Source organism: Paenibacillus tritici, from assembly GCF_018207515.1.
Classification (GTDB): Bacteria; Bacillota; Bacilli; order Paenibacillales; family Paenibacillaceae; genus Paenibacillus_AQ; species Paenibacillus_AQ tritici.
The window spans coordinates 2,709,889-2,767,559 of the sequence record NZ_CP073365.1; the positions used below are offsets into that span (position 1 = coordinate 2,709,889).

General features: G+C 46.8%; 49 protein-coding genes and 1 pseudogene (2 of these 50 only partly in view). 33 read left to right on the forward strand and 17 right to left on the reverse strand.

Features of this window, described 5'->3' with window-relative positions:
- The 3 genes in view from KDC22_RS11375 to KDC22_RS11385 are tightly spaced (at most 49 nt apart) and all read left to right on the forward strand, a layout consistent with a single transcriptional unit that may run on beyond the window.
- Nucleotides 1-437: the final stretch of a hydantoinase/oxoprolinase family protein gene (locus KDC22_RS11375; protein WP_246553470.1), read on the forward strand. 1,678 nt of this gene lie to the left of the window's left edge; the window shows 437 of its 2,115 coding nt (coding positions 1,679-2,115); the start codon falls outside the window, past its left edge; its stop codon occupies nucleotides 435-437.
- A 49-nt stretch (nucleotides 438-486) separates the two neighbouring features.
- Complete coding sequence (locus tag KDC22_RS11380; protein ID WP_211723082.1) at nucleotides 487-1,164, forward strand: hypothetical protein; 678 nt, start codon at nucleotides 487-489, stop codon at nucleotides 1,162-1,164.
- Between the two features lie 8 nt (nucleotides 1,165-1,172).
- Nucleotides 1,173-1,841, forward strand: coding sequence for a GntR family transcriptional regulator (locus KDC22_RS11385; RefSeq protein WP_301953207.1), 669 nt, complete (start codon nucleotides 1,173-1,175; stop codon nucleotides 1,839-1,841).
- A gap of 117 nt (nucleotides 1,842-1,958) precedes the next feature.
- On the opposite strand, the gene KDC22_RS11390 is transcribed toward KDC22_RS11385, so the two are convergent.
- The 3 genes from KDC22_RS11390 to KDC22_RS11400 all read right to left on the reverse strand — a co-directional run bounded on the left by KDC22_RS11390 (nucleotide 1,959) and on the right by KDC22_RS11400 (nucleotide 4,264).
- Nucleotides 1,959-3,107 carry a DUF2812 domain-containing protein gene (locus KDC22_RS11390; RefSeq protein WP_211723083.1) on the reverse strand — a complete coding sequence of 383 codons (1,149 nt, stop codon included), beginning with the start codon at nucleotides 3,105-3,107 and terminating at the stop codon, nucleotides 1,959-1,961.
- On the reverse strand, nucleotides 3,104-3,475 hold the full coding sequence (locus KDC22_RS11395) for a PadR family transcriptional regulator (RefSeq protein ID WP_246553472.1): 372 nt from the start codon (nucleotides 3,473-3,475) through the stop codon (nucleotides 3,104-3,106). The genes KDC22_RS11390 and KDC22_RS11395 overlap by 4 nt, the downstream gene beginning before the upstream one ends.
- 75 nt (nucleotides 3,476-3,550) lie before the next feature.
- Nucleotides 3,551-4,264 carry a DUF7002 family protein gene (locus KDC22_RS11400; RefSeq protein WP_425517057.1) on the reverse strand — a complete coding sequence of 238 codons (714 nt, stop codon included), beginning with the start codon at nucleotides 4,262-4,264 and terminating at the stop codon, nucleotides 3,551-3,553.
- Between the two features lie 50 nt (nucleotides 4,265-4,314).
- On the opposite strand from KDC22_RS11400, the gene KDC22_RS11405 reads away from it, so the two are divergent.
- Nucleotides 4,315-5,220 carry a GNAT family N-acetyltransferase gene (locus KDC22_RS11405; RefSeq protein WP_211723085.1) on the forward strand — a complete coding sequence of 302 codons (906 nt, stop codon included), beginning with the start codon at nucleotides 4,315-4,317 and terminating at the stop codon, nucleotides 5,218-5,220.
- Nucleotides 5,221-5,464: 244 nt separating this feature from the next.
- Here KDC22_RS11405 and KDC22_RS11410 read toward each other — a convergent pair whose 3' ends face one another.
- From KDC22_RS11410 to KDC22_RS11420, 3 genes are all read right to left on the reverse strand, one after another.
- The gene (locus KDC22_RS11410) at nucleotides 5,465-6,310 is read right to left on the reverse strand and encodes a YihY/virulence factor BrkB family protein (protein ID WP_173137718.1); all 846 of its coding nucleotides are present in this window, start codon (nucleotides 6,308-6,310) and stop codon (nucleotides 5,465-5,467) included.
- A 63-nt stretch (nucleotides 6,311-6,373) separates the two neighbouring features.
- Entirely contained in the window at nucleotides 6,374-7,558 is a 1,185-nt protein-coding gene (locus KDC22_RS11415; RefSeq protein WP_246553474.1) for an anaerobic sulfatase maturase, read from the reverse strand.
- 24 nt (nucleotides 7,559-7,582) lie between these two features.
- A complete protein-coding gene (locus KDC22_RS11420) occupies nucleotides 7,583-8,773 on the reverse strand; it encodes an ROK family protein (protein ID WP_211724000.1) in 1,191 nt (396 codons plus the stop codon).
- Between the two features lie 243 nt (nucleotides 8,774-9,016).
- On the opposite strand from KDC22_RS11420, the gene KDC22_RS11425 reads away from it, so the two are divergent.
- Both KDC22_RS11425 and KDC22_RS11430 read left to right on the forward strand, forming a co-directional pair.
- Nucleotides 9,017-9,628: a chromate transporter gene (locus KDC22_RS11425; protein WP_343222038.1), complete on the forward strand. Its 612-nt coding sequence runs from the start codon at nucleotides 9,017-9,019 to the stop codon at nucleotides 9,626-9,628.
- A 13-nt stretch (nucleotides 9,629-9,641) separates the two neighbouring features.
- A complete protein-coding gene (locus KDC22_RS11430) occupies nucleotides 9,642-10,175 on the forward strand; it encodes a chromate transporter (RefSeq protein ID WP_211723087.1) in 534 nt (177 codons plus the stop codon).
- 86 nt (nucleotides 10,176-10,261) lie between these two features.
- On the opposite strand, the gene KDC22_RS11435 is transcribed toward KDC22_RS11430, so the two are convergent.
- Nucleotides 10,262-11,800 (reverse strand): sulfatase family protein, encoded by a 1,539-nt coding sequence (locus KDC22_RS11435; RefSeq protein ID WP_211723088.1) that lies wholly within the window; start codon nucleotides 11,798-11,800, stop codon nucleotides 10,262-10,264.
- Between the two features lie 103 nt (nucleotides 11,801-11,903).
- Here KDC22_RS11435 and KDC22_RS11440 point away from each other — a divergent pair, with 103 nt between their 5' ends.
- The 8 genes from KDC22_RS11440 to KDC22_RS11475 all read left to right on the forward strand — a co-directional run bounded on the left by KDC22_RS11440 (nucleotide 11,904) and on the right by KDC22_RS11475 (nucleotide 23,691).
- Nucleotides 11,904-12,782, forward strand: coding sequence for an AraC family transcriptional regulator (locus KDC22_RS11440; RefSeq protein ID WP_343221978.1), 879 nt, complete (start codon nucleotides 11,904-11,906; stop codon nucleotides 12,780-12,782).
- 75 nt (nucleotides 12,783-12,857) lie between these two features.
- Entirely contained in the window at nucleotides 12,858-14,660 is a 1,803-nt protein-coding gene (locus KDC22_RS11445; RefSeq protein ID WP_211723089.1) for a sensor histidine kinase, read from the forward strand.
- Nucleotides 14,661-16,256, forward strand: a complete 1,596-nt coding sequence (locus KDC22_RS11450) for a response regulator transcription factor (protein ID WP_246553478.1) — start codon at nucleotides 14,661-14,663, stop codon at nucleotides 16,254-16,256.
- Nucleotides 16,257-16,391: 135 nt separating this feature from the next.
- Complete coding sequence (locus KDC22_RS11455; RefSeq protein WP_211723090.1) at nucleotides 16,392-17,966, forward strand: extracellular solute-binding protein; 1,575 nt, start codon at nucleotides 16,392-16,394, stop codon at nucleotides 17,964-17,966.
- Between the two features lie 30 nt (nucleotides 17,967-17,996).
- Nucleotides 17,997-18,956, forward strand: a complete 960-nt coding sequence (locus KDC22_RS11460) for an ABC transporter permease (RefSeq protein WP_211723091.1) — start codon at nucleotides 17,997-17,999, stop codon at nucleotides 18,954-18,956.
- Between the two features lie 18 nt (nucleotides 18,957-18,974).
- Nucleotides 18,975-19,871 (forward strand): carbohydrate ABC transporter permease, encoded by an 897-nt coding sequence (locus KDC22_RS11465; protein WP_173137705.1) that lies wholly within the window; start codon nucleotides 18,975-18,977, stop codon nucleotides 19,869-19,871.
- Nucleotides 19,872-19,891: 20 nt separating this feature from the next.
- Entirely contained in the window at nucleotides 19,892-21,928 is a 2,037-nt protein-coding gene (locus KDC22_RS11470) for an alpha-L-arabinofuranosidase C-terminal domain-containing protein (protein WP_211723092.1), read from the forward strand.
- Nucleotides 21,925-23,691: a glycoside hydrolase family 2 protein gene (locus KDC22_RS11475; RefSeq protein WP_211723093.1), complete on the forward strand. Its 1,767-nt coding sequence runs from the start codon at nucleotides 21,925-21,927 to the stop codon at nucleotides 23,689-23,691. Before KDC22_RS11470 ends, KDC22_RS11475 begins: the two co-directional genes overlap by 4 nt.
- A 437-nt stretch (nucleotides 23,692-24,128) precedes the next feature.
- On the opposite strand, the gene KDC22_RS11480 is transcribed toward KDC22_RS11475, so the two are convergent.
- A complete protein-coding gene (locus KDC22_RS11480; protein WP_211723094.1) occupies nucleotides 24,129-24,989 on the reverse strand; it encodes an SDR family NAD(P)-dependent oxidoreductase in 861 nt (286 codons plus the stop codon).
- A 159-nt stretch (nucleotides 24,990-25,148) separates the two neighbouring features.
- Here KDC22_RS11480 and KDC22_RS11485 point away from each other — a divergent pair, with 159 nt between their 5' ends.
- Complete coding sequence (locus tag KDC22_RS11485; RefSeq protein ID WP_211723095.1) at nucleotides 25,149-25,592, forward strand: MerR family transcriptional regulator; 444 nt, start codon at nucleotides 25,149-25,151, stop codon at nucleotides 25,590-25,592.
- Between the two features lie 159 nt (nucleotides 25,593-25,751).
- Nucleotides 25,752-26,618: a divergent polysaccharide deacetylase family protein gene (locus KDC22_RS11490; protein ID WP_211723096.1), complete on the forward strand. Its 867-nt coding sequence runs from the start codon at nucleotides 25,752-25,754 to the stop codon at nucleotides 26,616-26,618.
- Here KDC22_RS11490 and KDC22_RS11495 read toward each other — a convergent pair.
- On the reverse strand, nucleotides 26,605-27,411 hold the full coding sequence (locus tag KDC22_RS11495) for an N-acetylmuramoyl-L-alanine amidase family protein (protein WP_246553480.1): 807 nt from the start codon (nucleotides 27,409-27,411) through the stop codon (nucleotides 26,605-26,607). The two genes, KDC22_RS11490 and KDC22_RS11495, sit on opposite strands and share 14 nt — an antisense overlap.
- A gap of 167 nt (nucleotides 27,412-27,578) precedes the next feature.
- Here KDC22_RS11495 and KDC22_RS11500 point away from each other — a divergent pair, with 167 nt between their 5' ends.
- Nucleotides 27,579-27,773 (forward strand): YqzE family protein, encoded by a 195-nt coding sequence (locus tag KDC22_RS11500; protein ID WP_173137691.1) that lies wholly within the window; start codon nucleotides 27,579-27,581, stop codon nucleotides 27,771-27,773.
- A 156-nt stretch (nucleotides 27,774-27,929) separates the two neighbouring features.
- Here the strand turns inward: KDC22_RS11500 and KDC22_RS11505 are convergent, their stop codons facing one another.
- The 3 genes from KDC22_RS11505 to KDC22_RS11515 all read right to left on the reverse strand — a co-directional run bounded on the left by KDC22_RS11505 (nucleotide 27,930) and on the right by KDC22_RS11515 (nucleotide 32,029).
- On the reverse strand, nucleotides 27,930-29,012 hold the full coding sequence (locus KDC22_RS11505) for a hypothetical protein (RefSeq protein ID WP_211723097.1): 1,083 nt from the start codon (nucleotides 29,010-29,012) through the stop codon (nucleotides 27,930-27,932).
- 195 nt (nucleotides 29,013-29,207) lie between these two features.
- Nucleotides 29,208-30,284 carry a YqhG family protein gene (locus KDC22_RS11510; RefSeq protein WP_425517026.1) on the reverse strand — a complete coding sequence of 359 codons (1,077 nt, stop codon included), beginning with the start codon at nucleotides 30,282-30,284 and terminating at the stop codon, nucleotides 29,208-29,210.
- Nucleotides 30,284-32,029 (reverse strand): DEAD/DEAH box helicase, encoded by a 1,746-nt coding sequence (locus tag KDC22_RS11515; protein WP_211723099.1) that lies wholly within the window; start codon nucleotides 32,027-32,029, stop codon nucleotides 30,284-30,286. The genes KDC22_RS11510 and KDC22_RS11515 overlap by 1 nt, the downstream gene beginning before the upstream one ends.
- A 421-nt stretch (nucleotides 32,030-32,450) precedes the next feature.
- On the opposite strand from KDC22_RS11515, the gene KDC22_RS11520 reads away from it, so the two are divergent.
- The gene (locus KDC22_RS11520; protein WP_211723100.1) at nucleotides 32,451-36,242 is read left to right on the forward strand and encodes an LAGLIDADG family homing endonuclease; all 3,792 of its coding nucleotides are present in this window, start codon (nucleotides 32,451-32,453) and stop codon (nucleotides 36,240-36,242) included.
- A 247-nt stretch (nucleotides 36,243-36,489) separates the two neighbouring features.
- Here KDC22_RS11520 and KDC22_RS11525 read toward each other — a convergent pair whose 3' ends face one another.
- Nucleotides 36,490-36,720, reverse strand: coding sequence for a hypothetical protein (locus KDC22_RS11525; protein ID WP_211723101.1), 231 nt, complete (start codon nucleotides 36,718-36,720; stop codon nucleotides 36,490-36,492).
- A gap of 26 nt (nucleotides 36,721-36,746) precedes the next feature.
- A complete protein-coding gene (locus KDC22_RS11530) occupies nucleotides 36,747-37,466 on the reverse strand; it encodes a hypothetical protein (protein ID WP_211723102.1) in 720 nt (239 codons plus the stop codon).
- A 143-nt stretch (nucleotides 37,467-37,609) separates the two neighbouring features.
- Here KDC22_RS11530 and KDC22_RS11535 point away from each other — a divergent pair, with 143 nt between their 5' ends.
- From KDC22_RS11535 to KDC22_RS11605, 15 genes and pseudogenes are all read left to right on the forward strand, one after another.
- Nucleotides 37,610-38,782 (forward strand): TniQ family protein, encoded by a 1,173-nt coding sequence (locus KDC22_RS11535; protein ID WP_211723103.1) that lies wholly within the window; start codon nucleotides 37,610-37,612, stop codon nucleotides 38,780-38,782.
- A gap of 43 nt (nucleotides 38,783-38,825) precedes the next feature.
- The gene (locus KDC22_RS11540) at nucleotides 38,826-39,362 is read left to right on the forward strand and encodes a hypothetical protein (RefSeq protein ID WP_211723104.1); all 537 of its coding nucleotides are present in this window, start codon (nucleotides 38,826-38,828) and stop codon (nucleotides 39,360-39,362) included.
- Nucleotides 39,363-39,409: 47 nt separating this feature from the next.
- Nucleotides 39,410-40,096 carry a TnsA endonuclease N-terminal domain-containing protein gene (locus tag KDC22_RS11545; RefSeq protein WP_211723105.1) on the forward strand — a complete coding sequence of 229 codons (687 nt, stop codon included), beginning with the start codon at nucleotides 39,410-39,412 and terminating at the stop codon, nucleotides 40,094-40,096.
- Nucleotides 40,080-40,784, forward strand: a complete 705-nt coding sequence (locus tag KDC22_RS11550) for a hypothetical protein (RefSeq protein ID WP_211723106.1) — start codon at nucleotides 40,080-40,082, stop codon at nucleotides 40,782-40,784. The genes KDC22_RS11545 and KDC22_RS11550 overlap by 17 nt, the downstream gene beginning before the upstream one ends.
- Nucleotides 40,785-40,841: 57 nt before the next feature.
- Nucleotides 40,842-42,935: a Mu transposase C-terminal domain-containing protein gene (locus KDC22_RS11555; RefSeq protein WP_211723107.1), complete on the forward strand. Its 2,094-nt coding sequence runs from the start codon at nucleotides 40,842-40,844 to the stop codon at nucleotides 42,933-42,935.
- A 29-nt stretch (nucleotides 42,936-42,964) separates the two neighbouring features.
- Nucleotides 42,965-43,966 carry a TniB family NTP-binding protein gene (locus tag KDC22_RS11560; RefSeq protein ID WP_211723108.1) on the forward strand — a complete coding sequence of 334 codons (1,002 nt, stop codon included), beginning with the start codon at nucleotides 42,965-42,967 and terminating at the stop codon, nucleotides 43,964-43,966.
- Between the two features lie 201 nt (nucleotides 43,967-44,167).
- A complete protein-coding gene (locus KDC22_RS11565; protein WP_211723109.1) occupies nucleotides 44,168-46,015 on the forward strand; it encodes a TniQ family protein in 1,848 nt (615 codons plus the stop codon).
- Between the two features lie 209 nt (nucleotides 46,016-46,224).
- A pseudogene (locus KDC22_RS34010) lies at nucleotides 46,225-46,404 on the forward strand (terminase gpP N-terminus-related DNA-binding protein); the annotation flags it as partial.
- A 289-nt stretch (nucleotides 46,405-46,693) separates the two neighbouring features.
- A complete protein-coding gene (locus KDC22_RS11575) occupies nucleotides 46,694-46,966 on the forward strand; it encodes a transposase (RefSeq protein WP_211723110.1) in 273 nt (90 codons plus the stop codon).
- Between the two features lie 482 nt (nucleotides 46,967-47,448).
- Nucleotides 47,449-48,585, forward strand: a complete 1,137-nt coding sequence (locus KDC22_RS11580) for a hypothetical protein (RefSeq protein WP_211723111.1) — start codon at nucleotides 47,449-47,451, stop codon at nucleotides 48,583-48,585.
- A complete protein-coding gene (locus tag KDC22_RS11585) occupies nucleotides 48,572-49,000 on the forward strand; it encodes a hypothetical protein (protein WP_211723112.1) in 429 nt (142 codons plus the stop codon). The genes KDC22_RS11580 and KDC22_RS11585 overlap by 14 nt, the downstream gene beginning before the upstream one ends.
- A complete protein-coding gene (locus KDC22_RS11590; RefSeq protein WP_211723113.1) occupies nucleotides 48,993-50,687 on the forward strand; it encodes an AAA family ATPase in 1,695 nt (564 codons plus the stop codon). The genes KDC22_RS11585 and KDC22_RS11590 overlap by 8 nt, the downstream gene beginning before the upstream one ends.
- Before the next feature lie 668 nt (nucleotides 50,688-51,355).
- Entirely contained in the window at nucleotides 51,356-52,633 is a 1,278-nt protein-coding gene (locus KDC22_RS11595; protein WP_211723114.1) for a hypothetical protein, read from the forward strand.
- A gap of 19 nt (nucleotides 52,634-52,652) precedes the next feature.
- Nucleotides 52,653-53,807 (forward strand): SIR2 family protein, encoded by a 1,155-nt coding sequence (locus KDC22_RS11600; protein WP_211723115.1) that lies wholly within the window; start codon nucleotides 52,653-52,655, stop codon nucleotides 53,805-53,807.
- A 339-nt stretch (nucleotides 53,808-54,146) separates the two neighbouring features.
- A complete protein-coding gene (locus KDC22_RS11605; RefSeq protein ID WP_211723116.1) occupies nucleotides 54,147-54,344 on the forward strand; it encodes a hypothetical protein in 198 nt (65 codons plus the stop codon).
- A 321-nt stretch (nucleotides 54,345-54,665) separates the two neighbouring features.
- Here KDC22_RS11605 and KDC22_RS11610 read toward each other — a convergent pair whose 3' ends face one another.
- The 3 genes from KDC22_RS11610 to KDC22_RS11615 form a co-directional block, all read right to left on the reverse strand.
- A complete protein-coding gene (locus KDC22_RS11610; protein ID WP_211723117.1) occupies nucleotides 54,666-55,643 on the reverse strand; it encodes a DUF4238 domain-containing protein in 978 nt (325 codons plus the stop codon).
- A 471-nt stretch (nucleotides 55,644-56,114) separates the two neighbouring features.
- Complete coding sequence (locus KDC22_RS34015) at nucleotides 56,115-56,381, reverse strand: IS3 family transposase (protein ID WP_425517058.1); 267 nt, start codon at nucleotides 56,379-56,381, stop codon at nucleotides 56,115-56,117.
- 152 nt (nucleotides 56,382-56,533) lie between these two features.
- Nucleotides 56,534-57,671, reverse strand: the 3' portion of a protein-coding gene (locus KDC22_RS11615) for an AlbA family DNA-binding domain-containing protein (RefSeq protein ID WP_211723118.1). 17 nt of this gene lie beyond the right edge of the window; 1,138 of the gene's 1,155 nt are visible here — the last part of the coding sequence; its start codon lies beyond the right edge, outside the window; it ends in the stop codon at nucleotides 56,534-56,536.

The following is a 57,671-nucleotide window of genomic DNA, read 5'->3' on the forward strand; positions in this document are numbered from 1 at the left end:
TGAAGGAATGTACGGAAGAGGAATTGCAGGAGCTGGCGGCACAGGATATGCGTATCCCTGTCCAGCGGACAGTGCTGCTAGAGAAGACCAGATATGTGCATATTTTTGGCGAAAAGATGGATAAGGCCGGTGAAGCCGGTGCGGTCCGCATCCTGGACACCAAAGGGTTCATCAAGGTGCAGAGAGGCCGGGCGATGGCGCTTAAAACCACGGCCGGAGAGTATCTGAATGCCGTCCGTAAGCTATGGGAGGCGATGGCCGTCTATCAGACGGAGCTGATCGCAAGGCCTGACTTTTACCTGTGCATCGGGGCCCGCGTCATGGACTTCACCGCTTCGGACTTTGAACAGCTGGAGCTGCTGATGGATATCGAAGTATCCACGTTCGAGCCGGACACCGAGATCATTGTCGTGGCAGCCAATATCAAGCAAAGCTAACGGCCGTAAAGAGTAAGACAGGGAAGAGGACACAGGGGGAGGTATGCAGGTGAAGAGGAAGCTGGGAGAGATGATGGATGATTTGCTGCGGGTTGACGATGAGGCTTGGGGGATGTACGCCTTCTCCAGAGATATTCTGAACCGGCGCATTCCGCCTGTGACCAAGATAGAGATGCTAGGGCGGGCCAGAGCCTGCGGGATTGAATACGCCCGGCGGATGATCCGTGACTATGGCACCAGCGATGTCCGGGAGATTGCCGGGAAGCTGAACCTGAAGCTGGAACTAAGGAGTGCAAGCATGACCGGCAAGCGGGTGCTGTTTGCCAGCTATACGCCTCCGGACAAGATTGAAATTATGGAAGAACCCGTGCTCAGGGCGGCGGAGCTGGTGCGGGCGGAACAGCCTGCTCTAGTTGAACTTTTTCAGCAAGCTGGTATAATGAATACTATCCTTGGCCACGAGATTTTTCATGGTGTAGAAGACCGGTATGCACAGGAAATATACACCCGGACCGAGCGGATTCTGCTATGGAAGCTGCTGGGCCTGAAGAATTATTCTACTATACGCACCTTAAGTGAAGTCGGAGCCATGGCCTTTACGCAGGAATTGAACAGACTAAGCTACTCGCCGTTTATTCTGGATATTCTGCTATATTACAGCTACGATTCAGCCAGTGCGGAGATCATATACCGTGATGTACTAGGAGTGAGTTCAGGGAAGGTGTAGGGAATCCGTTGAAGATTATTAATAACAGTAATTCACTAAATGATGTAACTTACAATAAAATAAAAGAAGACATCATGAATATGACGTTGGAGCCGGGAATGGATGTCAGTGTGCAGAAGCTGTCGGAACGTTATGGCGTCAGCCGGACACCGGTGCGTGAAGCTGTAGTCCGCCTTCAACAGTCGGGACTGGTGGAAATATATCCTCAGCGCAAAACCGTAGTCTCCAAGATTGATCTGCAAAGAGTGCGTGAGGAATGGTTCATCCGGACCTCGCTTGAATCCGCGGTGATTGATGAATTCATCCGCAAGTGCAGTGAACTGGTAGCAGATACGATGCAGGAACTGATTAATAAGCAGAAGAAATATATGGATAAGAAATATTTCAGAGAATTCTATTTCAAGGACAACCGCTTCCATCAGCTGATCTTTCAGACGGCGGGGGAGGAGTTATCCTGGTTTACCATTGAAGAAGTAGCCTCCCATTATAATCGCATCCGTCTGCTGTACGGCAAGATGGAGGGGGTGCAGCCCTCCGATATTGATAAGCATGTGAAGATGGTCGCGGCTACCCGTAAGCGGGATGTGGAAGGGATGCGCAAGGTTGTGATCGAGCATTCCAATACCCTTCTGGACCGGGTTCAGAGCATGTCCAAGTTATACCCGCAATTCTTCTGATCATAGACCGGCTGTCATGTTAAAGGCGTATACTGAAAGCTTTCTCCGTATGGAGGGGCTTCCGGTATACGCCTTTTGTCGCGAACTAACCAATCCGTCTCTACTTGTTCAGCCGTTCTATAGCTTCTTGAGCCGCCGGTAATACAGCCAGGTTCTGACCGTAAACGAGCCGAAGATAAGGATGCAGAGGAACATCAGTGATGTGTTCCATGCCCGGGAAGCGGTGATTCCGTCTTGCAGCATCCCGTCAATAAATGCCGTCACATTCAGGCTGTAGAGCAGAATCATGGGCAGGAACAGCAGGGTATAGCTGACGGCAATTTTGCGTGCGTGCTTCAGGCGGTGGTACGGATCACTGTAGATTTCCGGCTGCTGCGCATGATCCGTCTGCTCCCGGCTCCAGATGGTCCATTTCTGCAGGGAAAAAGGTGAGCTATAGACCTTATTCCAGCCTGCCTGGCGGTGCAGTTCGACATACTCCTCATCGCCAATGACCTGATAGTCGGCGTGATACTTCATTTGGCGCGGACTGCCTTGGCTGAAATGGAACAGGGTTCCTCCCAGGCCGACTTTGTACAGATTCCAGCCCAGCCGCTCCTTCTCCTCCAGCCATTCCTCCAGCCGGTCGGGAGCGTACATCCAGCCTAACTTCAGCCGTGTCATCGTAATGCCCGCTGGCTTCTGCTGTTCATGAGTCTTCTTGATATCCTCATGATTCAATTGGAACCCCTTGCTGGCCGCCCGGAGCTTAATAATCGAATAGATTGCAAGGATAAGCAGGATCACAGCCAAGGCTGCTGCGGCCCAGGTAACCGCCCACAACGGGCTTTTTTGCGTCTGCATAGGAGTATCCTGGGTCAAGGAGAAGCCTAGCGCAATCAGCGGGATCATCGCAATGAGTAATAAGTACACCAATATTCCCATGAAAATATAGGAGATCTTGTGGTTCCGCCTTAAGACCTCCTTGCGGGAAGGGTACGCCTTAATCTGTGACGGCTGCCGCTCATTCTCGTAGACGGTCCATTTGCCTTGCTGCAGGCGCTCGCTCCAGCCTTCAGCAGCCAGATAGGATGACATGGAAGGCTGGGAGGAGGGTCCATACCCGATCTGATAAGAACGCTGTACCGGTTGAGCTTGCCGGAAGGTGAACCGCCGGAGCAGCAGGCTGCACTCCGCCAGCACCCAGCCCTGACTTGCCATATCGGCCAGCCAGGCTTCTGACTTGGGCAGGTCATAACTCCAGAAGGGCCGAAATACCCTTTTCATACAAATTCCTCCTCACTGGTAATGGCATTGCGGTGAAGTTCCTTCAATCTGCTGATTTCTGCGCGCATTACTTCTTTCCCCAGGCTGGACACCTCGTACACCGTCTTTCTCTCTTCATCGGCGAATACAAAGATCAGTCCGTCCTTGTTCATCTTCGTCAAGGTTCCGTATACCGTACCGGAGCCCAGTCTAAGCCGCCCTGCAGACAGCTCCTCCACATGCTTGATGATTCCGTAGCCGTGGCGGGGTTTGGTCAGGGACAACAGAATATAGAACGCCGTCTCTGTCATCGGCACATACTTTTTCAGCACTTTATCCGTTGCGGACACCACGATCACCTGCTTCGCCAGTTCATTGTGCATACTCATGGCATATGTCTTGCCGTGACTATGTCATAACGTGACTATATCACGGTGTGACATAAAGTTCAAGGCTGAGGGCAATTATAGCGCCGCCAGCTCGAGCGGCTGGCAGACAGGCTGCCAGATCTCGGGCACATGCTGGATCTCCGAACAGTAGACCGCCTGTAAATATCGGCTGAGCGGGGAGAGTTGGCCTTCGACCAGGACTTCCTTGATCTCCGAAGGTTTGGTAGGGATATCCCTCCTGGATATGGACATGAACTCTGCAAGGGGCAGCAGCATCCCGCAGCTTTTGTGGTAGGACATCCGGTGCGGGAATCTGGGCGAGCTGCCGGAATCATATTTGGACAGCCTGATCCGGTCAAACTGACCGGTGAGCAGCTCGAGAGCGGAGAATTGGAGAATAGCAAACGTTTCGTCCGGTTCCCGGCGGGAGTACATGGCCGCCATTGCGAGGCAATCCCGCCAGGTCGGCCAGAGGAATACATGGCGGTCAAGGCAGCGGCGGAATTCTTCAGGCGTAGTGTACGGGTCCATGGCTTCAGGCGTGATGCGCAGATGGGCGTTCAGCATGGCGGTTTGGCCGCCGTATTCTACCTGGAGGGTAGTTGTCCGGCGTAATCCGGCAGCATGTCCGGGACTTAATACGGCTGGAGCATATAAGGCGTCAAGCGCAGCCATGGCCGGCAAATTGCGGGCCCGGGTGAAGTGGTATAACGAGGTGCGGAGCGGACTTTTGGTTATTGCTGCAATCAGTGCTGGATTCGTGGGCGTATTTTTCCTTTGCGGGAGCAGAAGTTTTTGATATTTTTATAAGATACAATGGTACCGAAAGGATGAGACGGATGAAGGTTGAATTACTTAGTCAGAGCAGGGTGGAGGCATTTTTGAGCTTTTGCCGGAAGCACCGGGGGGAGCTGGATGATTCTTATCTGATTGATGAGGAGCTTGCCGGGTTCGAATGCTCCCCGGACAATCCTACGTATATTATGGCCGATTCTTCGGGGGGAATTACAGCGGCAGCTTCGCTCATGCTGAATGATTACGCCCGCAGGGGACGGAAGGCCAGATTCAGAATCCTGTATGCGGAGACTGGGGATGTGAATGTATACGAGTCCTTGCTGCGCGCAGTACTGCCTCATACGGCAGGAATGGATCAGTTGAATCTGTTCGTTCCGGTGGCAAATGCTGCGGCAATAGAGCTTCTGGCATCCGTCCGGTTCGCAGTGCAGCGTTACACGTATATCCTTGTGAGGGAGCAGGGGGAACCTCCTGCGCTGAGCTTGCCGCCGGGCTATGAGATTCTTCCCTTCCGCAGCGGGGCGGATGAAGTGGTCTGGTGTGAGGTGCGCAATGCAGGCTTCGCCAGACTGCAGGGCAACGAGACACCGGTCACGCCTGCTATGGTGCAGCAGATGATCTGCGGAGCAGACTATATCGAAGGCGGTCTACTAATCTTGTATCATAACGGAACAGCTGTGGGTATCGTACGCGGCTCCGCTGATGAATACGAAGAGGCTCCTGCCATGAGTATCGGCCCGCTGGCGGTATTACCGGAGTATCAGGGGAGAGGGCTGGGACGGATTCTGCTTCAGGCGGCGCTGCGGTTTGCGGCTGAGCAGACGTATTCCCGTGCCGTTCTGTGTGTGAACGCAGAGAATGAACGGGCGCAGGCTTTGTACACGGGAGAAGGCTTCAGGCAGGCGGAGGCTGTGGCGTGTCTGACTTATTCGGTGAGTGCAGAAGGATAGTAGGGGCTAAGTAAGAAGTACTAAAGAAAAAAACAAAAAGCAAAAGAAGCGGAGGGGAAATTTGGAACTGGAGGAGCGGTAGCGACCGCCTTTGTCACCGGATTTCCACCGCGAACAGCGGTATGAATCAAGAAATCTGGTGACAACAGCGGCTGGAAGTCCAAATTTCACCGTAGTGACGACGAAGCTTCAAGTTCACAACTTAAGTGCGGCTTATATAGATACTGCACTGTGATGAAGGCAACTATTTACCATCCGCCTTGCGTTTGAGCAGGACCGCATTAATCTCGCCTCCGGCAAGAATGATAAAGGAGCTGATATACAGCCAGATAAGCAGAACCGTTACGCCTCCGAGACTGCCGTAGGTTTTGGTGAAATCGCTGAATTGATTGACGTATACAGAGAAGAGGACTGAGGTTGTAATCCAGCCGATCGTTGAGAACAGCGCACCGGGCACGACTTCGCGCAGAGCCAGCCTCCGGCTGGGGGCGATCCAGTACAGCAGAGTGAAGACTATGAACATTACTAGCAGCGGAATAGCATATTGCAGCAGATCCCACAGCTTCTGGAATCCGTAGGGCAAGTCGATGAGCAGGAAGACCTGAGTTTTGAGCCAGGTACCAAGGACAAGCAGCAGAATACTGAGCAGAACGACGAGACCGATCGTCAAAGTAGCGAGCAGGGCGATGCCCCGTATTTTCCAGAAGGCTCTGCTCTCATCAATGTCGTAGGCACGGTTAAGCCCCTTGATGATGGCATTCACTCCTTTGGAGGCGGCCCAGAGCGTTGCCAGCATCCCGAAGGATAATAACGCCTGGCTGCGTCCGGCAGATACATCCTGCAGAATTTCTTCAATAATTGAAATAGCCTCGGCGGGCATGACCTGCTCGAGCTGATGGATTTTGTCCTCAAGGGAGATATTGGCGTACCCGATCAGGGTCATGATGAAGATCAGAAAAGGAAACAGGGACAGGATCAGATAATAGGTCAGCTGTGCGCCTAGACCCTGGACATCATCGGCATTGATTTTAGTCCACAGCTGTTTCATGAAATTGAATGCGCCTCTCGCTCCGCCAGTCTTCGTGTTCATAGAACCCTCCATTACGTATCAGGGTATAGCCTTCGCTCAATATACAAGAATGTAGTCTTCACGCTATAAGTTACCCAATATTTGCCCGTTGCAACCTCGCTGAACGGGTTCCCGGCGCAGCTTGCCTGCCAACTGTCTCATTCTCTCATCGGCATAAGCATAGATACGCATATAGCTCCGGCAAAAATAATCAGGACTGGAGCCGCCTTCTTCCGGATTCCATTTCCGGTTCCGGGGGCATCCGCCATAACACAACGGCTGCCATTCGCAGGATTGACATGGCTCCGGCAGAGCGGGCTTCATCTGGTGAAACCGCTCGTAGTTGGGATGGGCAAGCATATCCGCAATGGAATCCCCGGCAATATTGCCGACCTTCCACTCCTCATTGATATAGAAATCGCAGGGGAAGGCGTCCCCGTTCTGCTCCAGCACGAGACTTGAAGGACATGCAGCGCGGTGAATACAGGATTCTGCTTCGCCGCCCAGGTAGACGCTGAGCATGTTATCGAAGAACCTTACCGATATTTCGGGCTTGCCGTCCTGATACCATTCGTCGAAGGCCTCACACAGGAACTCCCCGTATTCGTCCGCTGTAATCTCATAGACGCCCGGCTGATCCACCTGCTGGGATCTGAAGTCCATGCAGGGAATGAACTGAATGAAGCGGAAGTCCTGCTCCCGGTAGAACGCCATCAGTTCCCTTGCTTTACCTACATTGCCCTTATGAATAACCGTCAATATATTAAAGTCAACCTGATGCCGCCGAAGATGGCCGATGCCGTTCATGACCTGGACATAACTGCCCTTTCCTGCGGAATTCACCCGGCGTGAGTCATGAATCTGCTGCGGACCGTCCAGACTGACTCCGATCAGGAAATGATAGGTTTTGAAAAAAGCAGCCCACCGCCCGCTGATCAGCGTGGCATTGGTTTGCAGGGAATTGCTGATAACTGTATGCGGCGGGGCATACAGAGCCTGGCGGTACACGACTTCTTCGAAGAACTCGTGACCTGCCAGCAGGGGTTCTCCACCCTGCCAGGCGAAGGTGGCACTGCCGGAGCTGCGCTGCATATAATCCTGGATGAATTTATCCAGAATCCCAGAGTCGATCCGGTTAATTGCCGGTCCGGGCTTCCCTCCACAGGTACTATAATAACAATAGTCGCACGCCAGATTACAATCCTCTGAGACCGTCTTCCACATCACACCTAAACCGGAATGAGAACCGGCAGTGCAGCTAAGAGACACAGTAATCTCCTCCTGTCTTCCTATTTATTCAACATACCAGTCATTTAGAAGCATGATAGCCGCTCCTGTGGCTACGGCCTCTTCTTTGAGCTGTCCTTGAGTAAAGAACGGACTGTTCTCGGGCGAGGGATAAGTGTTCTTCCTGGCGACCTCAACCGCTGTGTCGAAGACAAGCTGATGTGCCCGGATCAGGGGTCCGCCCAGCACGACACACTCCGGATGAAGAGTGTTAATCAGATTAGCCAGTCCGATCCCCAGGTACGCAGACGATTCGGTGAATTGTTCAGTAACCAGCTTATCTCCATGCTCAAGAGCTTCAGTTAAGGAGGCAAAGGTGACCCGTTCCGGAGAAATTTCCGCCAGTACGCTGCTGCGCCCAATCTTCAATTGTGTGCGTACACGCTCTTCCAGCGCCGGAACAGACACGAAGGCTTCAAGGGCTCCGTAGTTTCCTTTACCGTGCAGTCTGGGTCCGTTGGTCTGGATAATCATCTGACCCAGCGCACCCTCAGCGCCGGAGGCCCCCCGAACGATATGGCCGCCGGATATCATGGCGAATCTGATAGTTGTTCCGGCATGTACATACAGGATGTGCTGATAGTTGTTGGACTTAAGAGCCCGGTGCTCACCGATGAGGGCACAGTTGGCGCCATTGTCAAGCTTGACCGGCAGGTCAAGCCGTTCCTTCAGCATCTCGCAGATGGGGACGTTGGTCCAGGAAGCGGCCGGGAAGTGCTCCGGCTCCAGAATGATCCCGCGTTCGGAGTTCAAGGGTCCGACAGCGCCTATCCCCATACCCAGAACGCAGCCCGGCGATATGCCGTGCTCCGCCAGAAGAGCCCGGGCACAGTCCGCAACATGATCCGCGAGCAGCGGGGGCGTCATGCTATCGTCCATGGTCCACCGGGTCATTGACAGCAGATTGAAATGCATATCGTACAAGCCAAGGGAAGAATGAATGCGGGAAATCTCCAGCCCGAACAGATACCTGTATGCCGGGTTGCACTGGAACAGGATGGGCTTCCTCCCGCCTTTGGAGGTTCCCAGCCCGGAAGCGATAATTAATCCCTGGGACGACATCTCATCGAGAAGCCGTGTCATACTGCTGCTGGTCAGGGCAAAATCATTCAACAAATCGGCCTTGGAGGCCGTTCCCAGGTAGGAGATGCGGTCATAGACCTGTTTTTTGAGGGAAGCATTAGGGTGGGGCAGCATCAGGCTTATCTCCATTCCAAGTTTATTCGTAGGAATACCTATGATAATTCCAAAATGATTTTTATTCAACAAATAATTGACTTTATACCTTCTAATTATGAAGTATACACAGAATATTTACAATAAAATTCATAACTTTAATCCAAAATGAAATTAATTATGCTAGTATATAAGTAACATCTCTTGAGAGAGCAGAAAAGAATGTAAGGTGGAACTGGAATGAAGCAAAATGCACGCGGAAAAATGAAGTTACTTTGGAGTATTTTTTGCGTATTTTTCAAAATTGGACCCTCCACCTTTGGAGGCGGTTATGCCATGATTGCAACTATTGAAGAAGAAATTGTCCGGAAAAAGAAATGGATGAACGAAGCGGAAATGGGTGACATGATATCCGTGTCCGGTTCCGCTCCCGGAGGGGTGGCCGTAAATAGCGCAACCTTCATCGGCTATCGTCTTGGCGGAGTGGCGGGAGCCGTGGCTGCCGTCATTGCCATAACCCTGCCCACCTTCCTGATCGTGTTCCTTCTCAGCGGCCTCAGGCTTTTATTCAAAGATAACGTCAAGGTAGAAGCCGCTTTGAAGGGGATTCATGCCGCGGTTGTGGCCCTGATCATTGTCGCAGCCGGAAAGATGTGGAAAGCTTCTGTTCTGGACGCAGTGACGTTTGCGCTGGTAGCGGTATCGCTGGCCTTGCTGTTGTTCACGCAGATTCATCCATTTTACCTGATTGTGGGCGGACTGACAGCCGGAGTTCTGGTGGTGCAGTACAATCAGAAACGGGGAAAGAGCATAGTTACAGAGCAGGTGAGAACAGAGGAGAGCCGGGATCTGCAGTTTCCGGAATACTACATTTGAAGGGGTTCATGGGATGCTCTGGGAGCTGTTGTACATTTTTTTCAAAGTAGGGCTAGTATCATTTGGCGGCGGATATGCCGTGATTACGCTGATCCAGCGGGAGGTTGCCGGGCAAGGATGGCTGGACAGCGGCGCTTTTCAGGAAATCGTCTCTTTGGCAGGAATGGCCCCGGGTTCCATCGCCACCAATACCGCCACCCTGATCGGCTACTCCCAGGCGGGGGTGGGGGGAGCTATCGCGGCAACGGTCGGCATTATTCTGCCGTCGCTTATCATCGTCATTGGTATCGCTGCATTCTTCCTGAAGCTGCAGAGCAATAAGTGGGTCAGATCTTCCTTCTACGGACTGCGTCCGATCGTGACCGGCTTAATCCTGTATGCGGCGGTTCATTTCGGATTCAGCGGAACAAGCGGGTCCTGGCTAACCTGGACATTGGCGGGCTCGCTGCTGATCTGTGCCGGATGCCTTCTTCTTATTGCCAAATACAAAGTACATCCGTTTGCTGTGATTCTCCTGTCGGCAGTTGCGGGCATTGTTATATTCTGACTGAATTCATATCATATCCAAGAAAGCGTGAGCGAAGGGAGAAGCCCTTGCTCACGCTTTCTTATTTCTCCCAGGACCGGCCTGCTTCAGGCATGATGTATTCGCGGCATAGGCAGCGGTTCCTTGCCCAGCTCCGCCCAAATATATTTCAGCAGAAGCTCAGACTTCAGCTGCCCGTGCTCCGGCTCGTCCCACAGATTATGAAGTTCGTGCGGGTCCTGCTCTAAATCGAAGAGTTCGCCGTATTGCTGATTGTAATAGACCGTAATTTTGTAGCGTGCATCAATATAAGTCTTCTGGTGAATGGTCGTGGGCTCATGCCGGAATTCGCAAATGGCATGGTCACGCGCCTGATTCCTGCGGCCCAGCCATACGTCCTTCTGATCCACACCAGTCATCGACGAAGGAACGGGAAGATTGGCAAAGGATAAGAAGGTAGGCGCCAGATCAACGAGTGACTGGATCGCATCCGACTGTCTGCCTGCCGGAACCTGCCCGGGATATCTGACGATGAATGGCAGCTTGATTAAATCCTCGTAATGAAACCCTCCTTTGGCCTGCAGACCATGCTGTCCGAAGAAATGCCCGTGATCCGTTGTGAAGACGACGAGCGTGTTATCCGCCAGTCCCAGGTCGTCAAGCTTATCGAGAATGCGGCCGATATATTTGTCCATCATGCTGATCATTCCGTAATAGACCGCTACCAGCTTCTTTTTGTCATAATCCGTCAGGAGCGCCTTATCCCCGTATTCATAATACAGGTGGGAGCGGTAGCCGTGAATGCCGAAGCCCGTCTCCATGAGCTGCGAGAAATCAGGGCTGTCTTCCTGGGTCATGCCGAAATGCGGCGGATTCCGGTCGTGTTCCCCGGGCGTCAGTGAAGGAATGGTCAGCTTGTCAGGGTCATACATCGAATCCCAAGGCTCCGGGACCAGATATTCGGGATGCGGATCAAAGAAGCTGGCCCAGAGAAAGAACGGATCTCCGGACTCTTGATGCTCCTCAAGGCGGGCATTGCTGCGCTCTGCAATCCAGGTGTTGTAATGATACTTCTCCGGAATGGGCCAGGTGTAGGTTACAGACGGGTCCATTGTCCCCGTGGGAGGGAGGAAATAATCCCGCCAATTGGGACAGCCCTGTTCTTCCAGCCATAAGGCATAATGCTGGCCGACATGGGCTTCGTTCGTATGGTTCCTGGCAAGCTCCACATGATCGAATCCGTAGAAGGACTCCTGGAAACCGCTCCAGTAATCCAAGTCCTGCAACAGCGGATAGGCTTCCTTCGATTCATATTCCTCCGTAGACTTCAGGGGCTGGAAATGGGCTTTGCCGATCAGTGAGGTCTGGTAACCCGCTTCGCTGAAATCCTCACCTACCGTATGCCGGTCCTCCAGCAGCTTCGTTCCCAGCGTCCACGCACCGTGCTGGCTTGGATACATTCCCGTAATAATAGAGGAACGGCTTGGCGTACAGGTGGGATTAGGGCAATAAGCGCGGCCGAAAGTGGTCCCTTGCTGTGCCAGCCGGTCCAGATTGGGAGTGGAGATCTCGGACTGGAAGGCACCGATGGTATTCCAATGCTGTTGATCGCTGGTTATTAGTAAAATGTTAGGTTTGCTGGACAATGGTCATCGCCTCCTATTATGATGATAGGGAAAAAACAACGTTTAATAAATAGCCTAATGTTAGGTGTGAATTGTCATTTTGTTAGATGAGAGGGGTGGGGATATGTCAGAAGCGATGCGCAATCTGCAGGAATACGAATATGAATATGCCGAGTTCATCTATTATACGCCGGGCAATCTGGACCGGGAGGGGCAGCTATGGCCGGTCCGTGCGGGCCGCAGCCTGGCTAAGCCGAACTACAGGGTAGGTCCCAAAAGGATCGAGTGTTACAGTCTTCATTTTGTATACGAAGGCAGGGTCGGTCTCAATTATGGAGATCAGCACATCGAGCTGCAAAAGGGTGACCTATTCTGTCTGTTTCCGGACCAGACCTATCATTATTACATCATTCCTGCGGAAGCTCCGCTGCAGATGAACTGGCTTGCGCTGGATGGAAGCAGGGTAATGCCGCTCTTGAAGCTGGCCGGGCTGGTGCCTGAGCAGCCGGCAGCTCCGGGCAAGGTGACATCCCGCGTCCAAGCTGCACTCGAACGCATCCTCGGGGCAATGACCCGGTACGAGCAGTGGGACCCGGCTGTATCCCTTGAGCTTGAGGGACAAATCTGCGAATTACTGGCCGGCCTGATGCCCGAAGCCTTCCCTAAGGTAAGCCCGTCACCTTCCGGCTGGGTATCACAGTGTATGGAATTTATGAACCTGCATGCTACTGAAGGGATAACCGTCCAGCAGGTTGCATCGCTGGCAGGCGTACACCGTTCCTACTTCACTAGTGCGTTTACAAGTCAGGTCGGCGTATCGCCGCAGAAGTATATCCAGAGCATACGCATGGGGAAGGCCAAACGGCTGCTTGCCGAAACCGAGGCCACCATCACAGAAATTGCATTGTCGCTTGGCTATCCCAACCTGTACACGTTCACCCGGGCATTCAAGTCCTATTACAAATCGTCTCCCTTGCATACCCGTACGGCTGGAGACGGATAAGAGGACGAAGGGGTTGCTGAATATTATGAGAGCGCTTACTAGAAGACATTTCCCTTACGGGAAGGAGAGACCGCTATGAGATTCGCAGCGCTGCGCCATAAATTATCCCCGAAGCCGGGGATTCAGGGGAAAATATTCATCGCGTTCGGACTGCTCAGTCTGTTCTCGATCGTAACGGTTACTTCCATTATCTATCTGAATATGCGTGAGACGATTAAGCAGAATGCGATTACTTCGGTTGCGGACAGTATCCGTCAAGCCGACGAATCGCTGAATCATATGTTCGAAGAGATTGATCGTCTGAACACTGTCGCCGTCACGAATAAAAATACGGTCATTGATATATTGCTGAGTCCCAGCGAGGAGATCAGCTACGAGTGGTTTCAGGAGCAAAAGCGGATCAATGAGTTTCTCTCAGGCCTGATTGATTATAAGCCTTATATCACACGCATAGCTGTGATTGGACTGAACGGTAAAGTGTTCTTCACCGGGGGTCCTTGGATTGACCGGAATTTCCTCCAGACAAAAGCGATGGACTACATGCTGAACCATGGGGACCGCCATGCTTATTTCAAACAGGAAGGCAGCACGGATGTGATTTCTGTCGGCCGTGTGATCCGGTACAACAAGGAATCTATTGGCGTCGTAATGGTGGATTTGAACTATGATTTCATTCGGAGTACCTATGGCGTCAAGCCGACAGCGGACAGTGTTCTATATGTACTGGATGAACAGATGGAGCTGGTGTACCCTTCCGGAGCTGCGCCTGCGTCACTCTCCCCGCAAATGCTAAGCACGGTGTATGCTCACCCGCAGCTTGCGGGAACTGCTGTGCAAGAGGCGGCAGAGCAGAAGATCGACGGTAAGTCCTATATTGTAGTCAGCCGCCGCTCCGGGGATACAGGCTGGATTACCCGGGCGCTTGTGCCGCTGGATTCTCTTCTCAGCGAATCGGTGAAGGTCCGGAATCTGATGATTGAAGTATCGGTCATCGTGTTTGCCGCAGTTCTGCTGGGAGCATTGCAGATGTCTTCCCGGACTACGCTGCATATCCGGCGGCTCAAAACGATGATGATGCGGGTGAAGGACGGCAATTTATCTTTTCCGCGTATGGGTATGGACTCCAAAGACGAAATCGGTGAACTTTACACCGTGTTCATTAGCATGATTGATGATCTGCAGCGGCTGATGCAGGATATCCGGATTAGCGAGCAGGCGAAGCGGGAGGCTGAGCTTACGGCACTACAGGCGCAGATCCGCCCCCATTTTCTGTACAATACCCTCAATACTATTAAGTATCTGGCCAAGCTGAATGATGTGCCGAATATCGAGGAGGTATCAGGCTCGTTAATTGAGCTAATGCGCGGGGTACTCGGGAATTCAAGCGAATTCCTTACGCTCAGGGAAGAGCTGGATTATATGAACTGCTATGTATCCATTGTGAAATACAAATATATGGAGCCGATATCGGTTCAGGTTCAAGTGGAAGATGATGATCTGCTGGAGTGCAGGGTGCTCAAGCTGATGCTGCAGCCTATTGTGGAGAATGCCATTCTGCACGGAGTGGTCCCGGCTGCCAAAGGCGGATTGATTCTGATCAGAGTCTACGGGGAGAGCGGGGATTTGTTCATAGAAATTATGGATAACGGGCCAGGGATGTCTCAGGAAACCATGCAGCAGCTGCTTGAATCCGTCAAGGAGGGGAGCGCTTCGCGCTTCAGCGGAATCGGCGTGCGTAATGTGCATGAACGAATCAGCAGGATGTACGGGGAGCCGTACGGTATCAGGCTGTTCAGTGAAGAAGCGCTGTATACCAAGGTGGTCATCCGTTTCCCGGAAATTCGCAGGGATGAACCATCCGCAGAGGAGGCAGGTTGAATGTTGATTCAAGTATTGCTGGTAGACGATGAACCGCTGGTACATCATCATCTGTTGACAATGACGGATTGGCGCAGCCATGGTTTTAAGATTTGCGGGGAAGCCTACAGCGGTCTGACGGCGCTCCAGGCTTGTGAGAAAACGCTGGTGCATATTGCAATTATTGATGTGAATATGCCCGGCATGAATGGAGTAGAGCTGCAACGGACCATCCGTGAGCGGTACCCGGCTGTAAAGACAATCATGCTCAGCAGCTATGACGATTATGATTATGTCCGTGAGTGCCTCAGGAACGGGGCTGCCGACTATTTACTGAAGCACCGCTTGAATGACCAATCGCTAATTTCTGTTCTGAAGAAAGTGGCACAAGAGCTGCAGGAGGAGGCCGTGACCCCAGTCCCCGGGCTGGAGGAGGGAAGCACTGCTGCGGACAGCAGTCCCGGGGATTTACGTGAGCAGGCACTCCGGCTGCTGGCCGGACAGCCGGAGGCTGAAGCTATGTTTGACAAGAGCATGAAACGGAGCGGGCTTCAGCCCGGTGTGGTCTGCTATATGGCTGCCGCTGTCCAAATCGTTCCCTTCCTGTTGTTGACACAATCACGCAGTGACGTACAGATTAACGGTCTGGTCCGGCAGGCGGTAGAGCTTATGCAGCAGAGTCTCGGCGAGCTGCCTGAGCGGATGGCCGTGTATGTTGAGAATGGGCGTCTGGCCGCCCTGTTCGCATTCAGAGAACGGAGCGAGCAGGCTGCAGCGGGTGAAGCCAACCGGCTGATGAGCAATGCCAGCCATTCGCTGGAGCTATTCCTGAATTTGAAATGCACCTATAGCATTGGTCATATGTGCAGCAGCCTATCCAAGCTCGAAGCCAGTTACCGTTCAGCCGAACGAGTTCTCGATCACGCGGCTGCAAGGCAAGAGCCGGCCGAAGCGGACAGTCCGCGTCTCCTGATGACGATCGGGAATCAGAAGCAGCTCCTGCTGGCTATTGAGCGGCTGGATCGGGAAGGGATAGAGCAGTCCATTACGGACGCATTCACCCCTGTTCGGCAGCTTCCGCTTCATTCGCCAAGTGTACAGATGATGGTCAGCGAGCTGCTGGCGATAGGCGAGAAGACTCTGACGCAGGACGAAGACGCAGCTGGCGGATTGCCGTCCCGGGAAGAACTGGGCAATATCAACAGCGTAGCCGGGCTGGAACAGTGGATGAAAGCTTATTACGGAGGCCTGCTGGGCAGGCTCCGCCGCAGACAGTCACAAGGTACCTATTCGCGGCATGTGTCCCAAGCCATTCAGCTTATTCTGGAACGTTATCAGAGTTATATTACGCTGGAGCTGACTGCCGACCTGATCGGGCTTAACCCGTCTTACTTAAGCCGGATTTTCAAAGAAGAGACCCGGACGACCTTTTCCGAATATTTGAACCGTGTCCGAATTGATGCCAGCTGCAGGCTGCTCGAAAGCGGCAAATACACTGTGAAGCAAATTAGCAGCCAGGTTGGGTTCACGACGTATAATTATTTTTTCAAAGTATTCAAGGAGCTGACCGGTACGACGCCGCATGCTTTTGTAAGCCGTCAACCTGCTGCGGAGTGAAACAGTAAGATAAGTGTAGTAAATAGTCATATATGTAGAATCCCCCTCTTCGCTGGCCCGGATATAATAAAACCACACCAAGGGAAGCGCTTACACCCAAGGATCAGTGAGATATATAAGGAGGTTGTACCAGACATGCGCAGACAACGAAATCAAACGGCGGTCAGTCTTATGGTCATTGCCGCACTGGCAATGGGCGGCTGCAGTTCGGGAGCGGGCAGCAGCAACAAAGAGGCTGCACCTAAGGCAACAGCAGATCAATCCGTGAGCAAGGACGGATTCCCTATCGTGCAGGAGCCGGTGAAGCTGAGCATGTTCACCCGGATTGCGCCCGTCAACGGACCGTTCAAGGACATGCCGGTCTTTCAGGATTATGAGAAGCTGAGCAATGTTCAGGTGGAGTTCACCGAAGCGCCGACAGATGGCTTCCAGGAGAAGAAGAATCTGCTGTTCGCCTCCAACGAACTGCCCGATGTCATGTACCGCTCCGGGATCACCCCACTGGAGGCCGTCCGTTACGGCTCGGGCGGCCAGCTTATTCCACTGGAAGATCTGATCCGGGACTATGCCCCGAACTTCAACAAGCTGATGGATGAGTATCCGGAGATCCGCGCGGGCATTACGACACCGGAAGGCCATATTTACGCGATTCCGGGTATCGTTAGCCTGAGTGCGGCGCGGACGGACAAGAAATGGATCAACCAGGCCTGGTTGAAGAAGCTGAACCTGAAGGTGCCGGAGACGACGGATGAGCTGTACGATGTGCTGGTCGCCTTCCGTGATCAGGACCCGAACGGCAACGGTCAGAAGGACGAACTTCCACTGACTGCCCGCGTCGGACTCAGTGTCGCCACGATGATGAGCGGATCGTTCGGACTGGATCAGCAGTTCGGTTATAACATCAACCTTAAGGATGATAAGGTCGAAATCTGGATGGGCAGCGAACGGAACAAGGAAATGCTTATGTATCTGAACAAGCTGTACGCCGCGAAGCTGCTGGACCAGGAAGTATTCTCCCATACGGAGGCCCAGTTCCTGGCCAAGCAGGGCTCCGGCTTGACGGGAATGTTCTTCGACCAGACGAATAACAATTTCCTGCCGATCTCGGATCAATACATCGGCATCGCGCCGCCGGCAGGTCCGCATGGTGACCGGATGCAGAGCCAGACGTCTCCGATCCCGCGTGACTTTGGGGCGTATGCCATTACTTCCGTCAATAAATATCCGGAAATCTCCATGCGCTGGATCGACTATTTCTATAGCGATGAAGGCTCGACGCTGCTGCGGTTCGGGCGGGAAGGCGAGCATTATGAGCTGAAGGACGGAATTCCGTATTATAAGCCAGAGTATTCAACCTCTGAAACTCAGCCCAAAATCACTCCTTATGCCGGCGGAGGGGCGCCGCATCTGATCAGTGAGCATGTAGCTTCTTATATCAATCCGCCTCAGGTGCAGGAAGCGCAGAAGGCGCTCGACCCGTATATGCCGGAAATCCGCTATGCCGCTCCGATGTTTGACGAAGCGACAGCCCAGAAGGTGAACATGCTCCGGAATGATATTGACAAATATTACGAAGAACAGAGCACGAAGTTTATCGCCGGCGCACTCAGCTTCGACAAGTGGGATGAATTCCAGTCGACCCTCCAAAAGATGAATGTCGAGGAGCTTCAGCAGATTTATCAGGAAGCTTACGACAAGATGGATAAATAGGCAGATCCTCTTGGATAGGAGCGGATGTTCATGAATAAGACGGAAATCCCTAATACTGCCGCAGCGCGCCGGATCCCTCAGGAGCCGGGGCGCCGTCTGATCAGGCAAATCGCCAGGAGATACGACTTGTATCTCATGCTGTTAATACCGATCACATGGTACCTGGTGTTTCATTACGGCCCGCTCTACGGGCTGCAGATCGCGTTCAAGAATTTCAACCCGGGCAAAGGAATCCTTGGCAGCAGCTGGGTGGGCTTCGAGCATTTCCAGCGTTTCTTCGACTCCTATTATTTCTGGAGACTTCTCTGGAATACGTTGTCCATCAACCTGTTCTCCCTGCTGATTGCTTTTCCGGTTCCGATTATGCTGGCCCTGCTGATCAACGAAATCGGCAGTAAGAGGTACAGTAAATTACTGCAGAACGTTACTTATATCCCGCACTTTATCTCTGTTGTTGTTATCGTGGGCATTCTGACGGTGCTGCTCTCCCCGAGCGGCCCGGTCAACATGCTGATTCAGGCGCTTGGCGGAACGCCGACCCGGTTCATGGAATCGGCCGCGTGGTTCAAAACGATCTTCATCAGCTCGAATATCTGGCAGAACATGGGCTGGCAATCCATTATATACATCGCTGCGCTTAGCGGAATTAATCCGCAGCTGTACGAAGCGGCCAAGATGGACGGCGCCTCCCGTATCCGGCGGATCTGGCATGTCTCACTGCCTGGAATTGTCCCTGTGATCGTCATTTTACTGATTCTGGACATTGGACAGTTCATGAACATCGGCTTTGAGAAAATTTTGCTGATGCAGAATAATTTGAATCTGGAATCAAGCGATGTGATTTCCACTTTTGTATACACCACCGGCATTCTAAAGGGCGAATACAGCTATACTGCCGCAATAGGGCTGTTCAACTCCCTGATTAACCTGACGCTGCTCCTGCTGGTGAACCGGTTTGCGCGCAAAACGTCGGATACGAGCCTGTGGTAATGGAGGAGGAGACGGGCAATGCCTAAGGATGTAATTATGAAAGCCCCACCCGATGAAAAGCGGTTCGACGTAATCGTATACCTGCTCGCAGCGGTAATCATTGTGATAGTGCTCTATCCGTTACTATTTGTGGTCAGCGCTTCGTTCAGTGATCCCGCCAAAGTACTGAACGGGGAGGTCTGGCTGCTGCCCAAGGGCGTGACACTGGAAGCCTACAGCAATATTTTGCACAACGATAAAATTTGGACCGGATACCGCAATACGCTGATCTACACCGTTGTCGGAACAAGTGTCAATATTATGATGACCCTGCTTGCGGCATACCCGCTATCCAGACCGGATCTTCCCGGACGCAAGCTGCTGATGCTGATTGTTACCCTGACGATGTTCTTCAGCGGTGGACTCATCCCCAGTTATCTGCTGGTCAAAAACCTCGGGATGGTCGATACGATGTGGGCGCTCATTATTCCCGGAGCCATATCAACGTACAATCTGATTGTGATGAGAACATACTTTGAATCCAGTATTCCCTGGGAGCTGCAGGAGGCGGCGCACATTGACGGCTGCTCCAACTGGAGGCTGCTGATCAGCATTATTCTGCCGTTGTCGAAACCGATTATTGCTGTAATGGTTCTGTTCTATGCCGTGGGGCACTGGAATTCGTTCTTCAATGCGCTGATTTATATCCGTAGTGAGGACCGTTACCCGCTGCAGCTGGTGCTGCGCGAGATACTGATGATCAGTCAATCCGCCGGCGCAGACGGGGGGAATGTCGGGCTGGAGGATCAAATCCTGCTCTCCGAGAGCATTAAATACGCGGTCATTATCGTGTCCAGCCTGCCGGTGCTGCTGATGTATCCTTTGGTCCAGAAGCACTTCGTCAAAGGTGTCATGATTGGTTCAATTAAAGGTTAATCGGAAACGGAGGAGTGAAATTGTCTAACCAAGCAACGATAAGGATCGACTACAGCCAGCCAAGCGGGCATACGGTCAACCCGTACCTGTTCGGACATTTTGTGGAGGATATCCGCGATCATATGGAAGCCATGCTGGCTTATCCGCTGAAGGATATGGATTTCGAGAGTGAGGCGGGGAATACGGCGGGCGTGGCGGGAAGCTGGTATGCGTTCACGAACGGGCGGAATACCGGATATGCCCTTGAAGCGTCTGCCCCGAAGCATTCTGGCCGCGCCCAGCGTATCCGCCTGCTGAGCGATGATGAGGCCTATGCCGGTATCGCCCAAAGGACGGCACTCCAAGAAGGGATGTATACGGTTAAGCTGGTGGCGAGGGCATCTGTCGAGCTGACTTATATTATTATTGAAGCCGTAGACCGGATCAGCCAAGCCCGCCTGGGGCTGGAGCGCATCAGGCTGGACAGCCATAATTGGCAGCTGTATGAGGCCGGACTGTCCGTCAGCCGGGACAGCGCAGATGCAGAGTTCCGGGTATATGTTCCGGCTGAGCATCCCAGATGGAGGGATCATGTCTCTACCGGCATGTTATGGTTAGATCATGTCTCTCTGCTCCCACAAGACCACATCGGTACCGTAAAACGTGAGGTGGTCGAAATGACGAAGGAGCTGAACGCCGGGATGATGCGGCTGGCAGGGAACTATATCAGCGCCTATCATTTCGAGCACGGGATCGGTCCGGTGCTGGAGCGCCCGGTTATGTTCAACGAGGCGTGGGGAGGATGGACCAGCAAATACTTCGGCACAGATGAATTCATCCGCTTCTGCCGGGAGCTTCGTGTGGAGCCGCTGATCTGCGTGAATGACGGCTCCGGCTCGCCGGAGGAGGCGGCGAGGTGGGTGGAATACTGCAATGGCGGGATCGATACTCCCATGGGCGCGAAGCGGGCCGCGAACGGCTATGCGGAGCCCTATAATGTGAAGTATTGGGAGATCGGGAACGAGGTGTGGGGACCCTGGCAGGTCGGAACAACCACGGCGGAGCAGTTCGCCAAGCGGACAGTGTCCTTCATTAAGGCAATGAAACAGGCAGATCCTTCTCTCGTTATTCTGGCCTGCGGACATACCGATCAGGAATGGAACCGGGCTGTTCTGGATATCGCGGGTGAACAGATTGATTATTTGACCTTGCATCTCTACCACGGCTATAACCGGTTTGCTATGGACCAGAACACACCGGAAGAAGAGCGCTATAAGGCCATTGCCTCATTCCCGGAATGGACCCGCTACAATATAGAACAGACGGCAGGCCAGATCCGCTCCAACCCGGACCATGCGCATGTGAAGCTGGCAATTACCGAATACAATACGATGTATTATCCCAACACGGTACGCAAAGGGCTGCCGGAAGAGCATACATTGGGCGCTGCGGTGGCCAATGCCGCTAATTTGAACGAAATGCTGCGGGCAAGCGACATCGTGCAAATCGGCAGCTTCTCCGATCTGGTCAACGGGTGGCTTGGCGGGTGTATCCGGGTAGGCGATTATTATGCCGATCAATACTGCGGCAAGCTGCCGGGCTGGAGCGGGCATCCGTTAACCGTCTACGGCACGCCAACCTATGAAGTTATGAAGCTGTATGCCGGCCGCGATATCTCCCGTCTGCTTCCTTCAGTTGCAGAGTGCGGCACTTTCTCCGTAAGGTCCGGCAGACCGGCGCCGATCCATCTGGACGCCCTGCCGGATCTGGATACGGTGGCCTTCACGAATGAATCCGGGGATACCGTCACCGTGTTCACTGTAAACCGCAGCCTGCAGGAAGTGAAGGCTTCCTTCACACTGGATGGATTTGAGGCTGACGGTACTGTAGTGGTATATGAAATATCGGGGGAATCCGAATGGGAGATCAATTCTGTCTTCACGCCGGACCGCATCGCCTGCAAGGTAAGCGAGGTTCCTGCTGAAGTGTGGGCGGAGGACTGGCTGCTGCGTCCGGCATCGGTCTATGCGCTGGAATTCAGAACCGGGTCTGCCGGGCGGAACGGGGGAGTACGATGACAACCAAAGCATACATCAAGGATTATCCCAGACCGCAGTTCGTCCGCGGGGGATGGCAGACCCTTAACGGGGAGTGGGGCTTCCGGTTCGACGATCAGAATACCGGTGAGCACGGGAAATGGCAGGAGCAGTTGAACGCAACCCATACCATTACCGTTCCATATACTTACGAGACGCAGGCAAGCGGCATCGGTATTCAGGAATTTCATCCCCGGGTATGGTACAACAAGACAGTGCTCATTCCCGGGGAGGCGTCAGGAAAAAGGGTCATTCTCCACTTCCAGGCCGTGGATTATCACGCCAAAGTATGGGTGAACGGCATCCTGGCAGGCAGTCATCAGGGAGGATATGCTGCTTTTTCTTTCGACATTACCGCCTATTTAATCTCCGGGAAGGAGAACAGTATTACGTTAAAGGCAGAAGACAGTAATGACTGTACCCAGCCCCGGGGGAAGCAGCGCTGGACGAAGGATAATTTCGAATGCTTTTATGTGCAGAGCACCGGAATCTGGCAGACCGTCTGGCTGGAATATGTGGAAGAGCAGCGGCTGGATTCTGTAAAAATCACTCCGGACATCGACCGCTCCTGTGTCTCGTTCGATGTTCAATTGCACGGGCTGGAGACGGCGGCAGGCCAGATCCTGCTGGAGGCTGCAGTTACTTTCAAGGGAGTCCCGGTTAAGACAACGAGCCAGTGGATGGACCGGCCCCGCCAGACGATAGAAGTCGATCTGCTGCATGAGGCAAGCGGTCCCTGGAAGCGGAGCTACTGGTCACCGGCGCAGCCCAATCTGTATGATGTTGAGTTCACCCTATACGTGGATGGCAAGGTTGTGGATCAGGTGCATTCCTATTTCGGAATGAGGAAGGTCTCCATCCAGAACGGCAAGGTGCTGCTTAATAATACACCAGTCTATCAGAGGATTATTCTGGATCAAGGCTACTGGACAGAGAGCCACCTGACACCGCCAAGCGAAGAAGCGATTGTAGCCGATATTGATTATATTCTGGCGATGGGCTACAACAGCGTACGCAAGCATATGAAGATTGAGGATGCCCGCTTCCTGTACTGGTGCGATGTAAAGGGCCTGCTGGTATGGTCGGAGATGGCGGCAACGTTCGAATTTCATGACCGCGCCGTGGAGAGCTTCACGAACGAATGGCTGGAGATCGTCCGGCAGCAGTATAATCATCCCAGTATCATTACCTGGGTGCCGTTCAATGAGTCCTGGGGCGTACCGAACATTCTGCATGATCAGCGGCAGCAGAAATTCACGGAAGGCATCTATCACTTAACCAAGGCCATTGACCCCTACCGCCCGGTGATTACGAATGATGGCTGGGAGCATACCGTGTCGGATATTCTGACCCTGCATGATTACGTTGAAATGGGTGACGGCTTCTTAAGCAGGTATGGTGACAACAAAGAGGCCATCGTGAATAAAGAGACCACCTGCAATCAATGGAAGTATGCCTTCGCCGAGGGGTATGCGTATCAAGGCCAGCCTATCATTATATCGGAATTCGGCGGGATCGCCTTCCAGTCCGATAAGGGCTGGGGGTACGGGCATCAGGTGGCATCGGAGGAAGAATTCCTGACCCGCTTCGCAAGCCTGACTCAAGCGATCAAAAGTGTGGATTATATCTGCGGGTACTGCTATACCCAGCTCACCGATGTGCAGCAGGAAATCAACGGTCTGCTGACAGAGGCGCGTGAGCCGAAAATTCCGCTGGATAAGATTAAAGAGATCAATCTGAAGTAATCGAATGAATAAGGACTGACCCGGGGCCAGGGAATGGCCGGGCTGATCCTTCTATTTCTCGCTGAAACGAATGCCGTCCTTTAATTTAAAAGGACGGCTAAGCCGTTTCCACTTGTGTGAAGTATGCGATTCAAGGAAATAGTTGGATTTTCAGCACTTGCTGATCAGCGTTTGCCCCCTGCTGGAACAGCAGTTGTATAAACAACACTTAATTTGGCACATTTCATCCAGAGTGGCAAAAAACCAATAATTAGATGCCCTTTTTCCACTTGCTGCCGTTTATTTACGAGATGTCGGTAAATTAAGATACGTTTGTCCACTTGTTAGTTGGCAGGTGCGGGTAACGTACATACATCAAGCCCAAGTCATCCTATCAGGGTGGCTTGGGCTTTGATATGTGCAGGCGCTTTTGGTGTGTGTACAGCATGGCCTGAGAATCAGGAAGGGCTACCGGCCGGGCGGAATTCCTGCTGATAAATGGCCTGGACGTTCGCCAGTATATCACGGCTGTACGCAGTGAACTTCAGCGGGGTTACCTGATTCTTGATCAGGAACACCCCGGACTTACGGCTGTGCTCGCCGAGTGCAGCCTGGTACAGCAGGCCTGCTCCATGGGTAGGCTCCGGGAAGAACATGCGCGTGATCGGCCTCAGCCAAAAGGGGATTCCGGACTTTTTGCCGCCGCGCATTGTGTTATTGCCTCCGGGATCGGCACTGCGGATCATAATGCCTTCCGCCGCAAGCACCGGGGCAAGCTCCGCAGTCCACAAGGACAAGGCAAGCTTCGTATCGGCATAAGGGCCGGTTAGCTTGGCGAACTTGGCCGGACGCTCAAGTGTCGCAGGATCGAACCGGCGTTTCATCATAAAAGCATTGGAAGAAGTATTAATGACGGTGAGGAGCTTGCCTCTCAGAATTAACGGCTTCAGCTCCATCGTGAGGATATACGGCACAACGGTCTGCAGTTCATAGTGCAGCTCCCGTCCTTGCCTGGAGAAGCTTAATTCGGGGAAGCTCCCGCCTGCATTATTGAACAGCAGATCAATCTGCGTCTCATGGCTTGTAATAGCCTGCAAGGCAAGCTTCAGCTGGGCGAAGTCTGTTAAATCCGCCTTGTATATCCGCAGCTGTCTGCTGCTGAGCGCCCCGCGGATAAGGGGGTCATCCTCTGTGAAAGCTGAACGGATGAGCGCGATAACCTCCCAGCCTTCACTCAGCATTCTGCGGGTCAGCGCGAGTCCGATTCCATGATTCGCGCCGGTGATCAGCGCAGTACGTGGGGCTTGTTCTATAGTCATAATAAGTCCTCCTTGGGGAACATTGTGGTGAATGGTGCCCATTGTATAACTTGGAGCCGACTCCAGGTCAAGGACTGAATTTAACATTTGACTTGGAGCTGACTCCAAGTTATACAATAGAATGAACTTAAGGCACAACAATACAAAGGAGGCGGCTCTATGAGTCTGGCAGACAAGAATCCCGTCCCAGGATATTCAATCAAGGAAACAGCGGACCGGACCGGAATCACGGAGGATACGATCCGGTATTATGAGAAGATCGGGCTGCTGCCACGGGCGCAGCGTAAGGGGAACAGCCACCGCATCTACAACGAACAGGATCTGGAGATGATGAAGCTTATCACCTGTCTCAAGAAGACGGGAATGTCCCTGGACGATATGCGTCCCTTCCTTAACCTGTCGCTCGACTCGGACCTGTCACAATATCCCGAACTGCATGAGATGATCCTGACTCATAAGCAGAAGATTCTGGAGCAGATTGCTTCGCTTCAGCAGGTTGTGGATTTTATCGACAACAAAGTGGAGCAGGGCAGCCTTGGCCCGCAGGCATGTGAGCTGACCGGGGATACCCGCCGCAGGATGCCGGCACGAAGCAAACGCTGATTTCTTGCATCCCGCAGCAGGTGGTGAAGGGGGCTGCTTAATGCAGACCGCCGCTTCCCATTCACATTGTTAATTATTTCGTAAGCACGCCGTACATATTTAACCTTCGTGAGCCAAACAATGAGAGCATTAGTTGAATCACGAAGGAGATGTCCCAGGATGAAGACAAACAACAAGAGAATAAAGCATATCCTTCTGTATTCTATAGCCGCAGCATTGATTACGATAACCGCACTGGTACCGTCAGCGCCGCAAGCAGTGTCAGCAGCCCCGGCAGAGGACACGCATTCAGCACAGCCGCAGGCAGAGAATACGAAGCAGCCCAGCCGGGTAGCCATCATAGTCGATGATTTCGGCAATGGGATGCGCGGGACGGAGGAAATGTTCAAGCTGCCGGTCAAAATTACCGTCGCAGTAATGCCGTTCCTCCGTTCCAGCGAGCAGGACGCACGGCATGCCCATGAGCTTGGTTACGATGTGCTGGTCCATCTGCCCATGGAGCCGCGGCAGGGCAAGCCGGAATGGCTGGGGCCGGGGGCAGTGCTGACAAGCATGACAGACGCGGAGGTGCGTAAACGGGTGGAGGCGGCGCTCGATAATGTTCCTTACGCCATTGGAATTAATAATCACATGGGCTCCAAGGTGACCGGTGACGAACGGGTCATGGGTATTGTGCTTGGTGTCTGCAAGGAGCGCGGACTTTTCTTCGTAGACAGCCATACCAATTACCGTTCCGTGGCGGGCCGGATGGCCCGGGAGCTGGGAATGCCGCCTGTGGAGAATCACATTTTCCTGGATGATGTGCATTCTGCCTCCCATGTGGCGAAGCAGATGAAGCTGGTACAGGAACGGGCGCTGAGCCAGAGATATTGTGTGACGATCGGTCATGTCGGCATTCAGGGCAAAGAAACCGCAGCGGGTATCCGCAGCGGCATTGCCGGAATGAAGGACAACGTGGAGTTTGTCGGAATCTCGGAGCTGGTACGGGATGAATGGAAATGGAACTCCCGGCTTACACTTCCATAAGATAAGCGGCGATTCCATTGGCAATCGCTTCAGCAATTTCCTCCTGGCCTTTCGGAGTGCAGAGCTTCTTGCGGTCAGCCGGACTGCTTACAAATCCCGCCTCAACGATAACCGTTGTGGCGGTTATTTTGTTGAGCAGGTAGAAGGGCTTGCCCTGTACGGGATCATTCCTCATCCCATAGAGCTGGTTCAACTGGTCCTGGATGGTCCGGGCCAGCAGGAAGCTGCGCCCTTCCTGGCGGTACAAGACGAGCGGCCCGTGCTTGGTAGGGGATTTGGCCCAATTGATATGAATGCTGACCACCACATTCGCCGGGAGCGTCTCGGCCAGCTCCTTGCGCTGGGCGAGATCGCGCAGATGCCGGGACCTGCTGCGCAGCCACAGATTCTCATCGCTTGGCGCATAATCGCCGTTCCGGTTCAGAATGGCGTCGAAGCCGTCGCCGCGCAGCAGGAGGAACAGGCGGCGGGAGATAGCAAGGGTGATGTCCTTCTCCAGGATGCTGCCGTAGGAGGTTCCGCCGTCAATTCCCCCATGTCCGGCATCAATCAGGATGATCCTCTGATCATGGCCGAGCATATGGGGGCTGTGTTTAGGGAAGCCGGCCTGCTGTCCGGCCCGTGGTGCAGCCGCATGGGTAACTCCGGCATTCCCCGCCGTAAGCAGCAGAAGCAGTACTCCTGCCGCTGCCAGGAACCGCTGTAGCCGCAGCCCCAGTCTCAGCCGGTCAAGTTCGCGTGAACAGCCGGGTTGTTCTGAGTTGTGTTGTTCTAATGTTTCCGATTGTCTCAAGTGAATAACCTCCCTGCCGATAAGTATAGTTATTGTTAGATTGTGCCTTAACAGCCGAACCTATACGAAGCTTCGGTTTCCGGTTTAGAGTTCAGGGGATTGGAGCACACTATAGGCATAAGGCCAGTGAGTGATAACTGCCATATCTCACATGGGAGGTGTATGAAATGGCATCCGGCGGAGATGATCTGGTGAAATATATTACGGAGAAGGTTGTTGTGTACATTGAGAACCCGCGCGCCGTCCATGCAAGAAGGAAGGCTGAGAAGCAGCCCTGGGCGGAAAAATGGTTCGGTACGATCCCGCTCGCCTGGTCGGTCTGGCGCAGCAAATGGAGCCGGGACAGGGATGGTAAGGAGTAGCGATTAAGCGGTGAGTGGGATTCAGGTGTATGATTGCACCTGAATTCTGAGAAAGCGGGCGCTGAGTGGGATTCAGGTATAGAAGCAAATAGCCTTCCCTAGTAGCCGTTCAGACGGCACCGGGGAAGGCTGTTTGCTTTTCACGAATATTGGTCCCTATTGCCTGGAATCCGGCACAGAGGCTGCGCCCAGAGTTGTGTCTCCGCGCAGCGGTATTGGCGGCTTGTGGAAGGTGCCGGCCTTTTGAAGCGCTGTGAGCGGAAGGTAGCGAATCCCCCCGGGACCGGCAGCCGCATAGACTACTGCCGCTTCACTGCCTGCTGCGTCTCCGGCAGAAGTAGTCTTAAGCCAGCTCTGGCTGCCTGTGATCATGAACGGCGCTCCCAGAGCCTCATTGTGCCCGGAAGACTGGAAGGCCAGGCTGCCGCGTTCACGGAGCAACGCAGTCAGGCTTGCACCATTGATGGTCTTGAGCTCAGGAGCGGTTATCCACAGCAGATCAGCATACGGGTCATCCTCTCCGCCGCTTAGAAGAGCGGGAAGGGGAGTACGTGCCTGGTCCGCGCCGGAGGAGGACAGCATAGCTGCCGAATCCGGCTTGGCGCCCAGAATAGCGTTAGCCTGTCCGGGACCCCAGGGCAGGATCTCCGGGACCGAGGCATTCAGATAGAACGTCTCGTTCCCGGCAGTGAGCTTCCAGAGCGGGAGCAGAGGTGCATAGAGCGGCGTAAGCTCGATTGTTGCTGAATGATCGGAAGATATCAGTCCTTGCTGCACCAGATACTGGCGCAGTTCAAGCATACTGTAAGGGAGACCGGAGGTTCCGGCTCCATATTCACTAAGCACATAACCGCCCTGATCTGCGGCAGATATAATGAGATAGCCGATCCGCTGCCCGCCGTTCATCACATTGACCAGCCAGCTTCGCGTTCCCGGACCCAGAGGGTAGACCTCCGTCCCCGCATCCTTCCATTCTGTAAAAGGAGCATGGGCCGACAGCTTGCCGATCGTCTCTTTGGTGAAGGTCTGCAGCGTTTCCGGTGACGGAATCTGCTTCATGGCAAGCCCTGGAACAGCCTCCTGCATGACGGCCTGGGTCACGGTGGTACGGCTGCTTTTGGACGCCAGCGCCGGAGGAGGGGAGGCGCTTGCAGCGAACAGTGCCAGTCCAAGAATCAGACAGAGGAGCAAGCGGCTGCGCTGCCCGCGGGGTTCCTTCTGTCCTGCTTTGTTTATCATAGTATCGTTCACCTTTCCTGTTCCAAAGGTTATTCGCTGGGAAGCCCCGGTCTCATGACTGTGAGACCGGCAGGTCTCCTGCTGCTTACTGTTCATTGTAGGGGACAAGCCCTGAAAAGGCTGTTGCTTGCTGTCGCGGCAGGCGGCGGGAGTTTCGCTGTTTTTTTGCCTGCTTTTAGCGAGCAGGGTCGTATTCTATGTGCTGCGCAGATGAAACAGTCCGTATGTTACGGCAGAAACTGCAATCTGCGGCTCATATTGCCAGGAGGTCTCCTGACGGCGGCGGTTATACTGCTCCTGGATGCTGAGACGTTTCTCCTCATCCTCTTCCTTCAGCAGCTCGGCATAATAAATATCCACAATGCTCAGCTCAAGCTCCAGCCGTTCGCGGGCTTCTTCGGCCCACGTATAATCCAGCAGCGCCAGCTTCGAGGTCAGATATCCCTCCAGCCTGTCGGCTCCGTCTGTAATGCTCAGCTCGAACGGCTGAACATGAATGTTCTCCGGGAGACGCGGCGTCAGCTCCTTGGAAGCCAGCCGGGCTTCAAAGTCAGGGACAATCAGCCCCGAAGTCAGCGACACAGCAATGAAATGCAGCTCTTCCCGCTTCAGGTCGCAGGTCATCTCCACCTTGTAGCAGACAGCCAGCCATGGCTCGTAGGCCGCCGAGAACAGGGTGGTCCGCTGCCTGAGCCCGGGGTCCTCGAACAGCTGCAGGCACTTGCCTTCATCCCTCGCCGCCGACCAGATCTGCCGCAGACGTCTGCTGCCGTAGGTCACATCCTCCCGGCGGATCATGCCCGGCCCGATGCGCGGCAGCGCCGGAACGACGCCGAAGTACCGGGCAAGGATGCTGTCCTCCGGGGCAGCCGAGACCCCGGGAGGCAGCGCACCGCCCGGCGCCGCAGCCTGCGCCGCGCCAAGCTCCGCCCCTGCCTCGGCATCCGCCGCCGCACCGGCCTGGCCCGGCAGCGCGTCTGCCGCTGCCGGGCGGCTTGCGCCGCCACTGCGCGGGCGTGCGGCCTGCGCCGCAGCCTGCGCGGCCAGTTCATCGTACTTCTGCGGATCGAAGACGAAGCTGAAGGACAAGGTCTCGGGATCTACGCCGGTGCGCTCCACGAATCCCCAATAATAAGGGCGGTCCGTCAGCATCCGGTCCGCGCGGGGGGAGAGCTTTACCGTCACATGCACCGGTGAGGATTCAAGGATGGTGCATTCGGTCGCTTCCAGATAATCCATGACCTGTTTGCGTACTTCCACGGGCGAGAGCATCAAGGCGCCACCTCGCTTTCATCCAGATCAGCATGGGTCAGCTCGCTGAGCGTATCGCCAATATCATCGAGACTGCTGCGCAGCTCCTCGTCCGTGCGGGCTTCAAGGACGATTTTGTACAGGCTTTTCTCCAGCGACTCTTTCTTCTCGAAGCGTTCCAGAATGACATCCAGCCCGCCGATGACCATCTCGAACATGTTGATTTTCTCATGCAGCAGGTGGAGAATATGCTCTTCAATCGTCCCCTCCGTGGAGAGGTTATAGATGACCACATCATTCTCCTGGCCCAGCCGGTGTACCCGTCCGATCCGCTGCTCCACCCGCATCGGGTTCCAGGGCAGATCGAAATTGATCATATGGTGGCAGAACTGCAGGTTGATGCCTTCGCCCCCTGCTTCCGTGGCAATCATTACCTGGGCGCGTCCGCGGAAAAGGTCCATCATCCAGTCTTTTTTGCCGCGGTTCATCCCGCCCGAGTAAGTGACACATTGCAGTCCATGCTCACGGAAATATTGAAGCAGATATTCCTGGGTGGCCCGGTATTCCGTGAAGACAATGACCTTCTCATTCATTTGTTGAATTAACTCCATCGCCTTCTCCGCCTTGGTATTCGTCTTGACCGTACGGATCGTCTGAAGCAACCCCATCATCCGCTCGCGCTTCGGAGAATCCGCCGGCAGCTTCTTGATCAGGTTCACCAGGGTGACGAACACAGCGTCCCGGCTGCTGCAGACTTCACGTTGAAGCGTAACCAGGGAGAGCATACTGCTGAGATTGCCGCCCGCCTCCTGATATTGGTCTTTGACAAAAGCAGTGACGCCGTCATACAATTCCTTCTCCTCTGCCGACAGAGTGAGGGGGATGTTGCGCACCTTGCGCTTGGTGAAGTTCACCGGGCCTTCGCCCCGGCGGTTACGGATCATGACCTTGGACAGCTCGCCCCTGAGCTGGACTTCATTCTTGGGCTGACGCTTATCGACAACGAAATTGGTGGCAAAATCGCCCTGATTCCCGAGCTGGCCCGGCTTCAGCAGCGTGATCAGATTGAACAGCTCGCCGAGATCGTTCTGCACGGGTGTGGCGGTGAGCAGCAGGCAGTATTTTTTTCGCAGCTGCTGTACAAACAGATAGTTCGTAGATTTCTTATTCTTCAGCTTATGGGCTTCGTCGATAATGAGCATGTCGTATTCCTGGCTCAGCAGCATTTCCTTATGCGGGTCACGTTTGGCGGTATCCATGGAGGCGACGACAATGTCATTGCCCCAGGAATAGGCTTTCTTTTGCGCTACGGCTGAGATCCCGAATTTGGCATTCAGCTCCCGTACCCATTGCAGCACAAGCGAGGCCGGCACCAGAATCAGCACCTTGCTCACCAGACCCCGCACCAGATATTCTTTCAGCACCAGCCCGGCTTCTATCGTCTTGCCAAGACCAACTTCATCGGCGAGAATCGCCCGGCCCGACATCTGGAACAGCACCTTATGCGCCGTATCAAGCTGATGGGGAAGCGGGGACAGCCCGTTCAGATGCTTCATACACTGCAGCTCATCGAAGCTCGTAACCAGGCCCGACTGCTCTCCCTGCACGGCAAGGCGGGATAACCGCCAGTCTCCCCAAGGACCGCCTTTATCGAGTCTCGATTCCAGATCATGCAGCCAGTTACGCTCAAAAGATAGAGGAACAGGCAGCAGCGGCGCAGAAGTTACGTTCTCGTGCGGCAGGGAATTGCGGAATAATTGCGTCATGTTGCAGCCTCCTCCGTCGCAGTTTCATATCGAAATGCGTAGCAGTAGTATGCGCGTAAAAGAGAGATTTCATAACCTGCGGAGCATGGAATTCACAGAGGAAGACTGTAATCCGCCTGGAAAGCTTTCAGTTCCGGTACAGGCAAAAAAGCGAGAAAGAGGGAGGAAATAAGCTCTATTTTCCAGTTTTTCAGATATTCCTGCCAGGAGCTGCTTTTTCATAAATGATCTCATCCCACAACATGTGGTATAGTTTAAACATTGACGCACACTATATATTGTTACAAAAGCATGAAATTTTGATTGTGTGCGGGAATTTTCGGTTATTTGTTATTGACAAGAGGAGCTTCCGCTGGACAAGCAGGCTGCAGTTAACGTCCGCCGGAAGCATGACCTATTAATTATCCGGGAGGTTATATTATTGAGTACTGTGGAACGGAACAAGCGTCTGGAGGGTTTGAGCGAGAAGATATTTCTGGACCGTTATGCCTGGAAGGATGCGGACAGCAATAATGCCAAGGTAGGTGATGTCGTCCTTGTCCTGACGAAGGATGATCCGAAGTTTCCAACGAAGGAGGTTGGCGAGATTGTAGAGCGTACAGGCCGGATTGTAACCGTAAAAACCCGCAGCGGTGAGCTGGTGCAATCGGATGTGGAGAAGCTGACGCTCAATATCGAGAAGACTCCGGAGGAGATGTGGGACCGTCTCGCGGGAGCGATGGCGTCCGTAGAGAAGACCCCTGAGCTTCAGGAAGAATGGACAGGCAAATTCCGCTCGATACTGGATGACTGGAAGCTTGTACCGGGCGGCCGGATTGCGGCGGGTGCCGGAGCGAGCGAGGAGCTTACCCTGTTCAACTGCTATGTAGTGCCTTCTCCCAAAGACAGCCGGGGCGGCATTATGCAGACGCTCTCTGAGATGACGGAGATTATGGCCCGCGGCGGCGGCGTAGGCATCAACCTGTCTTCGCTTCGTCCGCGCCGTGCCATTGTCAGAGGGGTGAATGGTTCCTCCAGCGGCTCCGTATCCTGGGGCGGACTCTTCAGCTATACCACCGGACTGATTGAGCAAGGCGGCAGCCGCCGTGGCGCGCTGATGCTGATGATCAATGACTGGCACCCGGATGTGCTGGATTTCATTACCGTGAAGCAAACCATGGGCCAGGTCACTAATGCCAACCTGTCGGTCTGTGTGAGCAACGACTTCATGAAGGCCGTCAAGGAGGATCTGGACTGGGAGCTGGTCTTCCCGGATACGACCGATCCTGATTACGACACGCTCTGGGACGGAGATCTGGATAAATGGAAGGCTGACAACCGCCGTGTGATTCCTTACCGTACGGTCAGAGCGCGCGAGGTGTGGCATACGATTATCGAATCGGCCTGGAAATCGGCGGAACCGGGCGTTGTTTTCATGGAGTATTATAATCAGATGTCTAACAGCTGGTACTTCAATCCGATTATTTGTACGAATCCGTGTTTTCACCCGGACACCCGGATTGCAACGGAATATGGTCTCTTAACTATTGAAGAGCTATATAAGAAGGTCGGAACAGAGTCCTTCCTGGTTGGAACCGATTTGAGATTAGTGGAGCAGGCCAAAGTGGTCGGCGGGAGAAGCTATGAAATTCCAGGTTTGCAGATGAGAAGAGCTACGGTCTTCCCAACCGGGACCAGAGAAACCTTGAAGATATCCCTGCAAAATGGCGTAGAACTATCCGTAACACCTGAGCATCGCTTGTTCACCAACTCCGGCTGGAAAGAGGCTCAGTCTCTGAGTGCAGACGATTGCGTTTATTTGCAGTCCGGAGAAGGTTCCTTTGCCGCTGAGGATACCCTTGGTGAGGGATGGGGCTGGTTCCTGGGCTGGCTCATAGGCGACGGCTGGATTTCCAAACGTGGTGATATCGGTATGGTATTTGGTGAGGCAGACAGCGAAGTTATTCCATTGCTCATTGATGCTGCCAAGAATATCACAGGCGTAACCGCCAAAGTATTCGACAGAACCAACAATACCAAGCAAGCTTATTGGTGGCGTAAGTCGTTCCGGGAACAGCTTGAAGAACTCGGAGTGAAGGCAGTTAGAGCCGCTGAAAAAGAGGTTCCGGCTGCGCTGTATACAGCTTCACGTGCAACTGTTGTGGCATTCCTGCAAGGATTATTCTCTGCTGACGGAACGGTGTATGAGAATGATGAGATGCACCGTACGGTCAGATTGACCTCGGCTTCCAAAAAACTTCTTCAAGGCGTTCAATTGCTGCTGCTTAATTTCGGAATTAACAGTTCTATCTATAGCCGTCAGAAGAAGAATCAAGCTGTATTTACGTATACGACCAAAGCCGGCGAGGAACGGAGCTATGAAGGCGGCGGATTCTACGAGCTTATCTTAAGCGGCAACAACATTCTGGAGTTCAAGAATAAGATCGGGTTCAAGCTGATTACCAGAAAACAAGAAGCGCTGGAGCGGATTGCCCGGCCTTCCCGCAAATCCGAAAAATTCATGTCCAAAGTTATTGGTATTGAACCCGGCGACGTTGTAACGGTATATGATATCACCGAACCTGTGACGCATTCGCTGATTGCAGGCGGTGTAGTTGCCCATAACTGTGGTGAACAAGGCCTGCCCGGATGGGGTGTGTGCAACCTGTCCGCCGTCAATCTATCCAAGTTCTACGATGCGGAGAACCATGATGTGGACTGGGCAGATCTGGCGACAACGACCCGTTATTCCGTGCGTTTCCTGGATAATGTTATCGACAAGACACCGTATCATTTCCCGGAAAATGAAGCCAACCAGAAGCTCGAACGCCGCGTAGGTCTCGGCACCATGGGTCTGGCTGAGCTGATGATCAAGCTGAATATCCGCTATGGCAGCCCGGAATCGCTGGAGTTCCTGGACAAGCTCTACGGCTTCATGGCCCGCGAGGCTTATCTGGCTTCCGCAGAGATTGCGGGCGAGAAGGGATCATTCCAGGCGTTTGACACCGATAAATATCTGCAGAGCGGGTTCATGCGGAATATCACCGAGGTCTATCCTGAAGTGGGCGAGTCGATCCGCAAGCATGGTATGCGTAACGTAACGGTGATTACCCAGGCGCCTACCGGCAGCACGGGAACGATGGTCGGTACCTCCACAGGGATCGAACCGTATTTCGCCTTCAAATATTTCCGTCAGAGCCGTCTCGGCTACGATGAGCAGTTCGTGCCTATCGCCCAGGAATGGCTGGAGTCCCATCCGGGAGAAGAACTGCCGGAATACTTTGTCACTTCGATGGACCTGTCCGCCAAGGATCATATCCGCGCACAGGCAGCCATTCAGCGCTGGGTGGACAGCTCAATCTCCAAGACCGCGAACTGCCCGTCTGACTTCACGGTGGAAGAGACCGCCGAGCTGTATGAAATGGCCTTCGATCTGGGCTGCAAAGGCGTGACCATCTACCGTGACGGCAGCCGTGATGTACAGGTGCTGGAAACGGCGAAGAAGGAAGAAAAGAAGGATGCTTCGGCGGCAGTTGAGGCGGTGGAGGCCAAGGCAGCCGAAACAGCAGCTGAAGCTAAGGTAACGGCAACTCCGGTTACTATAGAAGCAGCGCCGGGTCTGCAGCCTTCAGCCAACGTAGTGGACAAACAATACAAGAAACGCCCGCAGGTGCTGCGCGGCGCTACCTATAAGATCAACACGCCGTTCGGTATGGCGTATATCACCATCAACGATCTTGACCGGACGCCGGCCGAAATCTTCCTGAATGTCGGCAAAGCCGGCTCCGATGTGTTCGCCATGGCGGAAGCGCTGGGCCGCGTCTGCTCGCTGTTCCTGCGTTACGGTGATCACGGCGAGAAGGTCGAGCTGCTGATCAAGCATCTCAAAGGCATAGGCGGCTCCGGCGCCATCGGCTTCGGCGCGAACCGCGTCGAGTCCATCGCCGACGCGGTAGCGAAGGCCCTGGAGACCCATGTGCAGAACAACGCCCATGACGACCATATCCCTGCGCCCATCGCGGCGACACTGGAGCTTGATTTCAACGAGGCGCTGAACGCCGAGCTGAAATCAAGTGTACCGCCAGCGGCTGCCGATGACGGACACGGAGGCCATGGCGCCCATAGCCACGCTACGGCATCGCGGGATCTCTGCCCTTCCTGCGGAAGCGCATCACTGATTAATATTGAGGGGTGTAAGACCTGCGGCAATTGCGGGTATAGCCGGTGCGGGTGAGGGTGGCTCATTAAAGGAATGAGTTAGTGTTGTGTGATTGTTCAAAATAAGTGATAATTTTTGCAATAATAGCGAGAAAATTTCGTCAGAAAAAGTGATAAAATTGGTTTATACATTATTTTGTATTAATATTCACTAATGTATAAGTATGCATATTTAAAAAGCCTGTAGCTAATAAGCAACAGGCTTTTAAATATTTGAGAGTTTTAGTATTCCTCATGAGTTTCGAGATGATAAATATTTAATTTTATGTCTTATTATGCATCTCAGTGTACGGAGGTAAATCATCTATAACTATGTCAATCGGTGTGGCATCTTTAATTCTTGGATTAGTGACCATATGTATTAATGTCATAGCTTTTTTTAACCCTGCGATCTTTCCTTTGTCATATTCTGAAGGTTGCGACTGATGCTCAGCATTTTGTATAGCAGAACTAATAGCATCGATTATTGAATTCTTTAATTTCATATCACTCATAATAACATCCTCCATTCTTTATATTCTTAGAACCATTTATCCTTTTGTATTTTATATACCTCTAAGCAACGGAACAAAAAATCAACTTCATCTTCTGCTAACGGTACTCTTTTATCGCTGGAACTAATCATATTTAAGTTGGGGTTTTGTATATCCTCTGATACTAATTGGGTATTTTCTCGGTGAATATATTTTGTGTGAAGCAAATTAATAGGGATTTCATTAAATGTTCGAAAATAATCATTAATTTCGAAAAAGAGCCTTAATTTATCTGAAAGGCTTAAAGATTCTTTAATAGACTCTAGGAAAAGATTGAAACGTCGGATGATTGAACTGATGTTTAAATTTTCTTTTTCATCCAAATTAAGAATTTGTATGTGGGCTGGGTGAAGATGTGCTCTTTTAATATGTGTAATAAGGTCATGTAATTGCTTAACCTCACTATTACATATTATATAATCTATAGTACTCCATAATTGTTCCTCAACCTTGGTAATAAATTCTTTTATTACTTCAGGTGCTCTCTCAAAAACACTCGCATTCACTAATGCTTCTGGATCACCTCCTGTAATTTTAGCAATTGCACGAGAGAAATCTTCAGATGCGGGGGGGATCGCTCCAGATTTAAGTTTACTAACATAAGAACGATCAATTTTAATTCCCAAATCTTTTAGCTGTTCTGTGATTTGGGTGATATTTAATCCACTTTTTTGTATATATTTCTCCAGTAGATGGGCATAACGCAATTGGTTTCCTCCTAAGTGGCATAATATTTCATTAAATTTATAACTGAAAAATTGACAAACTAAAAAAACGGAGTTAGGATGTATTCAACTGTGCGTGAAATACAAATCACGCATGTGAATTTTTAATCACGGAGGTTGAGCCTATGATAGGTTCTTTAATACTGCATCCAAAACCCTTCCATGATGAAAGTTTAAAAGGGTATATTATACGTCTTGCAAATTTAAACCTATGTCCAGACCCCAATAGAATCTACAAAATGGCTGGGCTCTTTAAGTCTAATTCAGTTGTTAATGTTAACATGGTCAAAGAGAAAGTTAATCTTGCACGCTTAAGTGCGATGACAACTTGTAGTGAGGATCAATTGGTCTCTCTCAGCTTTTACAATGAATTTGGAAAATCAGGAAAAAATAGTTATAATCATAAGACTCAAAAAATGTTGCGAAATGGAACTTGCGTATACAAGCAGCAGATTTGCCCACATTGCCTAGCTGAAAAAGGATATCATCACAAATTGTGGGATGTAAACATTGTAACTACTTGCCCAACGCATTTATGTTTGCTCATTGATGAATGTCCTCAGTGCGGGAAAAAAATATCAGCGCATCGTTCGAATCTCATGAAATGCCAATGTGGTTACGACTTTAGAAAAACCCAAGCTGATAAGGTACCGGTTGAACATACATATTTATCAAATTTAATTAATAGAAAAATGTTTTCTTTGCTACCAATCAACTCCTCTATAATCAACCCTTTAGCAGATCTAGAACTCTTGGATATCATTTATTTGGTGATGTTTTTTTGTGAAGAGAAGTCAAGATTCTATCATGGAATCAAACGAATGCAGTTCGTACGTAACGCTGTTTTACATGGATTTATTCAAGATACTATGAACATTTTTGAAAAATGGCCGACTTCTTTTTATGAATTTTTAGCTGATATGACCGAATATAAATCAACTGAAAAAGGGAAGCACGAACATGCAAGTTTTTACGCTTTTAATACAAGGTTATATACTTGCTTACGTGACCCGGAATTTTTATTTATATATCAAGAATATATTAATTATTATGAACAGAATGATTCTATTTATTTTAAAGTTAGATTTAAAGAAACATTAGAAAAGAAGTTAATCCAACAAAAACCTTTGGTAATAAAGTCAAATCATCTAAATGATTTAAAATATTGTACTACTAAAGAAGTAATGAATTTACTGGGCATAAGGCGGCAAGTACAAGTCGCTTCTCTTAAAGAAAGTAAAATGATTAAAACTGTAAAAGACGCCAACTTAAAAATTCGATACAATTTGTTTTTTTGACCGTCGGAGCGTAGAAAATCTTCTTATAGATATTCAAAGATTTATGCAGCTGCCTCCCCAAGAAAGCTCTTTAATTATATCATTTCAAAAAGCTTTGCGCATATTTGCAGGTTGGGGGCAAAAGTTTTCAGACTTTATGCATAGTATTTTGACAAAACAAATTAGGGCCTGTGGACAATCTGATGAGAGCGGGTTATATGGTTTTTTGTTTATTGCTAATGAGGTAGAACGTGTTGCCAAAGGTGGATTGTTATCTATTGACGATATAGCCCATGAACAGTCTATTTATAGAAACATAATTGTTTCATGGACTCAAAAAGGTTTTTTGCCTGTTAAACGAGTTCACAAACGTCACCTTTTAGTTAATCCTATTGATTACCAAAAGTTCGTTACATTATACATCCCTGCAAGAGATTTGGTCAAAATGCACCCGGAAATTCGCGCATCTGAAAAACTTGTTCGCGTTCTGAGTAGCATGGGAGTAGAACCTGTAACCGGTCCTAAAATTGATGGCAGTTTAGGGTACTTGTACAAAAGAGATTCTAGTTTATTCAAGCTCTTAGGTTTAAAAGATTCATAGCCTGGAGATGATAGTTAGTAGAGTTGTAATAAGGAGGTATTATGAAAATGAATCAGCCAGCTAGAAAAATAATGGCTACTAGAGGCAAGAACCATAGGTGGAAGGTTCCTTATCTTAAAAATGGAAGGATGATTCATTGCGAAAGCGGCTTAGAGCGAGACTATGTAAGGATAACTGATTTTGATCAGAATGTTGTAGAGATTGCGTACCAGCCGCTGTTTATTCCATACAGAATAAAAGGGAAAATTCGTTTCTATTACCCTGATTTTAAAGTTACATTTAAAGATGGCAGAGTCTTAATAGTGGAGATCAAGCCTAATTCAAAAGTGCTTAAGCCAGAAATTCAATTAAAAGCACTTGTAGGTCGATTATATTGTAAGAAAAAAGGATGGAAATATATTATCGTAACCGAAAAGCAATTATATGAGAATAGTTGCTTGCTGTTTAATATAGGATTTCTGAGAGCTCTAGGTCATCAACCGAAAGTGCCATCAGTCGTATTGCAAATTGTTTATGATACTCTATGTAATACCGGAGCCAGTACTATATATATGCTTCGTGAAAATTGTCGAGATATTGATGATGAATTTTTCTATGTTGCTATTTATAAGCTTATTTATTTTCAAAAGGTATTTGCTGATTTATTCTCATCGGAGTTGACTGATGAGACTTTGATATCCGTTAATTTAAATCATTTTCAGTTTGGAGGAGAAGTTTGTGCGTCGAAAAGGTGAAGACAGGATAGTTGAGAGATTGTTTAATCAGGTAGACAGTAAAGTGCTTTATGGTATTCCCGGTGTTGTTAAGCGGAAAGATGGAAGCAGGAAGATAAGCAGATTTCCTTTTACACCTGGAACTAGGTTTTTTCTGGGGGATATTGATTATATTGTTCTTAAAATAAATAGTAAAGATATAGAAGTCGTCAACTGTTCAAATACTACTGTAGAAACTCTAAGTCATGATAAATTATTTAAAGATTGGTCAGCTGGAACATCAATAGTGAAGCAAGGTGATTTGCCTCTGCAAGTATTATTAGGAGTTTATGAATTTGTCGGGTGCAAAAAGCAGATAACAATGAAAATGGCACTAAAGTACGGCATATTACAACCAATTATTGATGGACAAATAGAGCCTGTTGCGTACAAAGATTATGTTAATGCACTACCGGAAGAGTTGCGTAAAGTGATCTCAGTTACAACGATTTATCAATGGAAAAGAAGGTGGGACAGGGCACGAGACAAGAAAAACTTGATTAAAAGAGATGATATAAAAAATATCAAAGAAAAAATTACATGGACTGAATTAACACAATTATTTCATGAGTGTCTCTTACGGCTTGGAAAAGAAGGGAGCGATAAATTAAATACAATAAATTATCTTGAATTAAAAAGAAAATTGCGAGAATTGCGCTCACAAAATTAGAGGTGAATAATGCAGAGCTTTTCCTTTTCACCAGGAACTAGATTTCGCCTGGGAGATATGGAGTACATTGTTCGTAAAGAGAATAGTAAGGATATAGAGGTCACTAACTACTCATATGACACTGTAGAAATTTTCAGTTTAGATGAACTGATTGAAGCTTGGTCAGATGGAACATTGCTGGTAAAACATGATGATATACCTGAACAGGCACAGATAGCAAATCATGATATTAAAATGTATACACAACAAGAAACAAAGGATATGGAGATAAGGTATAGAATTTTAGAACCTATTATTAATGGGCAAGTAAAGCCTGCACAGTATACAGATTATATCAATGGACTACCAAAAGATTTGCGCAAAGTGACTTCAATTGCTTCGATTTATCGATGGAAGAAACGTTGGGATAGTACACAGGATAAAAGAAGCCTAATCAGAAGAGACGATTTGAAAGGTCCAAAACAACGAACTACACCGACTGAAATAATTGATATTATCAAGGGGATTCTTAAGCAAATTGAAAAGGAAGGAGTCAATATTTCTAACAGAAAAATACACCTTGAATTAAAAAGAAGATTAAAGGATATGAATTTAACCAGGGATGAAATACGTAAGATCAATGCCTGCAGCGATACTACTGTCTATCGAATAGTACAGGATCTAACAGACACTTACCAAAAAGATAAATTGAGACATGGGGTAGTGCAAGCCAATTTGAAGAGAGAGGGATCTACTGGTGAAGTTTACGTAGAACGTCCACTTCAGAGGGTAGAGATTGACTGGACTCCAATAGATCTTTTTATTGTAGATGTTATGAATCTTGTTACTGAGCGATATTATCTGGTCTATGGTATAGATAAATTAACGGGATACCCTCTTGGTTTTTACATTTCTGAAAAAGAACCTGACGCACATGCTATCAAACAATGTTTACTGCATATCATGCTTCCGAAAACCCATATTCGAAAACTGTATCCAAATTTAAAACATGATTGGTTAGCATACGGTGTTCCGGAAACGATTGTACTCGATAATGCCAAAGTAAACGAGTCGGAAGATCTGGAGGAAATTTGTAATTTGTTAGGAGTTGAACTTGATTATCCTCCAATAGCATCAGGTCACCTCAAGGGAACAATAGAGAGAGCATTCCAAAGTTTAAATACTAAAGTATTCCACGGTATCCCAGGAACAACATTTTCAAATACCAAAGAAAAGGATCAGTATGATTCTGAAGGTAAAGCTTGTGTAACCCTAAGAGCAATGTATGAAATAATTCACATAACAATGATAGAACTCGTTGCGAACGATTATGACACAGCTAGAGGCGGGACACCACATATTCTATGGACAGAGGCTTTAAAAGACACTCGAGTTCATAGAAAGCTTCCGTACAGAAAAGAGGACTTAAAACTCTTGCTCGCGACTGGAATAGAGACGCGGACGATTACAAACAAAGGAATCAATATTCAAAACCAATTCTACCAAAGTTCTGAACTCATGAAATTACGAGACCGTAAAGAGCGAACAAAGGATGATTTAAAAGTAAGAGTACGTTTTGATAAAGCGGATATGAGAGTTATTTATATTTGGGATGAAAAAAATCGGCAGTATCTTGAAGCGTATCCAACGCGGAATAGTTTTAGAAGGAAAAGAATTAATCCTGAATACCCAGTTCATTATGAGCAACTTCATTACTATAACTATAAGAACTATAGAGGTTACAAAGAGTTTGATACAGATGCAGTAGGCGAAGGATATAACGAAGTAAGGGATATTGTTAATCTAAGTAGACTTGAAATTTTAAAACTTGAAAAAATGACTCAGGACGAACGCGCAGCTAAATACTATGATGATATATCAGCAATTAACCTAGTGTACGATTTACAAATAGCTCCAGAGGGGATCGAAACATTAGAACTTTTAGATGAAAATGATGAAGAGGTTAGTATTGCTTTGAAAAATAATATTAAAAGCAAAAAGAAGAAGCAAGCCATCCCTCCAAAAGTCACTACATCTAAAGAAAAAGAAGAGAATAGCAAATTAAATCCTAATACTAGTTCCCATCTTAATCCATCATCTGAAAATATTGATGATCTCAGCCAAGAGAGTGGCGCTTGGGGAACTTCATTAAAAAAAGCGAGGTACTATTGATGACTGATAAGACAAGGGAATTCCTATCTTTGAATTCAAAACAGGCATCCTTTAAGGAATATGCGACGAGAGTAGAGCACGTCAAGAAAATAGTCATAGAACATCCGAGATTTAATGAAGCAATGAATCTTCTTAAGGAAGTTCATGAATTATCCAAAGAATCTGTACTGGCAGAAGGATTGTTTATATGCGGAAGAACAGGCGTAGGTAAAACAACTCTCCTAGAACACTATTTGGAACGCTTTCCACGCCAAGAAATGGACGATTATACTAAGGTACCTATCCTGTACGTAAAGGTGTCTCCAAGAGCTAAGTCACCAAAAAGTGTAGCCTCTAAAATTTTGTATCACCTGGGAGATGTTTTTTTTGATACAGGTACGGAGGAGAATATGACAGGAAGGATACTGCATTTCGTTCGAGAATGTAATATTGAGATGATTATCCTTGATGAATTTCAGCATTTAATTGATCGAGATACCCAGCATGTACTTGCTTTAGCATCAGATTGGTTGAAAACCCTCGCTGAGGAGATTCAAATACCGGTTGTATTGTGCGGATTGCCAGAATCTCAGAGAATCTTTGAACATAATGAACAGTTGGATGGGAGATATTCTAATCGGATTTTCCTTGATCCTTTTTATTTTGGTTCTCCAGAGGAGCAGATTGAGTTCCGTATGTTTCTAAAGTATCTGGATGCGGAACTTCCCTTTTCTGAAAGTTCATATCTTAGTGATCCACAATTAGCAGCAAAAATTTATTATTTTTCACATGGAGTTTCAAGGTACATTAAAGATTTAGTGAAAGAAGCTACTAAAATTTCACTGCGTCAAGGAAAAGATTGTATTACCGAATCTTCTTTGAGGGATGCATGTTACCGAATTACACGTTCATCTCGCCCATATGCTTTGATACCATTTGACAATAATAAATTTGACTTAGAAGAATGGTTAGAGGTTGAGGATAAAAAGAATCAAGCTTTTATAAAAGAATCTCAGGAAGAAATCAAAAAAAGACGGAGAAGAAAGAAGTAACTCTAAAACAAAAAATATACTTCAAAAAGAGTATTTGTGAACATGCAAATGCTCTTTTTTGCGTTGGAAAATATGAGTATTTAATCAAATAGAATTGGAAATACTAGAGTTAGAGTAGGGATTTATAGATTCTATTTAGCTATCAAATCATTATTTACTAGCTTTTATCTTTTTTATATGAATAGGAAGGTGTTAATCAAGATGAAAAGATTAATAAAGTATCCGAAGTATATTGAGGGAGAGAGCTTGGCTAGCTATACATATCGGCTTTCCAAAGAAAATAGATATTCAGGAATTACGAATCTGGCAAAAAACTTAAATTGCCATTCATCACAAATAAACAAAAATGAATTTAATCATTCTATGATCAGAAAATTAAGCCAACTGTCAGATAATCCAATTGAGAATTTAGAATCAGGTTCTGCAAATACAATTAGATTAATGTTAAGTGAGACATTATACAATCATATGATTCAACGGCATAGAATTAAATACTGCCCAATTTGTATTTTGAAAGGTGAACTTAGACATAGATGGTACTGGTCACTTTACCCTTATACTGTATGTCTTGAACATTCGGTGTTACTTATAGACAGGTGTTCCTTCTGCCAATCCTATATTGGGATAAAAGACTTTATGTATGGTAAATGTTCTCGGTGCAACTTCTCTTACAAAAAAGCTGCGACCCAAAGAATTGATCAGAGTAGCATAATGTATTTGACCCAAAATGATTTGACTGAGCGATTATTTCAAAGTACGAATTCGATCATATTTCCTGAGCTATCAATCCGGCAATACTTGTCACTTGCCTATCATAGCTTTTACTTAATTGAAGGGATGAATAGTTTCCTTGATAACACAACACCTATCCATGCATTTATTCAGAAGAAGTCAAGAGAACAAAGTTTAGAAAATGCCATAACCGTGTATTCTAATATTTTTTGGATGTACAGTGACTTTCCCTCGCACTATTATCATGTATTACAGGCTTTTCAGAATCAAAAAAATCGCCATAGCTATGAAAGAAAAGCTAACTATGAAGAAATACTTAAGTATCCAGAATTCAATGTGATTAAAGAAGCTTACGAAGCTTATTGGATCAAACAGTTAAATGAAGGGAAGATCCGTAAAGATTTTTCAGTCTTTAAATCTAATCAAAGCTTACTTGAAAAACGTTATTTTATTGCACGTGAGGAGATTAAAGGGTTACATGGCTTCGGATACAAGAAAATTAGTAGGTTAGCAGATAATAGTATAATCTTTTTGAATGATAAGATAACTGGCAGTCGGAAGTACTACGTTGAAAAAGAGTCTTTTGAGCATGCTTTAAAGATAAGTAAGCAATATATTACTCGTCGAGAAGCAGCAAATTTTCTGGGAATTCGAAAGGATTCCATTCCTCCATTGATCAAAGAAAAATTATTGAATGAATATAAAACTCCGTTCTCAAATGTCACGCAGTTATTAAGATCCGAAGTAACGGGTCTTATGAAACGATGTCGTGGGGAACAGAAAGAGCCAAAACCACAGAATATCTTTTTTCATCAAGCTTTAATTAAATATTCAGTTGTTGGGCTTACAATAGTTAAAATAATAAAACTAATTAGTGAGGACCAATTGGAGCCATATTTAAAATTTAATTCAGATAATTTGGCCGGTCTGTTTTTTGAACAACATCAACTGGAACATTGCATTTCCGAGATAAAGAAAGAGAAAACAGTAATCGAAGGTTATTATATGAACGATGTTATTAACATGCTTCATATTGGAGAGAAAGCCATGAAAGAATTTATGAGTAAGAGAATATTGTTACCGGAAAAAGTTGTTGTGCTGAAAGATGGGAGAGAACGATACATGTTCAATAAGGTATTTATAGATCAATTCATAGCTGATTATCTAAATATTAGGCAAGCATCGATAGAATACAGAATACCAGAAATAAAAATTCGACGATGGATTAGTAGTGGTAAGTTGTATGGGAGTATATACAGAATTGGACAAAAATTTTGGCTTAAAAGGTCAAGGATTGAGGAATTGAAAATACTATAATTATCAAAACATTATAAGTGAGTAAATATTTAAGTTCTACATCTATATAGAACGACTTTAAGATACTAACGAAGTCTGTCGTGTCGCCAAATCGGGTAATACATTATAATGAATCCGAGGTGGCGATGAAATGAGCAATGAAAAGATTGAAGAATTGAATATAGCAATGAAGCAAATCTCAGACAAATGGATTTAACGAAAGATATCTAGCTGTTCGCCTTTGTCTCGAAGGACATACATTTGAAGAAATTGGTGGGTTACTTAGTCGGGCGCGTCAAACGATTAGCATCTATTGGCAAGCCTACCAAACGGAAGGGCAGACGGGTTTAGAGTTGGATCATTCTTCTGGACACCGACGAAACTCACAGAAGAACAGTGTCACTGCCTAGCTGCGCTGCTGGAGCAATATTTTACCTGTCGATGTAGGTTTTGAGGCACGTTATACCTGGACCCTGCCGCTGGTGGCGTAATGGATTAAACGAGAATTCGCTGTCACGATGAACGTATTTGGTACAAGTGCGATGATGAAACGGATGAACTTTACTCTACCAAAGTCACAGATACGCTAGCTAATGCCAACTAAGAGGGCCAGGCTTAATTCAGAAAGCACACGTTTGCTGAGCTCAAGAAACAGGTGGAGGCTGAACAAATCGACCATCGCTATTAGAAGACTTGTCCATGATTCACTCGTATCAAGTCCTGAAGTACAATTGGTTTCCTCGCGGCAAACAACGCAAAGTTCCAAGGTACGGCAGACATGAGGGAGCTAAATTAATTGGTGCTATTAACTATGAAACGGGACAGGTTTATAACCGCGAAGAAGAAAAAGCGTATACAATCGCATTTATTCGATTTCTGCAGGATATTCTCTCTGCCTATCCTGACGGGAAAATGGCATTGATTTTGGCAACAGCTGGGTCCATCATGCTACAGAGTTACAGACATTTTTAAAGAAGCATCCGCGTCTACAACCGGTCTTTCTACCACCTTATAGTTCAAATCTCATTTAATAATCTGCTGCCTCCGAATACAGAAATTTCATCTGTCTAAGTCGCTGGAGTCCTTTAAGATAATCCTGACCAGCATCACCCAAGGTCTTAAATACAAGTAGCAGAAAAACTTTAAGGTTTTGCCTGAAGTAATGTAGGGGCGCCCATTTTTTATAATACTTAATCATCCTAATATTGTTCTTGCCTACGGATTATTGTATGCTAATTTCAATTAGAATCTGAGAAGCATTTATAAAATTAAGAATATTAATTCTCGAATGCGCCCTATAAAACACAGTATTTATTATGGTCATTTTGTGTGATTTAGATATCTTTGATCAAACTGATTTATAATAAGGCATTTAAATAAATTTTCGTTACAACTGGCTATCAGGCATATCAGGTTGAAGGGGTATTCTCATATTGCGCGAAAGGATGATTATAATGAACGATAGTGGAATAATTTCGCAATATGGATTTTTATATCAGCGCAAAGCATTTATGTTATATGCTATGCGACATGCAGGAGCAAAGCAGCTTTTCATATTTGAAGGCCGGGATGATGTAGAAATCGGGTCAGATGATAAAATATACGCTATACAAGATTCCAACGGGTGTTGCATTCAAGTGAAAAGTGGGCATGTATCCGAGGAGTGTTTTTCTCGGATCATATGTAATTGGTTACTGCTTGATGATACGAAAACTACAAATTTTGAGCTTGCTCTTGAAAACGATTTATCATTTGATTGCTCACAAGAAGAAAGAGTAGCGTCGATATATGAATTTATTCTAAGTGGCGAAAAGAAAAAGAAAACTGCAATAGCTAGGAAGACCTATGAAAAATATAAGGACCAGCTAGATGAAGGAACATGTAGTGTAAAGGAACAAGTAATATCACTACTTAATCGACTAAAAAAATCTGTTATGTCCATGGAAGAATACGATCAAGAACTGGCTGTCATATTTAATGAACACTATTGTTCTGATATTACAGATTACGAAGTGGCAAAGTCAAAGCGGTTAGAGCGCTTCTTATCCTATATAAACTTGAGAATAGACGATGCTATTAAAAACAAAAAGCCATATACGTTGCTCTATAAGGACTTTGTTCAGCTTGTTCTGCAGGTAAAAGAAGAAATCAATGATAAAAAATATACTGTTGATATTAAATCAATTAAAAATAAATCAAAGGAACCTGCTCGAAAAATTGTTGAAGAACGGGTTGCTCGCGAAGTCAAACAATTATTTTTAATAGACAGCAGAGAGGATTTTGTAATTGAAGGGATAGTACATGAGTTAATGTATAAGGATTTTCGCAGTGTTTTCGAACAACGCAAAACTATGGAATTATCTAATCTAGAACAAACCGCTAAAGAGAACTATGAGTCTGCCAAATTTTCATTAAGCGATATTGATTTTACTCCAAAAAACGTGTTCATTAAAACAGTTGATAAACAAATTGAGAGCGAATTACTTCCCCCAGGTCCTATATACAGAAAAGGCTGCTACATATACTTAACTGGTGAGGGTATACAAGAAGATGTTCAAATTACATGGGGTGAAGAAAATGATACTGAATGAAGTGATATCGGAAGCTGAATATGCTGATATTATCATAACGTTATTGAAGCCGCCGTATGAAATTAAATCAATAACCAAGATTGTATTTATTGCTTTTTGCGTAAAAAACGAAACTAATCATTCAAAATACAAGAATCGTACGAAGGATTTTGTTGATGTATTCTTTAGTAATATTTCTCTAAAACTTACTACGCATAACCATGAGATCATGCAAATAATAAGTGTAATTGATAAACTTAATAAAACATCAAAAGTGTCAATTAGCCGAGATGAGATTTGCCTTACACATGAATTTGATTTCCAGTCGGAGTGTAGTTTTTTGAATTTTTGTAAAACTAAAAACCCAAATCCTATTAGTGAAGTAAACAAGCTTGATCCCAAAGCATTGATTGAGGAGGTGTTACGTTATGTTTAGAGTTAAATCATTATTTTTTAATAATGCGGATGATCAGCAAAAGTACACATTTTCAGACCATACTTTTGTTTACGGTCCTAATACTGTTGGTAAAACCGCACTGACAAAAGCTATTGATTTCGTTTTAGGGAGTAGTGAACGTCTTACTTATCAAGGGTTGGATAATATTGATAGTATTGAAGCTCATTTGACAAATGATTTAACAAACCTATGGATTAAGCGAAGCATAACAGACGGTTATTTTTTTCGTCGAACCGAGAAGAGTGCCTATACAGAAATAAGTGTGGATACATACAAGAACAATATTTGTTTAATGCTGACTGAAAATCCAAATAATCATTTCATGCATGTATATAATAAAGTGTTTGATGAGAGGCCGACTTTTCGGTCATTCAGTTTTATAAATTACATTGACGAAAAAGGGCTTGGGGATTTGAGCGTTGTTTTCACTCGTGCCAAAGATTTAAAACATCAAATTCGTATCCGCAATATTATGAATTTCTTTTTCAATTACGAGAATATTGAGCAGATTTATGAAAAGGAAATACTTCTAGACGAACGTCAAAAAGAGTTGGACAAATTATCTAAAGATTACCAAGAATATCAACGAAGCCTACAACAGTTAAAGAAATTGTTTGATGAACTGCAGTTGAACCACACTGGAGAATATAAAAAAGATCATTCAACCTATCTTGAGTTCCGCACAAATTTTACTAGGAAGGCGAAATCTCAATCTAAAGATCTTGTATATTTATCAAAGGCTTCTTTCTCGCTTGCGGAAGAAATCAAGCTTTATTCTTTTATGCATGCACAATCAAAAAATATGATTGAGAGAAAAGGTAGAATTGAAAGATTACTGGCGATACTCACTTCTATTGTAGAAGAAGAACCCGAATATGAGCAATACACAAGTAATATTTTGAATACAATAAAGGAAATTGGACAAGAAAACGTAATTCTTTCATTAACAGATTATCAAAAGGCGATAAGAGAGATCAAAGCGGAAAAAGAAAAAATTGATGCGCAGGTAAGAATTGCCAAAGGGCAAGCGTCAGAAATATCATACGAAGATGCCATGAAAAAAATAGGGGTGTTGGAACATGTTTTTGCAGTACTTAGTAAAGACATTGATGCTCCCAAAATTGAAGCATTGCAAAGAGAAACGGCGCAGTTAAAGAATGAAATTAAAGTATTAAAATTGTCTTTCAATAAAAAAGAGATAGATGCGTTTAATAGCCGCCTTACAAAGCTATATTTAGAGAGTGGATTGAAAGTTAAGCATCTGAATGAGGATACGCAGGACCTGGGTTTTGCGTTGGAGTTTGAGCCATTTAAACTCTGCCTTTTTGCTAGTCATAAAAAAGGTGATATTACTGAGCGGTTTATGCCTGGAAGTATGGCAAGACAAACACATCTTCAAATACTTGTTTATTTAACTATGTTCGATTACTTGAAAATACATTTTTCAGATTTTATTTATATGCCGCTTCTAATAATTGACTCAGCTAATCAGCCGATGGGAATTGAAAGCTTTAAAGAAGTTTATCCTACCATTGTTGCTTTTGCTAATAAAATTGGTCTTCAGACAATATTCCTTTCAAAAGATAAAATTGAGGGTATTTCTGATGATGATTTCATAGATGTATCTGGAGGACTAAACAAATTTCATGATCATCAAGTTGAATAATAAGATATAGCCTCATTCTGCCATAAGCCATCAATCTGGAATACGTCTTCTAATTATGGCCTGAAGTCAAAGGAAAAGATTAAGATTGGTTTGGCTTTTACAATATTATATTCCTTTTCTGCTTTCTTATATAAATGTAAGCGTCCTATAGCCCTCATCTTGATGTCAAGGTTGGAACGCTCCTCTAAAATGACATCAGATTTTATCAATGTTCAAACTCGCACGTCAAATGTTCGTGATTAAGAGCAAAGCATCGAGGCGAGAAAACATTTGTGGAATACAAATTTCATTTAAGATTTATTGAGAAAGTCAGAGAAGTTGATGAAAACGAATAGGGCAATAACATTGGGCAACTATAAACATCTCATTAAACAAATATAATCGCGATACTGCACTGGATGAATTTGAGTGGGATGAAGTTGGTGAACCTCAGCTTTTCAACATTGAAACTAGTTAAGAATTTATTACGAAGTTAAATCAGATGACAAAGGAAGGCATCTCTTTGATGGCTATGAATGAACCACCGCTTAATCAGCGGTTTTTTTTATTTTAAAATGGCTCTATCTACATATGGAAGCCAGTATCATATTTTAATCGACGGAAAAGGAAATATAGTGATACAATAGGAAAAAGGATACAACTGTAAATTGTCAAGCGGGGGAATGCAATTGACTACAGCAAATGCTTACTTATTTAACGGTAAAAAACTTATTTCTTATAGTCATTTTGATGATTATAGAGACACACTATTAAATGCGGGGATAGAGGTTACGTCAACTACGATAGAAGGTATATTCGAAGAAATTATGGAAGAGCATTCCGATAGGAAACGTGAAGCCGATAGGCTGTTTTTTGAACATGTTTTTTATGGACAGTTAAAAAACATATATTTTCACAAAATAAACAATGGATTACCTCAAAAAAATGGGTTTATTCAAAGAGTAACTAGAATAATAAATACAATGAACAGAAAAGAATCCATTCCGCCTCAACATCATGACATGTTCAATCCTGCAGGATTCTATGCCTTGGATGTGCTTAACATCGAGAACAAAGGGAATGTATTTTTGTTGGGATTTGACTATACAGAAAACAATAATCGAATAGAACTGGCTCGTTTTTTAGTCGCACAAGTCGTGATAAAGAACGGGGATCCTGTGTATTATCTTGCAGCTTTAGAGATTAACTACAGGGAAAATTTTTATTTACTTATGTTCAGGAACTTAATTGGAATAGATGCTGTTCCACAAACCGGATTGCTTGATGAAGAAAAGTGGAATAAGACCATGAATGGCTACATCAGCAAGATCAACAACCTTATTCTTGATCCGCTTAATATTAGAGAAAACTTTAGGTTTAGAAAAGACAGAGCTGGTATGTACAACATGTGCAAACAATTAGATGACGAATTGTTAGTGGGATATAGGGCGCATATTGCTGAAAAAATCGGCACACCTGTTGAAAGTTCGATCAACAGTTGGTTTGATGCTCTTTTTGCTGAAGAAGCTGGACCCAGCGACATTCAAAAGCGATCACTGAAAGATAAAATATGCTCGCAAGTTCTGGCGTTATATCTTAAAAACAAGCCGGAGATTAATCTTGTCGAAATAGCAAGGGGATTGGATCAGGTTGGGTATACAACGAAAATTGAATTTAAAGCTAATCAAGCAGGAAGAGGAGCCACGAAATCAAAAAGCGGAAGTGAACCAATCGCAGCCGAGGATATGTTTCACAGTTTGTACATTGATTTTAAAGATGCTTTAGAATTGCCGAAATGGTCATTGGCATGGTTTACGAATGAAGAAGATGATTATATGCAAACGACCATTCACATAACAAAATCATATTTTAAAGTAGTTTTCTTGCCGACGAGACATTTGGATAGGGAGTCGATATATCATGTTATTACTTACATTGGTGGATTCAGAAATTACGATATTCCTTGAAACTCGGAATGTTCGGCATTTGAAAAATATTGAAAAATACGTTGATGTCTTGAAGGAAGGCGTTATTACTGAACGATTTGTTCGTAGCCTTGGTTTTTCATCAAGCGAAGCTGATTTTTTTATTAGCCAGTTAAAGATTGATGACAAGATTGTAGAGAAAATACATTTAACATGCGGTGAGTATGAAGAAGACGCTGTTATCCTGATTACCGTTACCGAATGCCCTGTTTGTAAACAAAGCATTACAGAAGATGACCATGAATTGGAACCGCTGTACCAGATCAATTTTGAAACAGAAGAATATAGCTCCATTAAACGAGATGTTTCAGGTAGATTATTAAATGTATTTCTTGATCGAGAATATTCTAACAATTACAGGGACTTGTGTGAAAATATTTCAAATGTAATTCCGCTTGTGGGAGCAGGACTTTCAGTACCATTAGAAGCTCCTTCGTGGAAAGAACTTTTTTTGGAATTCGGAGATTTAATTTCAGAGGATTTTCGCGGAACGTATGAAGCTATGATAAAAACAGGAGATTATTTTAGCGGAATACCGGTCCTTTACGCGCTTTCAAAACGCGTTAAGGAAGACGTGCAGCTAAAGCCAATAGCCGCTGAAATCATTGAAAGAAAAATTAAATACGACATTCCTAATGAAAGACATAATTATATCGATTTATTAAAAGTGAAGTTTCCGTATTATCTAACAACAAATTATGATAATGCTCTTAATCATTATAGTCCAAAGTTTTCAGTTCCTCTGGAGATCGAGGAAATCGAAAATGTTCAAAAGTTTGTATCGGAAAATAAATTCAGGGTTATTCACATTCATGGAATATTGGATAAACCCAATTCACTTGTGTTGACCAAGGATGATTATATAAAAAAGTACACCGACGACACTTATACGAAAAAGATACTAGCCTTAATGGCTCATAAATCTTTATTGTTTCTTGGTTTCTCCTTTTCAGATGAGCATTTCACAGAACTTTACAAATATGTACGGCAGATTGTCGGAGGTAGACATTACATCATAACCACTGATGCTTCAAGGGCTGATGAATTAATCAGATTGAATATCCTGCCAATTGTCTTGAGAATCAATGATCGAAATGAAATGGCTATGGCAATAAGATATTTACTACAAAATTTAGAGATGATTAATAATGCTTAACCAAGAGGTCGAACTGTTAAGAGACGAGGACTTTCTATACGCTTCATTAAATAGAAAAGATGTGAAGGTAGTAAGAAACATATTGAGCAAGTATGTAACTGTAGAAGTTGGGGTAGTTCACTCCTACACAGAAGCATATATAAAAATAAACGATTGTTATTTTATAAGAAACTCAAACAAATTTGTCATTGAATAAAATGCTGAGTGATTAAAGATCTTGATAGCTTCAATCAAACGGAAGCACCTTTAACCCAACTTGGGGTTAGCTGTGCTTTTTTTGTTTTTTACGATTTTAAAAAGTGAGGGGGGATAAATACTAAGACAAGTAAATATGTTGAAATGGATGAACATCTGCAGTTGTGTGCACTAAACAATGTTAATATCGAAGTTATCTTCTTCGGAGAGATTGAACACTTGGGTACGATTAATCAATTCAATGAGAAGAGTGTTAAATTCGAGGATTTATATTTTATTCGGGAAAATATAAAGCTCAGAATTGCCAAGAAACACCTTCAAAGGCTAGAACAGTGGATATGAGGAAGGCTGTGAATGTGCCTGTGGAAGCAAGTGCGTACACGAATCCGCGAACTCCGGTCCCTAGGGGTTCCTGAGTGGGCTTGTTTCAGGATGGCGAACTTTGGTGCGGCGCATGGGAGATGTTCCGTAATACAAATAATACCCTTTCTTCTGGAAAGGGATAGGCAGAAAAGTTTACTTTCAAGTTACTTGGAGCTTTGTTGACCTTTTGGAACCACCGTATGCGGACCCGCATGTACGGTGGTATGAAAGGACGGGGCTTGTCACCCCCTCCTACTCGATATGATACGACTACTGTTAATTGACTTCCGATAAGTTTTTTTAAATATCTTTCAAGATTTTTTTTAATATTTGTATTGACTTAGCCAATTCATCGTTATCTATATTTCCAGTTCGCAACATGTTAAAGTTACTCATAAGCTGTTTTTCTAATTCAGCGGCCCATTTCTCTTCCAAGTATTTTTCTTTAAGAGGGTTTAATAAATCAAGACAAGATTTCTCAATCTGATCACCAGAAAAGAAAACGTGCATTGTAGCATTTCTTATTTGAAGGGAATTGCAGTAATCTACCTCATACTTATTTGTTACTTCTAATCTCTCGATTGCCAAATCATTTAATGCCTCTGACAAGTTTTCATCTAGCAGTGATAGTGAAATAGATGATGAATAGGGGTATTGTATTAATTTAATTCCAGCACTTTTCAATGCATCTATTGAGAGCACGTTCGAGTTTATATCAAGAACAACTACAGGATTGTCAGATGTATAGTAAGGGACCTGAGTTTTGTTTATATTAATGATCCATTTTTTACTGTAGAAGAAATCCGCAAGATTATTAATTGCATTACCATCCAAGAGTAAAAGTTTTTGAACTAAGGATTGTCGATCCTTTTTTACAAATGAAATCTTCTCTCTTAGACCTCGAGTTCGTAAGAATTGATAAGCCATCTGTAAAGAAATGTTCTTTTTAAAAGCTTTACTTAACAAATAATTATACTCATCATTATCTTCTAGGTAATAGCTATGGATTGTCTTTAAGCATTCTTTCAAACAAGGTTCGATATTCTTAGAAAGAAATTTTTCAATGAATTGTTTATCTATCTCGGGATATAATTCTTTTAATGAAACTAACTCATCTTCACTAAAATCATAAAAATATCTTTGTTTAGCAATCTCTTTAGGGGATTGATTTGTTCTTGTTTCAAGTTTGCTTTTGTCGTAGACGCTTATTTTTCCATATGAAGCAAACTCATTAAGGTAACACACGGGGACAAAGTGTCCTTGTTTTACTATTACCATAATACAAAACACTCCTTTTTATTCGACCAAATAAAGCGGCTTAAGGTATATAGTATATAATGGACCTCTGTCAAGAAAGTAGAAACTCAAACAACAGATTTTGTAGTGAATTGCTTTACAAAATGAGCGGGAAATGATACCCCAGTGTGCTGTGCATTCCTGTGCGGCTAAAAGTAAATGAGTGCCTTCTTCAGAATACTATGCCAAGACTCAATACATGCGTTGTCGCAGCAGTTTCCTCTGCGGATCATGGTGGACTCTATATGGTACGTCTTTAACTAATTGACGTATTCTTTAGCGGTATATTGAGACCCATGTTCCGAGTGGTGCAACAGCCCCTTGCCGGGTTGTTTCGGATGTACGCTGCCTGTAAGACGTTTAGAACCAGACTGGTTTTCATATGGTTGTAACCGCCACCCCAAGAGTTCACATGTGCATAGGTCCATAACTCTGGCCAGACATGCACTCTCCCTAGCGGGGGAAATACGTGATGTCGGTCACCCATACGGTATTGGGCTTCAGTACTTTAAAGTTTTGATTCAGCGTGTTCGGTGCATTAGGGTTGTCATGCTTAGAGTCAGTGGTTTGTACGCAGTAGGGCTTAGATACTACCGAGCACAGCTTCATTTCCCTCATATACACACTCACGGTACGTTCCGTGACCGTATTACCTTCCTGGTGCAGCAGACAGGTGATTTTCGGACGCCCACATCGCTTTTGGACCGCAGGCTTGTGAATTTTTTGTGGGCTAGGTTTGGCGCTAAATCACTTGTAATATCCGCTCATGGACACTTGACTTAATAAAGTATTAAAATGATTTTAAACATAAAATTAGATAATGTTATTCAATATTAAACCTCCGTCCAAGATACCGATTTTACTCTACGATGTTAAAGTTGGTCAGGCTCTCTCTCAAATCCAAAAGCATTCCAGATGAAGTTAACTAATGAGTTAACGGCATTTTCTTTGTTGGTATCATTCAATCCTTCTATTAAGATTTCTGGTCCATAAAGAAGATCATCATCTAATACAATTGGCTCCTTACCGTACATGTTAGGATGCCGATTAAACCCCTTAATTCCCTTAATCCCTATAAGACTAAAGAATATAAAAAAAGGCTCATGCATTCTTATTTTTTTGTAAGTAATCCAATTATGCTCTAACGCTTCATTGAGGCGTTCTTTAAAAACAGCGGTGTGAAAAAAGTTGAGAAGTCCAATGTTTAAATCTTCAAAAGTAGAGTGAGTAAACGGGTAATTGCTAACTTGTTCAATGATTCCATTCAAAAATAATTGAGTATGTCCTCCTTGGATTAAGGGACCGTATCTTTCAAGCTTTTTATAAATTGTACCATGAGCATTAATTGTAGGAGTAGATGATTTATAATCGTCTCCCAAAATTGCATGATTCAATTCTCGTTTTAAGCTATGGATTGGATATGAACGATTTACTTCAAACGCCGATAGGGGAACAGAGTGCATAATAATAAATGGCACCGGAAGTTGAAAGTGTTCGGTGGTTTTAATAACACGCTCAACACGAAATTTTTCATATTTATCAACATAATCATGACGGCCGGTAAGTAGTCTTCGTAGTTCTGAAGTGCCAACAGGTATTTTATTTCCATTAGTGCGAAGCATAAATTTATAGTTTTCCTTGATCATGTGCGGAGCATTCCAACTCCGAGGGGTACGTATAAAAATGATATACCGATCATTCTGGAGTTGAATAGTGCGAATACGAATCATGTTGTATTCAGGGTCTAATCCACCACATAAAGAATTACTTAATCTTAAAATTTCTTTATCGGGACTATCGAGTTCAACACCAATCAATTCTACAGGGCGACCGTCCTTTTCTTCAATACCAATAACTAAATCCCCGCCTTGCGAGTTAGCAAACGCTGCGACTTCTTCCTGAAGTTGAACTAAGCGAGTAATTTCTCTTTTATATTCTAGATGTTGTCCTTCTATTATGCCTGAATCTATTAATAACTGTAAATCGACTTCAGAAATAGCATCAAAGTCT

Excerpts from the sequence above, each read along its gene's own strand:
- KDC22_RS11480 (WP_211723094.1), bottom strand. The coding sequence starts at position 24,989 with ATGACTATAGAACAAGCCCCACGTACTGCGCTGATCACCGGCGCGAAT.
- KDC22_RS11510 (WP_425517026.1), bottom strand. The coding sequence starts at position 30,284 with ATGCTCTCGCCCGTGGAAGTACGCAAACAGGTCATGGATTATCTGGAA.
- KDC22_RS11555 (WP_211723107.1), top strand. The coding sequence starts at position 40,842 with ATGGAGTACATTGTTCGTAAAGAGAATAGTAAGGATATAGAGGTCACT.
- KDC22_RS11505 (WP_211723097.1), bottom strand. The coding sequence starts at position 29,012 with ATGATAAACAAAGCAGGACAGAAGGAACCCCGCGGGCAGCGCAGCCGC.
- KDC22_RS11565 (WP_211723109.1), top strand. The coding sequence starts at position 44,168 with ATGAAAAGATTAATAAAGTATCCGAAGTATATTGAGGGAGAGAGCTTG.
- KDC22_RS11535 (WP_211723103.1), top strand. The coding sequence starts at position 37,610 with ATGATAGGTTCTTTAATACTGCATCCAAAACCCTTCCATGATGAAAGT.
- KDC22_RS11575 (WP_211723110.1), top strand. The coding sequence starts at position 46,694 with ATGATTCACTCGTATCAAGTCCTGAAGTACAATTGGTTTCCTCGCGGC.
- KDC22_RS11455 (WP_211723090.1), top strand. The coding sequence starts at position 16,392 with ATGCGCAGACAACGAAATCAAACGGCGGTCAGTCTTATGGTCATTGCC.
- KDC22_RS11430 (WP_211723087.1), top strand. The coding sequence starts at position 9,642 with ATGCTCTGGGAGCTGTTGTACATTTTTTTCAAAGTAGGGCTAGTATCA.
- KDC22_RS11405 (WP_211723085.1), top strand. The coding sequence starts at position 4,315 with ATGAAGGTTGAATTACTTAGTCAGAGCAGGGTGGAGGCATTTTTGAGC.
- KDC22_RS11460 (WP_211723091.1), top strand. The coding sequence starts at position 17,997 with ATGAATAAGACGGAAATCCCTAATACTGCCGCAGCGCGCCGGATCCCT.
- KDC22_RS11585 (WP_211723112.1), top strand. The coding sequence starts at position 48,572 with ATGATACTGAATGAAGTGATATCGGAAGCTGAATATGCTGATATTATC.
- KDC22_RS11590 (WP_211723113.1), top strand. The coding sequence starts at position 48,993 with ATGTTTAGAGTTAAATCATTATTTTTTAATAATGCGGATGATCAGCAA.
- KDC22_RS11475 (WP_211723093.1), top strand. The coding sequence starts at position 21,925 with ATGACAACCAAAGCATACATCAAGGATTATCCCAGACCGCAGTTCGTC.
- KDC22_RS11540 (WP_211723104.1), top strand. The coding sequence starts at position 38,826 with ATGCAGCTGCCTCCCCAAGAAAGCTCTTTAATTATATCATTTCAAAAA.
- KDC22_RS11485 (WP_211723095.1), top strand. The coding sequence starts at position 25,149 with ATGAGTCTGGCAGACAAGAATCCCGTCCCAGGATATTCAATCAAGGAA.
- KDC22_RS11515 (WP_211723099.1), bottom strand. The coding sequence starts at position 32,029 with ATGACGCAATTATTCCGCAATTCCCTGCCGCACGAGAACGTAACTTCT.
- KDC22_RS11390 (WP_211723083.1), bottom strand. The coding sequence starts at position 3,107 with ATGAAAAGGGTATTTCGGCCCTTCTGGAGTTATGACCTGCCCAAGTCA.
- KDC22_RS11610 (WP_211723117.1), bottom strand. The coding sequence starts at position 55,643 with ATGGTAATAGTAAAACAAGGACACTTTGTCCCCGTGTGTTACCTTAAT.
- KDC22_RS11465 (WP_173137705.1), top strand. The coding sequence starts at position 18,975 with ATGCCTAAGGATGTAATTATGAAAGCCCCACCCGATGAAAAGCGGTTC.
- KDC22_RS11420 (WP_211724000.1), bottom strand. The coding sequence starts at position 8,773 with ATGCTGCCCCACCCTAATGCTTCCCTCAAAAAACAGGTCTATGACCGC.
- KDC22_RS11580 (WP_211723111.1), top strand. The coding sequence starts at position 47,449 with ATGAACGATAGTGGAATAATTTCGCAATATGGATTTTTATATCAGCGC.
- KDC22_RS11605 (WP_211723116.1), top strand. The coding sequence starts at position 54,147 with ATGGATGAACATCTGCAGTTGTGTGCACTAAACAATGTTAATATCGAA.
- KDC22_RS11425 (WP_343222038.1), top strand. The coding sequence starts at position 9,017 with ATGAAGTTACTTTGGAGTATTTTTTGCGTATTTTTCAAAATTGGACCC.
- KDC22_RS11440 (WP_343221978.1), top strand. The coding sequence starts at position 11,904 with ATGTCAGAAGCGATGCGCAATCTGCAGGAATACGAATATGAATATGCC.
- KDC22_RS11410 (WP_173137718.1), bottom strand. The coding sequence starts at position 6,310 with ATGAACACGAAGACTGGCGGAGCGAGAGGCGCATTCAATTTCATGAAA.
- KDC22_RS11500 (WP_173137691.1), top strand. The coding sequence starts at position 27,579 with ATGGCATCCGGCGGAGATGATCTGGTGAAATATATTACGGAGAAGGTT.
- KDC22_RS11450 (WP_246553478.1), top strand. The coding sequence starts at position 14,661 with ATGTTGATTCAAGTATTGCTGGTAGACGATGAACCGCTGGTACATCAT.
- KDC22_RS11525 (WP_211723101.1), bottom strand. The coding sequence starts at position 36,720 with ATGAGTGATATGAAATTAAAGAATTCAATAATCGATGCTATTAGTTCT.
- KDC22_RS11490 (WP_211723096.1), top strand. The coding sequence starts at position 25,752 with ATGAAGACAAACAACAAGAGAATAAAGCATATCCTTCTGTATTCTATA.
- KDC22_RS11395 (WP_246553472.1), bottom strand. The coding sequence starts at position 3,475 with ATGAGTATGCACAATGAACTGGCGAAGCAGGTGATCGTGGTGTCCGCA.
- KDC22_RS11545 (WP_211723105.1), top strand. The coding sequence starts at position 39,410 with ATGAATCAGCCAGCTAGAAAAATAATGGCTACTAGAGGCAAGAACCAT.
- KDC22_RS11445 (WP_211723089.1), top strand. The coding sequence starts at position 12,858 with ATGAGATTCGCAGCGCTGCGCCATAAATTATCCCCGAAGCCGGGGATT.